The organism is Curtobacterium sp. MCLR17_034 (genome assembly GCF_003234485.1).
GTDB classification, from domain to species: Bacteria; Actinomycetota; Actinomycetes; order Actinomycetales; family Microbacteriaceae; genus Curtobacterium; species Curtobacterium flaccumfaciens.
Window position 1 is genome coordinate 1 of the sequence record NZ_QKTH01000017.1, and the last position, 55,822, is coordinate 55,822.

58 protein-coding genes and 6 tRNA genes (1 of these 64 cut by a window edge) are annotated in these 55,822 nt (G+C 71.7%); 28 read left to right on the forward strand and 36 right to left on the reverse strand.

The genetic code is table 11. From position 1 onward, the window contains the following. On the forward strand, positions 1-884 hold an 884-nt coding region (locus DEI98_RS14810), incomplete at its 5' end, for an alpha/beta hydrolase (protein ID WP_309147105.1). A 15-nt stretch (positions 885-899) separates the two neighbouring features. On the opposite strand, the gene DEI98_RS14815 is transcribed toward DEI98_RS14810, so the two are convergent. Together DEI98_RS14815 and DEI98_RS14820 are read right to left on the reverse strand one after the other, a co-directional pair. Then, positions 900-1,190: a hypothetical protein gene (locus tag DEI98_RS14815; RefSeq protein WP_111022873.1), complete on the reverse strand. Its 291-nt coding sequence runs from the start codon at positions 1,188-1,190 to the stop codon at positions 900-902. Continuing rightward, positions 1,190-1,783, reverse strand: coding sequence for an HdeD family acid-resistance protein (locus DEI98_RS14820; protein WP_111101155.1), 594 nt, complete (start codon positions 1,781-1,783; stop codon positions 1,190-1,192). The genes DEI98_RS14815 and DEI98_RS14820 overlap by 1 nt, the downstream gene beginning before the upstream one ends. Positions 1,784-2,038: 255 nt before the next feature. Here DEI98_RS14820 and DEI98_RS14825 point away from each other — a divergent pair, with 255 nt between their 5' ends. From DEI98_RS14825 to DEI98_RS14855, 7 genes are all read left to right on the forward strand, one after another. Beyond that, complete coding sequence (locus tag DEI98_RS14825) at positions 2,039-2,791, forward strand: HpcH/HpaI aldolase/citrate lyase family protein (protein ID WP_181438054.1); 753 nt, start codon at positions 2,039-2,041, stop codon at positions 2,789-2,791. 159 nt (positions 2,792-2,950) lie between these two features. Next, positions 2,951-4,606 carry a catalase gene (locus tag DEI98_RS14830; protein WP_111046078.1) on the forward strand — a complete coding sequence of 552 codons (1,656 nt, stop codon included), beginning with the start codon at positions 2,951-2,953 and terminating at the stop codon, positions 4,604-4,606. 303 nt (positions 4,607-4,909) lie between these two features. After that, positions 4,910-5,362 carry a hypothetical protein gene (locus DEI98_RS14835; RefSeq protein ID WP_146243537.1) on the forward strand — a complete coding sequence of 151 codons (453 nt, stop codon included), beginning with the start codon at positions 4,910-4,912 and terminating at the stop codon, positions 5,360-5,362. Next, the gene (locus tag DEI98_RS14840) at positions 5,359-6,534 is read left to right on the forward strand and encodes a zinc-dependent alcohol dehydrogenase (protein WP_111101158.1); all 1,176 of its coding nucleotides are present in this window, start codon (positions 5,359-5,361) and stop codon (positions 6,532-6,534) included. Before DEI98_RS14835 ends, DEI98_RS14840 begins: the two co-directional genes overlap by 4 nt. A 51-nt stretch (positions 6,535-6,585) precedes the next feature. Then, positions 6,586-7,224: a DUF1345 domain-containing protein gene (locus DEI98_RS14845; protein ID WP_111039569.1), complete on the forward strand. Its 639-nt coding sequence runs from the start codon at positions 6,586-6,588 to the stop codon at positions 7,222-7,224. 35 nt (positions 7,225-7,259) lie between these two features. Next, entirely contained in the window at positions 7,260-7,562 is a 303-nt protein-coding gene (locus DEI98_RS14850) for a DUF4190 domain-containing protein (protein WP_111054186.1), read from the forward strand. A gap of 30 nt (positions 7,563-7,592) precedes the next feature. Next, complete coding sequence (locus DEI98_RS14855; protein WP_258367019.1) at positions 7,593-8,093, forward strand: GNAT family N-acetyltransferase; 501 nt, start codon at positions 7,593-7,595, stop codon at positions 8,091-8,093. A gap of 3 nt (positions 8,094-8,096) precedes the next feature. Here DEI98_RS14855 and DEI98_RS14860 read toward each other — a convergent pair whose 3' ends face one another. The 4 genes from DEI98_RS14860 to DEI98_RS18765 form a co-directional block, all read right to left on the reverse strand. Further along, complete coding sequence (locus tag DEI98_RS14860; protein ID WP_111101159.1) at positions 8,097-9,149, reverse strand: BLUF domain-containing protein; 1,053 nt, start codon at positions 9,147-9,149, stop codon at positions 8,097-8,099. Positions 9,150-9,395: 246 nt separating this feature from the next. Next, entirely contained in the window at positions 9,396-9,890 is a 495-nt protein-coding gene (locus tag DEI98_RS14865) for a hypothetical protein (protein ID WP_111101160.1), read from the reverse strand. Positions 9,891-9,932: 42 nt separating this feature from the next. Further along, positions 9,933-10,196: a hypothetical protein gene (locus tag DEI98_RS14870; RefSeq protein WP_111101161.1), complete on the reverse strand. Its 264-nt coding sequence runs from the start codon at positions 10,194-10,196 to the stop codon at positions 9,933-9,935. A gap of 34 nt (positions 10,197-10,230) precedes the next feature. Further along, positions 10,231-10,377: a hypothetical protein gene (locus DEI98_RS18765; RefSeq protein ID WP_181436845.1), complete on the reverse strand. Its 147-nt coding sequence runs from the start codon at positions 10,375-10,377 to the stop codon at positions 10,231-10,233. Positions 10,378-10,540: 163 nt separating this feature from the next. Between DEI98_RS18765 and DEI98_RS14875 the strand changes: the two genes are divergently transcribed. Continuing rightward, positions 10,541-11,008, forward strand: coding sequence for a hypothetical protein (locus tag DEI98_RS14875; protein WP_146243538.1), 468 nt, complete (start codon positions 10,541-10,543; stop codon positions 11,006-11,008). A 24-nt stretch (positions 11,009-11,032) separates the two neighbouring features. On the opposite strand, the gene DEI98_RS14880 is transcribed toward DEI98_RS14875, so the two are convergent. After that, positions 11,033-12,217 (reverse strand): MFS transporter, encoded by a 1,185-nt coding sequence (locus DEI98_RS14880; RefSeq protein ID WP_258370884.1) that lies wholly within the window; start codon positions 12,215-12,217, stop codon positions 11,033-11,035. A gap of 103 nt (positions 12,218-12,320) precedes the next feature. Between DEI98_RS14880 and DEI98_RS14885 the strand changes: the two genes are divergently transcribed. Both DEI98_RS14885 and DEI98_RS14895 read left to right on the forward strand, forming a co-directional pair. Next, positions 12,321-12,881, forward strand: a complete 561-nt coding sequence (locus DEI98_RS14885; protein WP_110863798.1) for an AAA family ATPase — start codon at positions 12,321-12,323, stop codon at positions 12,879-12,881. Between the two features lie 525 nt (positions 12,882-13,406). Then, positions 13,407-13,868, forward strand: coding sequence for a hypothetical protein (locus tag DEI98_RS14895; protein ID WP_111101165.1), 462 nt, complete (start codon positions 13,407-13,409; stop codon positions 13,866-13,868). 124 nt (positions 13,869-13,992) lie between these two features. On the opposite strand, the gene DEI98_RS14900 is transcribed toward DEI98_RS14895, so the two are convergent. The 6 genes from DEI98_RS14900 to DEI98_RS14925 all read right to left on the reverse strand — a co-directional run bounded on the left by DEI98_RS14900 (position 13,993) and on the right by DEI98_RS14925 (position 15,692). Then, positions 13,993-14,067 (reverse strand) — tRNA-Val (locus DEI98_RS14900). A 47-nt stretch (positions 14,068-14,114) separates the two neighbouring features. Then, a tRNA-Arg gene (locus tag DEI98_RS14905) sits at positions 14,115-14,188 on the reverse strand. A 113-nt stretch (positions 14,189-14,301) separates the two neighbouring features. Beyond that, positions 14,302-15,216: a helix-turn-helix transcriptional regulator gene (locus DEI98_RS14910; protein WP_111101166.1), complete on the reverse strand. Its 915-nt coding sequence runs from the start codon at positions 15,214-15,216 to the stop codon at positions 14,302-14,304. Positions 15,217-15,342: 126 nt separating this feature from the next. Beyond that, positions 15,343-15,417 (reverse strand) — tRNA-Val (locus DEI98_RS14915). A gap of 47 nt (positions 15,418-15,464) precedes the next feature. Then, positions 15,465-15,538: transfer RNA gene (locus DEI98_RS14920), tRNA-Cys, on the reverse strand. 82 nt (positions 15,539-15,620) lie between these two features. After that, positions 15,621-15,692: transfer RNA gene (locus DEI98_RS14925), tRNA-Gly, on the reverse strand. Between the two features lie 215 nt (positions 15,693-15,907). Between DEI98_RS14925 and DEI98_RS14930 the strand changes: the two genes are divergently transcribed. The 5 genes from DEI98_RS14930 (at position 15,908) to DEI98_RS14950 (ending at position 22,902) form a co-directional block, all read left to right on the forward strand. Next, positions 15,908-15,980: transfer RNA gene (locus DEI98_RS14930), tRNA-Val, on the forward strand. A 115-nt stretch (positions 15,981-16,095) separates the two neighbouring features. After that, a complete protein-coding gene (locus tag DEI98_RS14935) occupies positions 16,096-17,661 on the forward strand; it encodes a DUF3375 family protein (protein ID WP_111101167.1) in 1,566 nt (521 codons plus the stop codon). After that, positions 17,658-18,446 carry a DUF4194 domain-containing protein gene (locus DEI98_RS14940; RefSeq protein ID WP_111054180.1) on the forward strand — a complete coding sequence of 263 codons (789 nt, stop codon included), beginning with the start codon at positions 17,658-17,660 and terminating at the stop codon, positions 18,444-18,446. Before DEI98_RS14935 ends, DEI98_RS14940 begins: the two co-directional genes overlap by 4 nt. After that, positions 18,443-21,811: an ATP-binding protein gene (locus tag DEI98_RS14945; RefSeq protein ID WP_111101168.1), complete on the forward strand. Its 3,369-nt coding sequence runs from the start codon at positions 18,443-18,445 to the stop codon at positions 21,809-21,811. The genes DEI98_RS14940 and DEI98_RS14945 overlap by 4 nt, the downstream gene beginning before the upstream one ends. A gap of 776 nt (positions 21,812-22,587) precedes the next feature. Next, positions 22,588-22,902 carry a hypothetical protein gene (locus DEI98_RS14950; RefSeq protein WP_111101169.1) on the forward strand — a complete coding sequence of 105 codons (315 nt, stop codon included), beginning with the start codon at positions 22,588-22,590 and terminating at the stop codon, positions 22,900-22,902. A gap of 165 nt (positions 22,903-23,067) precedes the next feature. Here the strand turns inward: DEI98_RS14950 and DEI98_RS14955 are convergent, their stop codons facing one another. Next, positions 23,068-24,534 (reverse strand): peptide MFS transporter, encoded by a 1,467-nt coding sequence (locus DEI98_RS14955; protein WP_111110866.1) that lies wholly within the window; start codon positions 24,532-24,534, stop codon positions 23,068-23,070. A gap of 198 nt (positions 24,535-24,732) precedes the next feature. On the opposite strand from DEI98_RS14955, the gene DEI98_RS14960 reads away from it, so the two are divergent. Continuing rightward, a complete protein-coding gene (locus DEI98_RS14960; RefSeq protein ID WP_111101170.1) occupies positions 24,733-26,883 on the forward strand; it encodes an acyl-CoA dehydrogenase in 2,151 nt (716 codons plus the stop codon). A 67-nt stretch (positions 26,884-26,950) separates the two neighbouring features. Here the strand turns inward: DEI98_RS14960 and csrA are convergent, their stop codons facing one another. The 13 genes from csrA to DEI98_RS15025 form a co-directional block, all read right to left on the reverse strand. Next, complete coding sequence (csrA, locus tag DEI98_RS14965; protein WP_111101171.1) at positions 26,951-27,229, reverse strand: carbon storage regulator CsrA; 279 nt, start codon at positions 27,227-27,229, stop codon at positions 26,951-26,953. Between the two features lie 4 nt (positions 27,230-27,233). Next, positions 27,234-28,199: a hypothetical protein gene (locus DEI98_RS14970; protein ID WP_111101172.1), complete on the reverse strand. Its 966-nt coding sequence runs from the start codon at positions 28,197-28,199 to the stop codon at positions 27,234-27,236. Beyond that, a complete protein-coding gene (locus tag DEI98_RS14975) occupies positions 28,174-30,228 on the reverse strand; it encodes a flagellar biosynthesis protein FlhA (RefSeq protein WP_111101173.1) in 2,055 nt (684 codons plus the stop codon). Before DEI98_RS14975 ends, DEI98_RS14970 begins: the two co-directional genes overlap by 26 nt. Further along, positions 30,225-31,418 carry a flagellar biosynthesis protein FlhB gene (locus tag DEI98_RS14980; protein ID WP_111101174.1) on the reverse strand — a complete coding sequence of 398 codons (1,194 nt, stop codon included), beginning with the start codon at positions 31,416-31,418 and terminating at the stop codon, positions 30,225-30,227. Before DEI98_RS14980 ends, DEI98_RS14975 begins: the two co-directional genes overlap by 4 nt. A gap of 4 nt (positions 31,419-31,422) precedes the next feature. Further along, positions 31,423-32,181 (reverse strand): flagellar biosynthetic protein FliR, encoded by a 759-nt coding sequence (locus tag DEI98_RS14985; protein ID WP_071403902.1) that lies wholly within the window; start codon positions 32,179-32,181, stop codon positions 31,423-31,425. Then, positions 32,181-32,456 (reverse strand): flagellar biosynthetic protein FliQ, encoded by a 276-nt coding sequence (locus DEI98_RS14990; protein ID WP_017887433.1) that lies wholly within the window; start codon positions 32,454-32,456, stop codon positions 32,181-32,183. The genes DEI98_RS14985 and DEI98_RS14990 overlap by 1 nt, the downstream gene beginning before the upstream one ends. A 9-nt stretch (positions 32,457-32,465) precedes the next feature. Further along, the gene (fliP, locus tag DEI98_RS14995; RefSeq protein ID WP_027465540.1) at positions 32,466-33,302 is read right to left on the reverse strand and encodes a flagellar type III secretion system pore protein FliP; all 837 of its coding nucleotides are present in this window, start codon (positions 33,300-33,302) and stop codon (positions 32,466-32,468) included. Then, the gene (locus DEI98_RS15000; protein WP_111101175.1) at positions 33,299-33,859 is read right to left on the reverse strand and encodes a flagellar biosynthetic protein FliO; all 561 of its coding nucleotides are present in this window, start codon (positions 33,857-33,859) and stop codon (positions 33,299-33,301) included. Before DEI98_RS15000 ends, fliP begins: the two co-directional genes overlap by 4 nt. A gap of 7 nt (positions 33,860-33,866) precedes the next feature. Beyond that, positions 33,867-34,571, reverse strand: a complete 705-nt coding sequence (gene fliN, locus DEI98_RS15005; RefSeq protein ID WP_111101176.1) for a flagellar motor switch protein FliN — start codon at positions 34,569-34,571, stop codon at positions 33,867-33,869. Beyond that, positions 34,571-35,449 (reverse strand): flagellar motor switch protein FliM, encoded by an 879-nt coding sequence (locus DEI98_RS15010; RefSeq protein ID WP_111101177.1) that lies wholly within the window; start codon positions 35,447-35,449, stop codon positions 34,571-34,573. The genes fliN and DEI98_RS15010 overlap by 1 nt, the downstream gene beginning before the upstream one ends. A 64-nt stretch (positions 35,450-35,513) precedes the next feature. Beyond that, positions 35,514-36,443: a flagellar motor protein MotB gene (locus DEI98_RS15015; protein ID WP_111101178.1), complete on the reverse strand. Its 930-nt coding sequence runs from the start codon at positions 36,441-36,443 to the stop codon at positions 35,514-35,516. Positions 36,444-36,445: 2 nt separating this feature from the next. Then, positions 36,446-37,270, reverse strand: a complete 825-nt coding sequence (locus DEI98_RS15020) for a motility protein A (protein ID WP_111039553.1) — start codon at positions 37,268-37,270, stop codon at positions 36,446-36,448. A 1-nt stretch (position 37,271) separates the two neighbouring features. Then, positions 37,272-37,568 carry a flagellar FlbD family protein gene (locus DEI98_RS15025; RefSeq protein WP_027465534.1) on the reverse strand — a complete coding sequence of 99 codons (297 nt, stop codon included), beginning with the start codon at positions 37,566-37,568 and terminating at the stop codon, positions 37,272-37,274. 241 nt (positions 37,569-37,809) lie between these two features. Between DEI98_RS15025 and DEI98_RS15030 the strand changes: the two genes are divergently transcribed. From DEI98_RS15030 to DEI98_RS15065, 8 genes are all read left to right on the forward strand, one after another. Further along, positions 37,810-38,649 (forward strand): DUF4397 domain-containing protein, encoded by an 840-nt coding sequence (locus DEI98_RS15030; RefSeq protein WP_071403907.1) that lies wholly within the window; start codon positions 37,810-37,812, stop codon positions 38,647-38,649. 14 nt (positions 38,650-38,663) lie between these two features. Beyond that, on the forward strand, positions 38,664-39,296 hold the full coding sequence (locus DEI98_RS15035) for a class F sortase (RefSeq protein ID WP_111101179.1): 633 nt from the start codon (positions 38,664-38,666) through the stop codon (positions 39,294-39,296). Positions 39,297-39,364: 68 nt separating this feature from the next. After that, the gene (locus tag DEI98_RS15040; RefSeq protein WP_111101180.1) at positions 39,365-39,910 is read left to right on the forward strand and encodes an RNA polymerase sigma factor; all 546 of its coding nucleotides are present in this window, start codon (positions 39,365-39,367) and stop codon (positions 39,908-39,910) included. Continuing rightward, entirely contained in the window at positions 39,907-40,698 is a 792-nt protein-coding gene (locus DEI98_RS15045) for an anti-sigma factor domain-containing protein (RefSeq protein ID WP_111101181.1), read from the forward strand. Before DEI98_RS15040 ends, DEI98_RS15045 begins: the two co-directional genes overlap by 4 nt. Before the next feature lie 110 nt (positions 40,699-40,808). Then, positions 40,809-42,377: a UDP-N-acetylglucosamine 1-carboxyvinyltransferase gene (locus DEI98_RS15050; RefSeq protein ID WP_181431587.1), complete on the forward strand. Its 1,569-nt coding sequence runs from the start codon at positions 40,809-40,811 to the stop codon at positions 42,375-42,377. Between the two features lie 146 nt (positions 42,378-42,523). After that, complete coding sequence (locus DEI98_RS15055; protein ID WP_111101182.1) at positions 42,524-43,657, forward strand: DUF475 domain-containing protein; 1,134 nt, start codon at positions 42,524-42,526, stop codon at positions 43,655-43,657. A 136-nt stretch (positions 43,658-43,793) separates the two neighbouring features. Continuing rightward, complete coding sequence (locus DEI98_RS15060) at positions 43,794-45,395, forward strand: Na+/H+ antiporter (protein WP_111101203.1); 1,602 nt, start codon at positions 43,794-43,796, stop codon at positions 45,393-45,395. 265 nt (positions 45,396-45,660) lie between these two features. Continuing rightward, positions 45,661-46,527 (forward strand): pentapeptide repeat-containing protein, encoded by an 867-nt coding sequence (locus DEI98_RS15065; RefSeq protein WP_111101183.1) that lies wholly within the window; start codon positions 45,661-45,663, stop codon positions 46,525-46,527. Positions 46,528-46,544: 17 nt separating this feature from the next. Here DEI98_RS15065 and DEI98_RS15070 read toward each other — a convergent pair whose 3' ends face one another. Then, a complete protein-coding gene (locus DEI98_RS15070; protein WP_111101184.1) occupies positions 46,545-47,492 on the reverse strand; it encodes a GlxA family transcriptional regulator in 948 nt (315 codons plus the stop codon). A 115-nt stretch (positions 47,493-47,607) separates the two neighbouring features. Between DEI98_RS15070 and DEI98_RS15075 the strand changes: the two genes are divergently transcribed. The 3 genes from DEI98_RS15075 to DEI98_RS15085 all read left to right on the forward strand — a co-directional run bounded on the left by DEI98_RS15075 (position 47,608) and on the right by DEI98_RS15085 (position 48,899). Further along, positions 47,608-48,243, forward strand: coding sequence for an isochorismatase family protein (locus DEI98_RS15075; RefSeq protein WP_111101185.1), 636 nt, complete (start codon positions 47,608-47,610; stop codon positions 48,241-48,243). An 89-nt stretch (positions 48,244-48,332) separates the two neighbouring features. Further along, the gene (locus DEI98_RS15080) at positions 48,333-48,488 is read left to right on the forward strand and encodes a hypothetical protein (protein ID WP_017887460.1); all 156 of its coding nucleotides are present in this window, start codon (positions 48,333-48,335) and stop codon (positions 48,486-48,488) included. 120 nt (positions 48,489-48,608) lie between these two features. Next, the gene (locus tag DEI98_RS15085) at positions 48,609-48,899 is read left to right on the forward strand and encodes a helix-turn-helix transcriptional regulator (protein WP_110863823.1); all 291 of its coding nucleotides are present in this window, start codon (positions 48,609-48,611) and stop codon (positions 48,897-48,899) included. Positions 48,900-48,924: 25 nt separating this feature from the next. Here the strand turns inward: DEI98_RS15085 and DEI98_RS15090 are convergent, their stop codons facing one another. The 8 genes from DEI98_RS15090 to DEI98_RS15125 all read right to left on the reverse strand — a co-directional run. Further along, a complete protein-coding gene (locus DEI98_RS15090) occupies positions 48,925-49,614 on the reverse strand; it encodes a cation diffusion facilitator family transporter (protein ID WP_111101186.1) in 690 nt (229 codons plus the stop codon). Then, positions 49,596-49,922, reverse strand: a complete 327-nt coding sequence (locus DEI98_RS15095; RefSeq protein WP_111101187.1) for a helix-turn-helix transcriptional regulator — start codon at positions 49,920-49,922, stop codon at positions 49,596-49,598. The genes DEI98_RS15090 and DEI98_RS15095 overlap by 19 nt, the downstream gene beginning before the upstream one ends. Before the next feature lie 435 nt (positions 49,923-50,357). Next, positions 50,358-51,533, reverse strand: coding sequence for a flagellar hook protein FlgE (locus DEI98_RS15100; protein WP_111101188.1), 1,176 nt, complete (start codon positions 51,531-51,533; stop codon positions 50,358-50,360). Between the two features lie 90 nt (positions 51,534-51,623). Next, on the reverse strand, positions 51,624-52,067 hold the full coding sequence (locus DEI98_RS15105; RefSeq protein ID WP_071403921.1) for a flagellar hook assembly protein FlgD: 444 nt from the start codon (positions 52,065-52,067) through the stop codon (positions 51,624-51,626). A gap of 25 nt (positions 52,068-52,092) precedes the next feature. Beyond that, positions 52,093-53,493 carry a flagellar hook-length control protein FliK gene (locus DEI98_RS15110; protein WP_111101189.1) on the reverse strand — a complete coding sequence of 467 codons (1,401 nt, stop codon included), beginning with the start codon at positions 53,491-53,493 and terminating at the stop codon, positions 52,093-52,095. Further along, positions 53,490-54,227 carry a C40 family peptidase gene (locus tag DEI98_RS15115; protein ID WP_111046136.1) on the reverse strand — a complete coding sequence of 246 codons (738 nt, stop codon included), beginning with the start codon at positions 54,225-54,227 and terminating at the stop codon, positions 53,490-53,492. The genes DEI98_RS15110 and DEI98_RS15115 overlap by 4 nt, the downstream gene beginning before the upstream one ends. Beyond that, complete coding sequence (locus tag DEI98_RS15120; protein ID WP_071403924.1) at positions 54,224-54,655, reverse strand: flagellar FliJ family protein; 432 nt, start codon at positions 54,653-54,655, stop codon at positions 54,224-54,226. The genes DEI98_RS15115 and DEI98_RS15120 overlap by 4 nt, the downstream gene beginning before the upstream one ends. Continuing rightward, positions 54,655-55,822 carry the 3' portion of a FliI/YscN family ATPase gene (locus DEI98_RS15125; RefSeq protein ID WP_111101190.1) on the reverse strand. 176 nt of this gene lie beyond the right edge of the window, so only the last 1,168 of its 1,344 coding nucleotides appear in the window; the start codon falls outside the window, past its right edge; the stop codon is at positions 54,655-54,657. The genes DEI98_RS15120 and DEI98_RS15125 overlap by 1 nt, the downstream gene beginning before the upstream one ends.

Consider the following 55,822-nt stretch of genomic DNA (forward strand, 5'->3'; position numbering starts at 1 on the left):
GGGTGATGCTCGAGACACCCGAGGGCCTCCGTGCGGCCGAGCAGATCCTGGCGGTCCCGGTCGTCGTGGACGGCACGACCATCGCCACGAGGGTCCTCGAGCCGGCAGGACCGGCACGCGGAGACGTCGTCCTGTGCCACGGCACCCCCTGGTCGTCGGCGGTCTGGGCCGAGGTCGGCCGGGCGCTCGCGCAGGACCACCGGGTGTTCCTCTGGGACATGCCCGGGTACGGCGACTCGGACCGCGGGCCGACCGTGGACACCACGCTCCGAGCGCAGGCGATCCGTCTCGGCGCGCTCCTCGACCGGTGGGGCCTCGATCGACCCCACCTGGTCGCACACGACGTGGGCGGCGCCGTGGCGCTCCGGGCGCACCTGCTGCACGGTGCCGAGTACGCGAGCCTGTTCCTCTGGGACGCCGTCGTGCTCGACCCCTGGGGGTCTCCGTTCTTCCGGCTGGTGGCGGAGCACCGTGACGTCTTCGACCGACTCCCCGGCGACCTGCACGCCGCCCTGGTGCGGCAGTACATCGACGGTGCCTCGGCGCGGGGCTTCTCGCCGGCGGACCTCGAGGCCCTGGCGCGGCCCTGGGCCGGCCCCGAGGGGCAGGTCGCGTTCTCACTCCAGATCGCGGCGCTGACCCCCGACGACACCCGGGTTGTGGCCGAGCTGTTGGGCTCCGTGCGGTGCCGGACCCGGATCGGGTGGGGGCGGCAGGACCCCTGGATCCCCCTGCACCAGGCGTACGACCTGCAGACGGCGCTGCCGGGGCACCCCGAGGTCGTCGTGCTCGACGACGTCGGGCACCTCGCGCCGTGGGAGGACCCCGTCGCGGTCACGGCCGCACTCCGGCAGTGGGTACACCGTCCGGTGGGCTCGGAGTGACCCGCACGGCGCCGTTCAGATCAGGGCGCGGGCGGCGAGCACGACGGCCGCTCCCCCGACGGTCAGCGCCGCGAGCACCGACAGCACCACCGCGACGGTGTCCCGCCGGGCCGGGGCACTCGCGCGGACGGCACCGGCGACGAGCTGCTGGGCCGCCGCCAGGGACGCCGCGCTCCCGAGCGGGCGGTCGTCCTGGTCGAACGCCAGGAACCGCTCACGCACGTGCAGCACGAGCCCCAGGCTGGTCCCGTGGTCGCGCGCCACCCAGGACTTCGGTCCCTGTTGCTCCCAGCGGACGGCGAGCATCAGGGGCCGGGGACCGGCAGGCCGGCCCGCTCCCCGTCCGGATGCGGCCAGCTGAACGCGACGACGAGCTGGACGACACCGAACACGATGAGCACGCTCCCCACCGCGGCCACCGTCACCAGCGCGCCGAGGCCCGGCAGGTTCATCACCAGGATGCCGCTCAGCACACTGAGCACGGCGAGCACCACGGTCAGCGCACGGCGGCCCACCCACGGTGCGTAGATGAGTGCGATGCCCTCGAGGATCCAGGCGAACCCGAGCAGCAGCGCCACCCACCGCGCCCCGATCGGCGGGAACACGATCGCGACGACACCGCCTGCGACGACCAGCGCCCCGAGGACCACCAGCCCGAGCTGACGCCACCAGACCCGAGGGTGCACCTGGAGTCCCCGGACGACCAGCGCCGCCCCCGACACGACCAGGTAGATCCCGAAGACCCACGACACCGCGAACAGCGTCGCGTGGGGCAGGACGATCGCAGCCAGTCCGGCGAGCACGCCCACCGCGCCGACGATCCCGAACGCCACCCGGATCCCGTCGCCGCCCGGCGGAAGCGAGCCAGTCCGCTGGCCGACGTCACGTTCGTCACGCATGTCCGTCCGACCTCCCTGCAGGTCCCGACTGGTGCTGTGGTGCTGGTGGGTGCTGGCGACCTGTGATCGCCCGTGCGGTGCGTCCTGCGCACAGGACTACACCCGAAGGTGAGCACTTGTCCATGTCCCATGCGTGCGCATGAGGCCATCCCCCGGCCCGGGCGGACGGGCGACGAGCGCTCCGCGGGCGGTAGCCTGACGCGCCGGACGACGAACCACCGGCGATCGCGACGGCAGACCAGACGGAGGACCACGGTGCCAGCACTCGGAGACGGCCGCGCCGACGGTGTGTGGTGCACGCTCGGCGAACCCCGGACCACCGCGCAGATCGCCCAGAACGGGTTCGCCTGGCTCGGCCTCGACGCCCAGCACGGCGCCTTCGACGACGCCACACTCCTGGCGACGATGACGGCGCTCGCCGCGGTCGCTCCGCAGGTCCCCGTCGCGATTCGCGTCGCCGAGGGCTCGGACGCCGCGATCGGCCGTGCGCTCGACCTCGGCGCCGACATCGTGATCGTCCCGATGATCGAGACCGTCGAGCAGGCCGAGCACGCCGTCCGTGCCGCCCACTACCCACCGCGGGGCCGACGGAGCTGGGGGCCGATGGCGGGACTGTGGGGCGGTGCGGCACCGTCCGCCGCCGCTGCCGACCCCGAGGTGTGGGTGATGCTCGAGACACCCGAGGGCCTCCGTGCGGCCGAGCAGATCCTGGCGGTCCCGGGCGTCTCGGCGGTGTTCGTCGGCCCCTTCGACCTGTCGATCGGGCTCGGCGTGGATCTGCGCGAGCTGCTCGACGCCGACAGCGCCACGGACCCCCTCCCCGCGATCGTCGGTGCAGCCCGCCGCGCCGGCAAGCACACCGGCGCCTTCGCCGGTGACCTGGCCCGCGCCGAACGGCTCCGCGCGCTCGGGTTCGACCGCGTCGCCGTCGTCACCGACGGGACCCTGCTCGCGCACGGTGCGGCCGCGGTGCTCGGCGCAGCAGCCACCGGTCGCACCTCGTACTGACGGGCCGTCAGCGGCGAAGTACTGACGGGTCGTCAGCGGCGGCCGCACCGGCGACCGGTCCTCGTCCGCGTCCTCGACGCCGCTGAGAGGGCGTGCCCGCGCCCCGGTCCACACTCGGTCGGGAACCCGAGCCGACCGCGACCGCAGAGAGGACGAGACATGACCGACGTCTCCAGCCAACCGCCCGCCGAGGGCGACGACCGCCGCATCCTGACGAACCGCCAGGGCCACCCCGTCTCCGACAACCAGAACCAGCGCACCGTCGGGGCCCGTGGCCCGGCGACGCTCGAGAACTACCAGTTCCTCGAGAAGATCAGCCACTTCGACCGCGAACGGATCCCGGAGCGGGTCGTGCACGCCCGCGGTGCCGTCGCGTTCGGGTACTTCGAGGCCACCGGCACGTGGGGTGACGAACCCATCGCGCAGTACACCCGCGCGAAGCTGTTCCAGGAGCCCGGCAAGCGCACCGACCTGGCGATCCGGTTCTCCACCGTGATCGGCGGCCGTGACTCCTCGGAAGCTGCCCGCGACCCGCGCGGCTTCGCCGTGAAGTTCTACACCGAAGACGGCAACTGGGACCTCGTCGGCAACAACCTCGGCGTCTTCTTCATCCGCGACGCCATCAAGTTCCCCGACGTCATCCACTCCCTCAAGCCCGACCCCGTGACCTTCCGCCAGGAGCCGGCGCGCATCTTCGACTTCATGTCGCAGACCCCCGAGTCGATGCACATGCTCGTCAACCTGTTCAGCCCGCGCGGCATCCCCGCGAACTACCGCACCCAGCAGGGTTTCGGCGTGAACACCTACAAGTGGGTGAACGCGGACGGTGACACCAAGCTCGTCAAGTACCACTGGATCCCGTCGGTGGGCGTGTCCTCGATGACCGAGGCCGACGCCGCCGCGGTGCAGGCCGGCGACCTCGGGCACGCGTCGAAGGACCTGTACGAGGCGATCGAGCGTGGTGAGTACCCCGAGTGGGAGCTCCGTGTGCAGCTCATGGACGACCACGAGCACCCGGAGCTCGACTTCGACCCGCTCGACGACACGAAGGTGTGGCCGGAGAACGAGTTCCCGCCGAAGCCCGTCGGCAAGATGGTCCTGGACCGCAACGTCACGAACCACTTCGCCGAGAACGAGCAGCTGTCCTTCGGCACCGGCGTGCTCGTCGACGGCCTCGACTTCTCCGACGACAAGATGCTCGTCGGCCGCACGTTCTCGTACTCGGACACGCAGCGCTACCGCGTCGGCCCGAACTACCTGCAGCTGCCGGTGAACGCCCCGAAGAACGGCGCCGTCGCGACCAACCAGCGCGACGGACAGATGGCGTACCACCAGGACCACGGCGGCGAGAACCCGCACGTCAACTACGAGCCGTCGATCACCGGCGGCCTGCGCGAGGCGGAGTACCCGACCCACGACGACCAGGGGCCGGAGATCGTCGGGCGCCTCACCCGCAAGCGGATCCCCCGGACGAACGACTACACCCAGGCCGGCCAGCGGTACCTGCTCCTGCAGGACTGGGAGCGCGACGACCTGGTCGCGAACTTCGTCGACCTCATCTCGCAGGCGGCCCGTCCGGTGCAGGAGCGCATGCTCTGGCACTTCTACATGGTCGAGGACGACCTGGGTCGTCGCGTGGGCGAGGGGCTCGGCATCACCCTCGACGAGGTCAAGGACCTGCCCCCGCTGCAGTCACAGACGCTCAGCGACGACGAGCTCGCCCGCCTGGCGAACCTCGGCCACAACGGCTCCCGCGACGTCGAGGGCCTGATGATGACGCACTGCGTCCCCGACGAACGCGCCGTGCGCGTCTGAGACGCGACCCCGGAACGGACGGGAGGCCCGGTGCCAGCTGGCACCGGGCCTCCCGTCCGTCTCACTGCCGTCACCTGCCGCAGCGCATCACGGACAACCCGGGACGACGCCAGGGAGGCCACGCTCACCGTGGATCGACAGGAGCGACTCCGCGACCCCGACCGGCACGATCGCGCGGTCGTCGCTCCCGTCCCGTTGATCCGCACCGATGCGACTCAAGGAGGCCGCGATGGAACACACGAATCCCCGGCGGTGTGGCGCGAACGCGTCCGCTGCCCACCGACTCCTCGCCAGGACACCACGATGAGGGCCCGGAACCTCGCCGCCGCTGCGATGGTCACGGCTGCCGTCGGCGTCGTCGTCTCGCGCCGCCGACGCGGCGCACCCGGGCCCGTACGGAAGGTGCTGGCCGAACCGCGTTCCGGCTGGCACGCGGTCACGGTGAACCGCGGGCAGGACGCGGTGCTGCCAGGCGGGCGGATCCCCGCGCCGCTCACGGCGTTCGGGCAGGACGTCGAGGTGGAGGCCCGTCCCGCGCCCGGCGATCGTGGCACCGAGCTCCGTGCCCGGTTCCGAGGCGGCGGCCCGGATTCACGGGGTCGGCTGCGGGCCGCTCTGCGTGAGGCGAAGCAACTCATCGAGGTCGGCGAGGTGCTCCGGGTGGATCCGGTCCCCCACGGCCGACGGAAGGCCACACCCACCGGCGCGTTGGTGGACGCGGCGACGAAACGGAGCAACGAGGAGGGTGTGCTGTGAAGGCGCTCTGTTGGACCGGGGTCAACGAGACCGCGGTGGAGACGGTGGAGGACCCGAAGATCCTCAACGAGCACGACGTGATCCTGAAGGTTCGTCTGAGCACCACCTGCGGCTCGGACCTGCACCTGCTCGGCGGGTACATCCCGACCATGCGATCCGGTGACGTCCTGGGGCACGAGTTCATGGGCGAGGTCGTCGAGACGGGATCGGCCGTCACGAAGCACAAGGTGGGCGACCGGGTCGTCGTCTGCTCGTTCATCGCCTGCGGGCAGTGCTGGTACTGCACCCACGGGCAGTTCTCACTCTGCGACAACGGCAACCCGAACCCGGGCTTGACCGAGGCGATGTGGGGGTCGTCGATCGGCGGCTGCTTCGCCTACAGCCACGCGCTCGGCGGGTTCGCGGGCAGCCACGCCGAGTACGTCCGCGTGCCCTACGCCGATCAGGGGGCGTTCACGGTCCCCGATGGTGTGTCCGACACGGCCGCCCTGTTCGCCTCCGATGCCGCACCCACCGGGTGGACCGGAGCCGACCTGGCCGGGATCACACCGGGTGACACCGTCGCAGTGTGGGGCGCCGGTGGTGTGGGCCAGATGGCCGCTCGTGCAGCGATGCTCCTCGGCGCCGAGCAGGTGATCGTGATCGACCGTCTGCCCGAACGGCTGCGACAGGTGCGCGAGCACATCGGTGCCGAGACGCTCGACTACACGAGCGACGCCGTGCTCCCGGAACTCAAGGAACGCACCGGCGGTCGGGGTCCCGACGTGTGCATCGAGGCCGTCGGCATGGAAGCGCACGGCACCGGACCGCTGTACCTGTACGACCAGGCCAAGCAGCAGCTGCGCTTGCAGACCGACCGGCCGACCGCCCTGCGCGAGGCCATCTACGCCAGCCGGAAGGGCGGCAGCCTGTTCTCGCTCGGGGTCTTCGGTGGGCTCGTCGACAAGTTCCCGTTCGGCGCGATCATGAACAAGGGCATGACGGTCCGCGGCGCCCAGCAGCACGGGCACCGCTACATCCCGATGATCCTCGACCGCATCGCCGCGGGAGAGATCAGCACCGAGCACCTCGCCACGCACGTGATGCCACTGTCGCAAGGGCCGCGCGGGTACGAGATGTTCAAGAACAAGGACGACGGCTGCGTCCGCGCCGTCTTCACCCCCGGCGTGTGACGACCGACCACGCAGCGGACAGGGGGAAGGAACGATCGTGAAGGCACGACGATGAACGATCGGATACTCTCCACGCGCCGGGCGCTCGTCATCGTGGGGATCGGGGTCCTGGTCGGGGTCGCGTTGACCTTCACCGGGGCTCCGTCCCTCGGGCCGCTCGCGGCCTGGTGCACGGCCGGCCTGATCGCGCTGGTCCAGGTCTGGCACAAGTGCTGGCGCCAGGACGCCGACGGCACCGAGCGTCTCGCCCGCGAGGAGTCCGAGACACGGGTCAGTGACAACGCGCTCATCGTGGCTTGTTTCGCGAGTCTCGCCGCCGTCGTCCTGGCGCTGAGCGAAGCCAGCCAGGCGCGAGATCCGGCCTCGGTCGCGGCGGTCATGCTGGGTGTGCTCGGCACGATGGTGGCGTGGGCGTTGGTCAACACGGTCTACGCCTTGAAGTACGCCCGGATGTTCTTCCTCGACCACCGGGGCGGTGGGTTCGACGTCAAGCAGGACGGGCGGCCGACCTACAGCGACTTCGCCTACTTCGCCTTCACCATCGGCATGTCGTACGCGGCACCAGAGATCGAGCCGGATGACAGTGAGACCCGGCGGAAGGCGTTGCCGCACGCGCTGCTGTCGTACTTCTTCGGGACGGTGCTGATCGCGGTCGCCATCAACCTGGTGACGAACCTCGGTCAGGGGTGAGCAGAGGGATCCTCGTCGACCCTAGGCTGGCCGACGTGACCGACCTCGCTCCTGACCAGACCGCGCCGAGCGCCGCCGGGTCCCCCGCATCGGCAGCCGTGCCGGTACCGCCCCTCAGCATGCTCGCGGTGGTGGCGATCGCCCTCGCATTCGTGGCACCGATCGGCGGTCTCGTCGTCGGGTTCATCGCGCGCCGCGACGTGCGACTGACCGGTGAGCGGGGTGACGGCATCGCGTTCGCGGCGATCCTGATCGGGGCGACGCTGACGATGTTCGGGGTCATCGTGCCGCTGTTCCTCGGCGGTGCGGGGTTCTTCGACCTGGATCTCCAGCTCTGAGCACCGGACGCCGGTCGCTACCCTGATCGAGTGGGGAACGATGACGACGTCTCGACGCTGATCCGGCCGGCGACGCTCGCCGATGCGGATGCGATCGCCCACGTGCACACGGTGTCGTGGCGAGAGACGTACGGCCGGTTCGTCGACGACCCGGACACGAGCCCCTGGTTCGACGCGGGTCGTCGGGTCGACATGTGGCGGTCGACGCTCGCGAGTCCTGACGCCCGAGAAGGCATCCAGGTCGCTCTCGACAGCACCGGCGTCGTGGGCTTCGCCGCGGCGCAGACGACCCCCGAGCCGGATGCCGTCCGCCCCGAGGAGCTGACGACGCTCTACGTCCTGGCACGTGCGCACGGGACCGGAGCCGGCCAGGCACTCCTCGACACCGTGCTCGCCGATCGTCCGGCGTCACTGTGGGTGGCCGCGGACAACCCGCGGGCGCACGCCTTCTACCGGCGGAACGGCTTCACGCCCGACGGTGCCGAGTCGGCGTTCGGACCCATCCCCCGGACCGTGCGTCTGGTGCGCTGAACGTCAGTCCCCCGCCGGCGCGGAGATGTCCCACACGGTGGTCTCCTCGTACTGCTCGGACCAGCCGCGGCGCATCCGTGCAGCGGCACGGTCGAACGCGTCGACGACGTCGGTGTCCGGCGTCAGCAGCGCCTGCAGGCGGATGCCGTCGTAGAGCGCGAGCAGCTGCTGTGCCCCGCGGATCGGGTCCATCGTCGCCGGTTCGCGGCCGGCGCGGACGTCTTCCTGCAGCGCGGTGCGGACGGTCTCGCGGAACTGCAGGTACGCGGACCGGTAGTAGTCGGCGCCGTCCGTCGACGGGTCGGTCGAGATGGCCAGCGTCGCGGCGATCAGGCGCATGAGGGACGGGTCCTCGGCGTGGGCGGAGAGCAGCGCGTGCAGGAACGCCACCGTGCCCTTCTCACCGGCGAGCGGCAGCAGCGGTGCCGACACCGCGCGGGTCCACCGCATCACCGCGGCGGCCAGCAGTGCGTGCTCGGAGGGGAAGAGCTCGAGGATCTCGGCCTGCCGCATCCCCGACCGGGACGCGACGCCCTCGAGCGAGAAGCGTGACAGTCCCCCGTCGTGGATGACCGCGATCGCACCGTTGATCGCCCGGGTGCGCGGGACTTCCTCGTCGGCGGCGTTCTGGTTCGTCAGTGGTGCCAGCGGGTGCTTCCGGAACCAGTCCAGGAGTGCGCGAGCCCGGGAGGCCCCGAACGCAGGATCAGTCGGGCGACCCGGGCTGAACAGGTCGCTGAACCCCGGCACGTCGTGCATCAGCGGGTCGAGGGACTGGAACGCCATCGACCAGTCCGGGAACGAGCGTTGGGCGATCGGCTCGTCGAGCAGCACCCGAACGTTCGTGTGTCGCGGGTCGGCCTGGACCTGGTCGAAGCGCTCGCGGACGACGTCGTCCTCGCCCTCGATGATCCCGATGCAGTTGTCGTCGCGGTGCGCGAGCATGCCGGTGACGCCGAGCCGGGTGTTCTTCTCGCGACCGACCGCCAGGATCTGCGCGAGTTCGGAATCCGTGATCGGACGGGTCTGGGTGCTGGTGTAGACGAGCGATCGCATGGTGCTGCTTCCTGGTCGGACGGTCCCCCGGTGTGTGGGAGGCGCCGCCGTGTCGAACCCGAATCGACTCGACGGCACCTCGTGGTCACCGTAACCAGCGGCGACCACCTTCACTGCGACGCAAGACGGTCCGTGGCTGTTCGGCACCCGGAGGATGCCGACCTCTGAATGGAACCATCTGGCCGAGTCCGGCGGTACCCCCACAATGGGGAACGGGCGTTCTCCGGCTGTTCCTGGGGGTTCGCTTCAGTTCGCGCGGTCGCCCGAAGGGGGCGTCTCGAAGATGCGCTCGCCCGTCGTCGGGTCCCACCCGATGGTGCGGGGTTCCGCTGCTCGCGGGCGTCGTTCGTCCCGCGGGAAGAACGGACGGGCACTGGGAAGGTAGCTGAGCACGGCGGCGGCGACGACGCAGACGGCGTCGATGAGGCTCCAGTCCACGCCGTCGGTGGCGATGGTGAGCACTTCGCTGCAGGCAGTCAGCCCGGCGATGATGGCGAGCCAGAGTCGCGCGTTCCCGGAGCCTCGTCCCATCCGCGTCGCCAGCCACACGAACAGTGCCGACCAGGCGAGGACGAGGACGAGCCCGAGCGACGCCCCGATGATCGCGCCGCCGGCTTCGCGCATCGACACGACCATGCCGGGCGCGGCGGCCACGAGGCTGATGATGACGGACGCCCACCAGAGCGCCACGGCGACCGTGACGACCCGCGGTCGCGTGCGCTGTTCGGTGTGCTGTTCCATCAGGTGCTCCCCCGTCGTTCCGCTGGATGCGGCTCGACGATCCTACGGTGACGGCTGACGCGCTCCGGACTTCCGCGATCGGCGGAGGATGACCAGTCCCACGGTCAGCCCGGCTGCTGTCAGTGCTGGGGTCACGAACCACCCGAGCGCGATCGGCAACGCCCTGTCGGCGGGTGCGTCGACGCCGAGGAGCAAGTGCAGCACCAGGAGCGGGAGTACGACAGTCGCCGTCCAGGACGCGATCACCAGCACGGTGAGCAGGACCACTGCGCCCCGGTGCGGAGCCGTCCCGGGACCGATCGTCATGCAGCCATCCAACCAGCGGGCCGGCGCGAACGATCTACGGGCGGTAGTCCTCACGACGCGGCAAGAGCTCCGCCGCGTGGGAATCGATGTACGGCTTCGCGCCCAGCATCCCGCCCATCGTCTTGGCGACCGTCGTGAGCAATGCTCCGAGTCCCCGTGCCACGATGCTCAAGATCTTCATGGTGCCCCCTCGTCGGACCGACCTGCGGTGTCGGCCTCGTCCAGACACACCGTATGCGGAACAGCCGGACTCCCGCCAGGGACGGCAGCCTCTCGGTCCCGTCGTCGATCGGCGTCGATCGACGTCGCGCATAGGCTGGACGCCCGACCGGGGAGGAGTCGCGATGCCGGTGGTCCGCGAGCAAGTGCCGTCGTGGCGCACGCCCTGGTGGCACCCTCGACGCTGGGAGGCGCGCATGTGGGTGCTGCTCGTCGCGGCTGCTGCTGGCGGCGTGCTCCGCGAAGTGGCGCATCCGTTCTACGACGCCGGGGTCGAGGCGATCGTGAAGTGGCTCGGCCTCTGCATCCCAGGATGTGTGATCGCGTACGTCGTGGTCGGTCGGTGGAAGAAGGGCCCGACCACGCTGTGGAAGCCGTCGTGGCGCGAGCTCCGACGGATCCTGATGGCAGCACCGCTCGGAGTGCTGGCCCTGCGGCTGCTCATCGAGGACGACGACGGGTGGTTGTGGCTGCTCGCCGGGGTGTCCGCCGCGCTGCTCGCGCTCGCGGTGGCTCGCTGGGTCGCTGCCCACCGCGATCGTCGGCGTCGGACCGATGTGTACGGGACGGTGTCCGCTGACCCGTACGCGTAGCGCCCGATGGGCTTCGTCTGTCCCCTACGCGTCCCGTGCCGAGTCTGTCTTCGACGGCAACCGCGATGCCACGAGCGTCCCGACCAGAGCCACGACCGCGAACGCTGCGAACCCGAAGGGAAGCCCGATCGCGCTGCCGACACCACCGACGACGAGCGGCCCCACGGCGTCCCCGGTCTCGCGCCCGAGCTCTGCTGAGCCCATGGTGCGACCGAGCCGGTCCGGCGGAGTCGACCCGGCGAGGTGCGCGAACGCAACGGGCGTCAGCGTGGCGACACCGGCCCCGGCGAGCAGCGCCGCGATGAAGACCGCCACCGCGGACGGCGCGACGGCGACGACCAGGAAAGCAGCAGCGACCGCGGCTGTCCCGGCCACACCCGCCACCCCGGTGCCGAGACGCCCGGCGTCGTGCAGACGTCCGGCGACGGGCTGCACGAGCGACGACGTCACCGCGAGGACGGCGACCGCGAGCGTCGACACCAGGAGCGGGATGCCGACCTCGGTGCCGAGCGCCGGGAGCATCCCGGTCAGCGCCCCGATCGCAGCGCTGCCGACGGCCAGGACGACGACCGGGATCAGGAACTGGCGGTCCGTGGCCGCTCGGACCATCACCGCGAGCGTGGCCCGCTGCCGGGGCAGTGGCACGATGGGCTCGACGGCGATCAGCACCGCCACCGCCGTCACGAGGGCCATCACGACCAGGATCCCGAAGAGCCACTGCGTGCTGCCGAACTGCACCACGAGTGCACCGATCACCGGTCCCCCGGCGTAGCCGAGACCCTTCCACGAGCCGTACCGACCGAAGTGCGTCCCGCGACGATGCGCCGGCACGAGTCGCGCGACCGCGGCGGACGACGCGGGCGAGAACGCGGAGGCGCCGGCACCCTGCAGCAGGCGGGCGAGCCCGAGCCAGAACGGTCCGGTCCCGAACAAGCCGATGAGCGAGGCCGCCGCGAACACGATGAGTCCGCCGACGATCACCGGTCGCGGCCCGATGCGGTCGGACAGTGCGCCGAAGACCGGCTTGAGGACGAGTTCGGCGACGTCGTACAGCGCGAGGAAGAGTCCGAGCCATGCGAGCGTCAGACCGAGTTCGAGGTGCTCGCCACCGACCGCCGCGGCGATGCCGTTCGCCCCGAAGGCGGTCACGAAGCCCGCGGCGTACAGCGGAGCGAGCCGAGGGGGCGTGGTCGTCGACGGGGCGGTCACGTGCCAACCTTGGACGACCACGGGCCGGATCGCCAACGTCGGGCGTGTCCGACCTCCGATGACCCCGTGAGTGGGCTCGCGGCAGCGACTAGTCTCCGTGGTCATGGACGCTGCTGCGGTCGTCGTCATCACCGGTCCGCCCGGCGCAGGGAAGTCGACGACGGCTCGGGCGGTGGCTGCTTCGTTCCCGCGTTCGGTGCACCTGCACACGGACGACTTCTGGCACGCGATCGTTTCCGGCTCGGTCCCGCCCTACCTGCCCGAGGCGGACGAGCAGAACCAGACGGTCATGCGGGTGATCAGCACTGCTGCTTCCGCGTACGTCGCCGGTGGGTTCGTGGTCGTCGTCGACGGCATCGTCGGACCGTGGATGCTGCACCACTTCCTGGCCCCGAGCCCGATCCGCGGCACGTCGCCGCTCCACTACGTCGTCCTCCGCCCCTCCCGCGACGAGACCCTGCGACGTGCGCGGGGCCGGACCGAGCCGGACGCACTCGTCGACGAGGCGCCGATCCTCGCGATGTGGGAGGAGTTCTCCGCCCTCCGTGCGCTCGAACACCACGTGATCGACACGACGGGACAGGCACCCTCGGAAACACTCGCCGCGGTCCGCGCCGCCGTCGAGGCAGGGACGTTCCTGCTGCAGACCGCCTCGGACGACTGAGCGGTGCAGTCACCCACGTGGCGGAGGTCGCCGCGCTCGTGGGCGACCGCATCGCCGACTCGGTCGATGTCGTCCCGCCGTTCGTCCGCGAGTTCAATGTCCTCTACGCCTGTGCGGACGACTGGCACGGTGGCAACCCAGCACCCGGGATTCGACGGGTGGTCGGGGAGCTCGACCGGGCCGGTGCCATCCGCCGCTGCGCGCTCCGGCGGTCGCCGCGTCGGAGGACTTCCACGTCCGTTGGGCACTCCGGCACGGCGTGAAGCCGTCGCAGTCGGACCGCGAGACGGCGACGTGGGAGGTGGCGGACGCCGACCGGTTCGACCAGACGGTCCTCGTCTTCGCACGGCATGGCGACCGTCAGCTCTCCGACGATGTCCGTGCTGCGGTTGCCCGGTTCGCCGTCCCGTCGTCGTCAGCCTGCGACCAGGGCTAGCCGAGGGCGGCGGTGCAGCTCACCCGCGCATGGTCGCTGGTGACCGGCCTTCACGGCGCACCAGAACCGTGCCGCATACGCTTGCACCCGTGCTCTCCACCACGAGGAACCTGACGGTTCGCGACCTGCTGCAGTTCCACGAACCGGCGGTCGCCGACTGGGTGGAGACCTGCACCGAGGAGGAGTTCGTCCGCGTCTGCGACGTCGCCGACTTCCTCAGCCTGTTGGGTCCGACGACGGGGTCGGGTGCTTCGATGATGCTCTCGAAGTGCGTCGCCCTCGCCGCTGTCTACGTGCACGACGGCGCTCCACGGGACCTCGTTCGAGCGAGGCGCGATCTGAAGGCCGTCATCCCCCAGCTCGACGAGGACAGCCCTGGCACGGACAGGGCGATCCAGCAACTGCGCCCGCACTACTTCGCCGTCGGCGACGACGCCATCGACCACTGGGCCGAGGACCCCGACCGGGCCCGAGCCCGGCGGGACTCCTCCGCCGCAGGGTACGCGCGGCGGGGTGGCGTGAGCGGTGACGAGCTCACGGGTGGTGGCTGACCCGAAAGCAGACGAACCACCCGTGTGCAGGACGTCCCGAACACGGCGCGAGCGCTGCCGGCGAGCAGACCGGAACGAAGAAAGCCCCCGACCGGACCTGGTGGTCCTGCCGGGGGCCCCGTGGTGGTGGGCGGTACTGGGATCGAACCAGTGACCTCTTCCGTGTCAGGGGAGCGCGCTCCCGCTGCGCCGATCGCCCAGGTCCCTGCGTGGACCGGAGTCCATCAAGGTCTTGGAGGGTGGATCTGGAGGTGGGGACGGGATTCGAACCCGCGTGGACGGCTCCGCAGGCCGCTGCCTGGCCTCTCGGCCACCCCACCATCGAGGTTCACGTCTCCGTGAGTACCCGAAGCGGTGGGATACCGTCTGGCGAGTCGCGGGCCTTCGAACGGTCGGTGCGTGTCGGAGCGTGCGCCGCCGACGACCGACCTGGTCAGTGCGTCCGGTGACCGTCCGTGCCGTACATCTCACGTCGCAGGCGGGTGAACCGTCCCTGGTTGCTGAACCCCCACTTCGCCGCGACGTCCTTGATCAGCTTCGACTCATCGTCGAGGAGCTCCCGGTGCGCCTCGGCGAGCCGGGCGCGGCGCAGGTAGGTCATCGGCGTCATGTCGAGTTGCCGACGGAAGGTCGAATGGAGTCCGCGGGAAGACACCCGTGCCGCCGCCGCCACGTCCTCGAGGGTGATCGGGTCGCTCAGGTGCGAGTCCATGTACGCGGCGGCCCGCCGGACCGTTGCCGCCCCCGCCCCGGTGCCGGCCAAGACCCGCGTGACGGTCTCGAACGGCAGTGCCCAGGTCGCGACGCTGAGCAGGTAGTCGAACGCGGCGGTGCGGACCAGCTCGTTCCGGAACGCAGAGTCCACCCGGACGACGTTCTGGTGGACGTGGGAGACCGCCTGTGCCCAGACGTCGGCACGTTCCGGGATCGGCCGGTGGCCGTGGAGCCGGAGGACGCCGGTGTCGGCTCCCTCGGCACGGACGGCGTGCTGGAGGAGCGAGGACTCCGGCATGTTGACGACGAGCAGCTCCGAACCGTCGTACTCGGCGACGGTCTCCTCCTGACCGAAGAGCACGCCGCCGACCTCTCCGCCGTCACCGTGCTCGGTCCGGAGTCCGCCGCCGAGTCGGGTGGCCGAGGTGAAGACCCCCGCCGGCTCGACGGTCACCTGCGCGTGGAAGCCCATCGAGAGGCGCGCGATGCTCAGTCGGTCGTCGCCACGGATGTCCGCGCGGAACCGCACCCGACCACGCGGCGGCTCGAGGCGCACCTTCGGGTACATCTCCCCGAGTACTTCACTGACCGCGTCGAAGTCGACGGTGTCCTGCCGCAGCATCATCACGGTCATGCGGTGGTCGTTCTCCCAACAGCCTGCTCGGCTCCGAACGTCCCACGCTAGCCCACAGCCGCTGGCACGATCCACGAACGACGAAGCCCCCGACCGGACCTGGTGGTCCTGCCGGGGGCTTCGTGGTGGTGGGCGATACTGGGATCGAACCAGTGACCTCTTCCGTGTCAGGGAAGCGCGCTACCGCTGCGCCAATCGCCCAAGTCCCTGCGTGGACCGGAGTCCATCAAGGTCTTGGAGGGTGGATCTGGAGGTGGGGACGGGATTCGAACCCGCGTGGACGGCTTTGCAGGCCGCTGCCTAGCCTCTCGGCCACCCCACCATCGAGGTTCACGTCTCCGTGAGTACCCGAACGGTGGGATACCCTCTGGTGAGTCGCGGGCCTTCGAGAAGACCCACACTCGAGCGGATGACGAGATTCGAACTCGCGACCCTCACCTTGGCAAGGTGATGCGCTACCACTGCGCCACATCCGCACTTGTCGTTCCGCTGTCGCGGCGACGACGTAAACTCTATACGCACCGGGGCACTTCCACCAAAATCCTCCCCGTTCACCGGGCGTGTCCCCCGAATTCATGCGGATCGGGGCGGTTCGACACCCCCTCTGGGCAGCGCGCCACACCCGGGCCGCGCGATGTGTTCGATGCACCGCCGGACTTCCGCTAGTATCGATCCGCACGAACAGTGCAGGGGGCGATTGGCGCAGTTGGTAGCGCGCTTCGTTCACACCGAAGAGGTCATCAGTTCGAGTCTGGTATCGCCCACACAGCAACACGAACACCACCGACAAGAGCCCGACGCAGCAGCGTCGGGCTCTTGTCATCTCATCAGGCCGCAGCACGCGGGCCAGACCACCAGCACGATCGGACGAAGGGGCGCATGACCGACGTCGACCTCGAGTTCGCCCGGGTCCGAGCGGTCCTCGACCGTCCGACCCTGCGGCTCATGTCCCGGCCGACCAGTGCCACGGTCCTCGCCGTGTTCCGCACGGTCTTCGACCGCGACGTGCAGTACGTCCCCGCCGACCGGATGCACCTGCAGGTCGAGGAGCACGTCGCGCGTCTGCAGGCTGCGGGTGCCCGTGTGCCCGCGAGCGACCAGCCGATGCCTGCGGCCAGCACGCAGGCCGGCAGCGAGCAGACCGAGGGTGAGCAGGAGGCCCGCCCGAACGGCCGCGCGCTGTGCCGCGAGTGGGTCGGCGCCCAGTGGCTCGTCCGCTCGAACTCCCCCGACGGCGACGAGCAGTACTCCCTGACCAGCCACGCCCTCGAGGCGCTGAGCCTCGTCGACGCCCTGTCGGCCGACCGCGCCCTCATCAGCGAGAGCCGCCTGGCGATGATCGTCGACGCGGTGCACCGGTGGGCCGCCCGCGCCGAGCCCGACCCCGACGTGCAGATCCGCCGGATCGACGCCCAGATCGCCGAGCTGCAGGCCGAGCGGGAACGCCTGGAGCACGGCGACGACGTCGTGGCCGTCGACGACGACCGGATGCGCGACGGGTACACGAACATCTCCGACCTCATCCGGCAGTTGCCGAGCGACTTCAAGCGCGTGGAAGAGGCGGTCGCGACGATGCACCGCTCGATCGTCGAGGACTTCCGGCAAGAGGTCCGCCCCATCGGCGAGATCCTCGACGACTACCTGGCGCGCACGGACAACCTGATGGAAGCGACGCCCGAGGGCCGCGCCTTCGAGGGCGCCTTCGAGCTCCTCCGCGACGACGCCCTGCTCCTGCGGCTCCGTGACGACATCGCGACGATCCTGGCGCACCCGTTCGCGCAGGGCCTCGGAGCCGGCGAGCGTCGGGCCTTCCGCAACACCGTGACGATCCTGCGCCAGGGCATCGAGGACGTCCTCGCCCAGCGCCGTCAGCTCACCGCCACGCTCCGCGACCAGATCGTCGCCCACGACGTGGTGCGCGACCGCGAGCTCGACGCGGTGCTCCGCTCGATCAACCGCGGCCTCGCCACCCTGATGGACCAGGGCGGCGCACGCGACCGGATCCCGCTGCCGCTCCTACCGGCGGCCGCCGAGGTCGGCACGCTGCGCGAGCGCTTCTACGACCCGGACGCCGAGTCCGTGCCGCCGCCCATCGAGGAACCCGACGACGACGTCTTCGAGGACCTCGACGTCGAGATGCTCCGCATGCACGGCGGGCCGCTCCTGACCGAGCTGCGCGCGGCACTCCGCTTCGCCGAGGCCGACTCCAGCGTCGACGCGTTCCACGGGCTGCCGCCCGAGCAGCGCCGACCGGTCGAGCTCTTCGGCCTCGCGCACCTGCTGACGGGGCGCGACGACTTCGAGTCCGCCGCGCACGTCGCCCAGCACCGCACGATCCGCCCCGACGGCACCGCGATCACCTTCCACATGCCCACCGCTGCGCTCGACGACGAGCGCACTCCGGTCGGCGACGCACACGACGAGAACGCACAGGAGGCACGGTGAGCGACACGACGCCGGCACCGGTCGACGACACGGTCCCCTACGACGACCCCGCATCCGTGATGCAGGACGACGAGCGTGACGAGTCCAGCTTCGCCCTCTTCGAGGGCGACGAGGGTCGGCTCGACGAGCACCAGCGACGCGCCCTGGTGGCACTGCTGCGGCACTCGTACGTCAGCTCCCGCACGCACCCCGACGAGTGGCGCGCGGTGCTCGATGCCGAGTACCAGCTGCGGTCCCGCCTGAACGACCTGTTCCTCGAGCTGCACGTCGACCGTGACCGCGAGGTCGCCTGGAAGCGCCAGGCCCGGTCGGAGAGCCAGCGCCGCACGTTCCCGACCCTGCTCCGCGACCTGCCGTACACCCGCGAGGAGACGATCGTCCTCGTCTACCTGCGGATGCGCCTGCGCGCCGACGCCCGACCGGGCCCGGACCAGGTCGTCGTCGACCGCTCCGAGATCCTCGGGCACGTCGCGGGCTTCCGTCCGGCGACCGCGACGGACCGCACCCGCGACGAGGGCCGGGTCGCGAAGGCCATCGAGCGCCTCGTGACCGCGCGCATCCTGATCCGCACCTCCGACCCGGACCGCTTCCGGGTGGCGAGCGTCGTCGAGGTGCTGCTCCCCCTGGAGCGCCTGCTCGAACTGGACGCCTGGCTGCGGACCACCACCTCGCAGGGTGAGGCGACCGCCCCGGGTGGCGAGCCGACCGACGGGGACGACCCGTCCCTCCAGGCAGACGGCGAAGCCGAGACCGACACCGACGACGAAGGCGAGACGGAAGCGTGACCGACACGTTCGAGATCCCGGCGCTCTTCGACACGGTCGCGCAGTGGCGCGCCGAGTCGATGCAGGTCGTCAACTGGGGTGGCTTCCACGGCCACCGGCAGGTCGAGCTGTCCGGCACGGCGACGCTCATCTCCGGCGCCTCGGGCACCGGCAAGTCGACGCTGATGGACGCCTACCTGGCCGTGATGATGCCGTCCGACGTGCCGTTCAACGGCGCCTCGAACGACGCCACCACCGGCCGCGCCCGCAGCGCCGACCAGCGCAACCTGCTCACGTACCTGCGCGGCAAGGTCGACACCCGGCGCGACCCGGAGACCGGCAGCCTGCGTGACGTGAACCTGCGCGGCGACGACCAGACCACCTGGGGTGCGGCGGCGGTCACGTTCCGGAACGACGACGAGCGGCGCTTCACGGTGCTGCGTGCGTACATCGTGCCGAAGCGCGCACGCGGGGTCGGCGACATCCAGATGACCATGGCGACGGTCGACGACACCTTCGACCTGCGCCGGCTCGAGGAGTTCGTGCCATCGCGGTTCCACCACCTCGAGCTGACCGGCCGCGTGCCGGGGCTCGTCATCCGCGACACCTACCAGGAGCTCGCGTACACGCTGCAGACCCGGCTGGGCATCGGTGACTCCGGCGGCGGCAACCGGGCGATGCGTCTGCTCGCCCGGATCCAGGCCGGCCAGCACCTGCCGACCGTCGACGCGCTGTACAAGTCGCTCGTGCTCGAGACCCCCGGCACGTACGAGGCGGCGGACCGGGCCCTCGCGCACTTCTCCGCCCTCGACGAGGCGTACGAGGCGATGGACACCGAGGAGCGCAAGGTCCGCATCCTCTCCCCCATCACCGACCTGCACGACGAGATCTCGCGCGCGACCGAGGCCGCAGCGGCCCTGGACGGCATCGCGACCGGTGCCGAGGTGTCGCCGTTCGCGCACTGGACGGCCTCGCGGAAGCGCGATCTGCTCGATGCTGAGGTCGCGCGCAACGCCCGCGAGCGAACGGCATCGCGCGCCGAGGTCGCCGCGGCCGAGGCCCGGCACGCCGCGGTCGAGATCGAGCTGCGCGACGCCGAGGCCCGGCTCCGCGACCAGGGCGGCAACGCGCTCGCCCAGCTCGAGGACCGCATCGAACGGCTCACCCGTGAGCGCGACGCCGTGGTGCGCACCCGTGGCACCTTCGACGAGCGCACGGCGGTGCTCGGCACGTCCGTCGCGACCGAGGCCGACTTCACCGCCGCACAGCGCGCCTCGCACGAGTTCCTCGGGTCGTACGCCGACGCGCGCACCGCCCTCGACGAGCGCCGCGACGCCCTGACCCGCGAGGAGTACCCGCTCCTCGACCGCGAGCGGTCCCTGCGGCAGGAGCGCCAGTCGCTCGAGCACCGGCAGGGCGCGATGCCGCTGCCGATGCACGAGGCCCGGCTCGCGATGGCCCGCGCCGCCGGCATCGACCCGGCCGAACTCCCCTTCGTGGCGGAACTGCTCGACGTGCTGCCCGGCGAGGAGCGCTGGCGCACGGCCATCGAGTCCGTCCTGGCCCCCGTCGCCCGCACGCTGCTCGTCGACCAGGACCGCCTCGGCGACTTCAGCGAGGCGATCGACGCACTGCGCCTGCCCGTCCGCGTGCAGTTCGAGGGTGTGCCGACCGGCCCGCACCTGGACCTCGACGGCGACCCGGCGATGGTCTCCGGCAAGCTCGCCATCAAGCCGTCGCCGTTCAGCACCTGGGTGCGCGAGCGGATCGAGTCCGACCGCACCGACGCCCGCTGTGTCGCCTCGGCGTCGGACCTCGGCGGTGGTGGCCGCCGGGTCACCGAGTCCGGGCAGCTGCGTGACGGCCGTCGTGGCGCGCACGGTGACCGCCGCCAGTCGAACGTCATCGGCTTCACGAACGAGGCCCGCGTCGCCGCGGTCGAGCAGGAGCTCGCCTCGATCGCGCAGGACCTCGCCACGCTCGAGGCCCGCCGCACCGACGTCGCGCAGGACCTCACCGCGCTCGACGTGCTCCGCGCCGCGCACCAGCACGTGGTCGACGTCACGTGGGCCGCGATCGACGTGGACGGGCTCGGGACGTCCCTCGCCCGGCTCGACGAGGAACGGCAGGCGCTGCTCGCCGCCGACGACGGCCTCCGGACGTTGCGGGCCTCGGTCGCCCGGCTCCGGAAGTCCCTCGACGAGGCCGCCGACCGTCGCTCCGCCGCACGGCTGTCCGTCCAGCGGCTCGAGGAGCGCCACGCGGTGCTCGTCGACGGCCAGGACGCCGCCGCCGAGATCCTGGAGCGCTTCGACTCCTCGCCCGGTTCGCTGCCGGACGACCAGCAGGCCCGTCTGCTCGAGGAGACCTTCGAGGAGATCGGCGCCCCGGACGGCGTCGACGGGTTCGACGACGCGACCCGACGCCTGAAGCGCCGGCTCGAGGAGCGGCTCACGCAGGCGCTCGACGGTGCCGCGGCGGCCTCGACCTCGTTGACGCTGACGTTCCAGCGGTACCAGGACGCCTGGCCCGACCCGAACCTCGGCACCGGCGTCGCGTCGTACCCGGACTACCACGCGATCCTCGACCAGATCGTGGCGACCGGCCTGCACGCGCGTCGGAGCGAGTGGCGTCGACGCCTGTCGCAGTGGAGCGGCGAGGACCTCGTCCCGCTCGCCGGCGCCTTCGACCGCGCCGTCGTCGAGATCGAGGAGCGCCTCGAGCCGGTCAACGAGATCCTGCGGGAGCTGCCGTTCGGCGCGAACCGGGACCGCCTGAAGATCCAGATCCGCCGGGTCACCCGCGAGGACGTCACCGCCTTCCGCCGTGAGCTCCGCGCCCTGTCCGCCTCGGTCGACACCGAGCTGACCGACGACGTGCTCGAGACCCGGTTCCGACGGCTCCGGCGCTTCATGGCGGTCATCCGGCCCGACCCCGACGCCGCCCGGGGCCGCACCACCCAGCGCGACGCGGTGCTCGACGTCCGCCGGCACATGGAGATCACGGCCGTCCGGTACGACACCGACGGCAACGACCTCGGCGTGTACTCGTCGCTCGGCGACAAGTCCGGTGGTGAGACGCAGGAACTCGTGGCGTTCATCGTCGGCGCCGCGCTGCGCTACCAGCTCGGTGACGAGACCCGTCCCCGTCCCCGGTTCGCGCCGGTGTTCCTCGACGAGGCGTTCATCAAGGCGGACTCGGAGTTCGCCGGCCGTGCGGTCACCGCGTGGCTCCGGCTCGGGTTCCAGCTCGTCGTGAGTGCGCCGCTCGACAAGGTCACGGCGCTCGAGCCGTCGATGGAGCGGCTGCTGTCGATGCGCAAGCACCCCGAGACGGGCCACTCGTCCATCACCGAGATCGCCCGGGTGGAGCCGGCCGCGGTCTGACGCGGGTTGGGTCTGGTCGCGCGTGTCGGCTGGTCAAGACACCCCGCTCGGGTTCGCCGAGGGGTCACGAACTGTCGCCTGGCGGCGGCGCAGCCGACAGTTCGTGACCACTCGACGCGCGGCAGGCGGGGTGTCCTGCCCACCCGGCCCGCGCTCTGGACGCGACCGACAGCGGCCTGGAGGCGCGGTGCGGGCCCGCCACGGGCCTCCCGGCCGCCCTTCCGCCGGTCGCAACACCCCGCTCACCTTCGCGCGCTGGTCACGACGCGTCGCCTGGCGGCGGCGCAGCCGACAGTTCGTGACCACTCGACGCGCTGCAGGCGGGGTGTCCTGACCACCCGGCCCGCGCTCTGGTCGCGACCGACAGCAGCCTGGAGGCGCGGTGCGGGCCCGCCACGGGCCTCCCGGCCGTCGTCCCGCCGGTCGCAACACCCCGCTCACCTTCGCCGAGGGGTCACGAACTGTCGGGTGGCGGCACCGCAGCCGACAGTTCGTGACCACTCGACGCGCGGCAGGCGGGATGTCCTGACCACCCGGCCCGCGCTCTGGACGCGACCGACAGCGGCCTGGAGGCGCGGTGCGGGGCCGCCACGGGCCTCCCGGCCGTCGTCCCGCCGGTCGCAACACCCCGCTCACCTCCGCGCGCTGGTCACGACGCGTCGCCTGGCGGCACCGCAGCCGACAGTTCGTGACCACTCGACGCGCTGCAGGCGGGGTGTCCCGACCACGCGGCGGCCGGGCCGTCAGCGTGTCGCCAGGTGCCGCACAGACGTTCCATGACCACGCGCCGCTACGGTGATGGCGTGTTCGGACGCCGCCGCTCCCCCAGTCCCCGCCCCGACGACGCTCCCGGTCTCGGCATCGGGGCCCTCGTGCAGGTCATCGACACCGATCGGGGTGGCGAGCAGTGGGCCGACGAGCCGATCGGGGTGATCGTGGCTCCCGGCGGGAGTCAGATCGACGGGACACAGCGCACGTGGACCGTCGCCTTCGATGAGCCCGCGTACACGAAGGACGGCCGCGGCCCCTTCGAGCGCGCGACCGTCCTGAGTCGTCAGCTGGTGCCGGTCACGACCGACAGCGGCGAGTAGTCCGGGTCCGGACTCAGTACTCCTCGGAGCCGCTCTTCATCATGGCCGCGACGGCCATGCAGCACCCCACGCCACCGAGGACGCCGACGCCGATGATGATCCCTGCGATGAGTTCGAGCATGGGTGGTGACTCCTTGGTTGCGTCGGCGTGTGGCTCCGCTCAGGTTACCGGATGCCGCGCATGAGCCGCAGCACCGGCTTGGCCAGGAGCAGCAGGACCACGCCCACCACGACGGCGACCAGGCCGAGGATCGTGAAGTACGGAGCCTCGTCCGCCGGGTCGTAGTAGCGGGACAGCACCCCGGTGACGGCGGTGCCGAGCGACACCGACAGGAAGAACAGCGCGACCATCTGCGTCTGGAACTTCGGCGGCGCGAGCTTCGTGGCGACGGACTGGCCGACCGGGGAGAGCAGCAGCTCGGCGAGCGTGAAGACCAACAGGATGCCGACGAGCGCGAGCAGCGGCGTGCCGTTCTCGCCCGAGCCGGTGAACGGCAGGAAGAGCAGGAACGCGAGCCCCATGATCCCGGTGCCGAGGGCGAACTTCGTCGGGGTGGACGGCTGGCGGTCGCCGAGCTTGGTCCACAGTGCCGCGAAGACACCGGACAGCACGATGATGAAGACCGGGTTGATCGACTGCACCCACGACACCGGCATCTCCCAGCCGAACAGCGATCGGTCGAGGCGTTCGTCGGAGTAGACCGTCACGACGGTGAACTGCTGCTGGTAGAGCGACCAGAACACGGCACTGCCGATGAACAGCGGGATGAACGCGAAGACCCGCGACCGCTCGTCACGGGTGATGCCGCTCGACAGGATGACGACGAAGTAGCCGATGGTGGCCAGCACGACGACCGCCACCACGACGGTGGGCAGGTTGCCGACGTTGAGCAGGCCGGTCAGCACGGCGACGACGATGACGACGAGCGCGACGACGACGCCGGCTCCGATGAGCGGCAGACGCCGGCGGTCGACGGGGTTCGCCACGTGGCGGACGACCTCGGGCAGCTTCTTCCGCCGGATCGCGTACTGCACCAGGCCCGCGGCCATGCCGACGGCGGCCAGGCCGAAGCCCCAGTGGAAGCCGAGCGAGCTCTGCAGCAGCCCGGTGAGCAGCGGTCCGAAGAACGCCCCGAGGTTCACGCCGAGGTAGTAGAGCGAGAAGCCGGCGTCGCGGCGCGGGTCCTCGCGGCTGTAGAGGCCGCCGACGATCGTGGTGGCGGTGGCCTTGAGCCCGCCGGAGCCGAGCGCGATGAGCACGAGGCCGACCCCGACCCCGGCCACCCCGGGGATGAGCGCGAGGGCGATGTGCCCGAGCATCACGACGATCGCGCTGCCGAACAGGGTCCGGTCCGCACCGATCAGCCGGTCGGCGATCCACGCCCCGATGATCGTGAACAGGTAGACCGCGCCGCCGTAGGCACCCATGATGCCGGTGGCGATGCCCTTGTCGATCCCCAGGCCGCCCTGCGTGACCGTGTAGTACATGTAGATGAGGACGATGCCCTGCATCCCGTAGAACGAGAACCGCTCCCAGAGCTCCACGGCGAACGGTGTGGAGAGCTCGAACGGTTGCCCGAAGAAGGTGCGTCCGGGACGGCCTTCGCGGTCCGCGGGGGTGGTACGTGACATGGCGGCCAGTCTGCCCCTGGCGGGGTGGGCACGCCCAATCGTCGAACCCCGCTCATGTCTTTGGAGGGTTCCCACGACCTCGTGACGGCACGGGCGACACGGGGTTGTGCGGCCCGCACGGCGTTCCCGCGACTGTCGGCACCGGTGTCTAGCGTGGACGGTGCAACACGGACACCGCAGTTCAGGAGGACTCCGCCCATGGTCGACACCGCACCCGCCCAGCGCACCACCCCCGCCAGTGGCAGCGACACCGCGCCGGACGTCGACGCGAAGAACGCCGCGCAGCACGCCGCGCCGAACGCCGACGCCGCCGGCGACCCGGCAGCGGGCACCCCGACCGCCGGGACGGACACCGACGTCCGCATCGACGTCGAGTTGGTGCAGGAGCTCCTGCTCGGACGCTGGGCCGAGGACCGCCGGATCTCCCGGCGTCTCGCGCTCGACCCCGCGATGCAGAAGATCGAGGGTCAGCCGATCCCCGAGCACCGGGCACGCGTGCTCGAGCAGCTCCGGACCCTGGTCGACGCCGGGGCGATCCAGCGCCCCTACCCCGCCGAGTTCGGCGGCCAGAGCAACCACGGCGGCAACCTGGCCGCGTTCGAGGAGCTCGTCACCGCCGACCCGTCGATGCAGATCAAGGCCGGCGTGCAGTGGGGACTGTTCGGGTCCGCCGTGCACCACCTGGGCACCGAGGCCAACCACCGCGAGTTCCTGCCGGGCATCGTCTCGTTCGCGGTCCCCGGCTGCTTCGCGATGACCGAGACCGGCCACGGCTCGGACGTGCAGAGCATCGCCACGACGGCGACGTACGACCCCGCGACCGAGGAGTTCGAGATCCACACGCCGTTCCGCGGTGCGTGGAAGGACTACATCGGCAACGCTGCCCTGCACGGGCACGCCGCCGTCGTGTTCGCGAAGCTCGTGACCGCCGGTGTCGACCACGGCGTGCACGCGTTCTACGTCCCGCTCCGCGACGCCGAGGGGGCGTTCCTGCCCGGCGTGAGCGGTGAGGACGACGGCCCCAAGGGCGGCCTGAACGGCATCGACAACGGCCGGCTCGCGTTCGACCACGTCCGGGTCCCCCGTACGAACCTGCTGAACCGCTACGGCGACGTCGCCGCGGACGGCACCTACTCGTCACCGATCGCCTCGCCCGGCCGCCGGTTCTTCACGATGCTCGGCACCCTGGTGCAGGGCCGGGTGTCGCTCGACGGCGCCGCGGTCGTCGCCCAGAAGATCGCGCTGCAGATCGCCCTGACCTACGCGATGCAGCGCCGGCAGTTCCCCACCGGTGACGGCACCGAGGGCGTGCTGCTCGACTACGGCCGGCACCAGCGCCGTCTCATCCCGCGCCTGGCGACGGTGTTCGCACAGTCGTTCGCGCACGAGAAGCTCCTGCGCACTTTTGACGACGTCTTCAGCGGGCGCGAGGACACCCCGGAACGCCGGGAGGACCTGGAGACCCAGGCCGCGGCGTTCAAGTCGATGTCGACGTGGTCGGCGCTCGACACCCTGCAGGAGGCCCGCGAGGCCTGCGGCGGTGCCGGGTTCCTCGCTGAGAACCGTCTGACCGGGCTCCGCGCCGACCTGGACGTCTACGTGACGTTCGAGGGCGACAACACCGTGCTGCTGCAGCTCGTCGGCAAGCGCCTGCTCACCGAGTTCCGTGCGAAGGCACCGAAGGACCCGGCGTCCACCGCGAAGTTCGTGGCGGCCGTCGCGGCGTCGAAGCTGGCCGACGCGTCCGGCATCCGCCGCCTCGGCCAGACCGTGGCCGACCGCGGGTCCCTGGCCGCCAGCGTCGCCGACCTGCAGGACCCCCGCACGCAGCGCGAGCTGCTCGCCGGTCGGGTCGACACGATGGTCGCCGAGATCGGCATGCGCCTGGCGTCGGCCGGCAAGGACCGCGCCCGCGCCGCCCGACTGCTGAACCGCTCGCAGCACGAGCTCATCGAGGCGTCGAAGGCGCACGCCGAGCTCATGCAGTGGGACGCCTTCACCGAGGCGCTCGACGAGGTCACCGAGGGCGACACCCGACGCGTGCTCGTCTGGCTGCGCGACCTGTTCGCGCTCGGCCTGCTCGAGCAGCACCTGGACTGGTACCTGCTGCACGGCCGGCTGTCGGCGCAGCGTGCCCGTGCGGTGTCGGCGTACATCGACCGGCTCGTCGCCCGGGTCCGCCCCATCGTGCCGCAGCTGATCGAGACTTTCGGGTACGAGCCCGGTCACGTCCGGGCGCCGATCGCGCTCGGTGCCGAGCAGGCCCGACAGGACGAGGCACGCGCCTGGTTCGCCGCCGAGGCCGCCGCCGGCCGCCTGCCCGAACAGGAGAAGAAGCCCCGTCCGTGACGGACGTGCAGCCCCGACCGTGATCGACACGCGGCCGCGCCCGTGACGGGCGTGGCCGTGTCGGCCGCTAGGAGTCGGACTGTTCCGGCGGAGTCGGGCCGTCCGCGGCAGCCCCGCCGCGAGCCCCGAGCGCCGCGCGCAGCTGCGCCTCGGCATCGTCACCGGCAGCGGCGGCCTCGGCGTTCGCCTCGGCGACCGCACGCACGACCTCTTCGCGCTGGATCTTCACGCCGCGCGGTGCGTCGATGCCGATCCGGACGCCGTCGCCCCGGGAGTCGAGCACCGTGATGACGATGTCGTCGCCGACGAGGATCCGCTCGCCGACCTTCCGCGTGAGTACCAGCACCCGTTCAGCCTAGCGACACGACGGGGAGCCCCAGCAGGTCCACCGACCCGGGCGTGGCGGTCTCCCCCGCGCCGATCGCCACGACGCCGACCACGGGCAGCCGCGAGGCCACCGCGGACACCATCGCGGCCGAGTCCGCCGGCTTCCGCCCGACGTCGACCACGACCCACACCTGGTCGGCCTGCAGCGCGTCGCCGGTCGCCCGGTCGTCCCACGCGGCGACGGCGAGCACGGCGTGCCCGTCGCGGACCCCGTCGGCCCGCGCCAGGATCGCCGCACGGCGGTCGGCGGCGTCCGTCGGCCGGAGTGCGTGCCGCACCGCGAAGAGCCCGGCGGCCGCGTCGACGTCGTTCGGCCGCCCGACCAGGAGCACCAGGTCACCGTCCGCGGACCGCACGGCCGGGGCGGTGGACCGGACCACCGCTGCCGGCGAGGGCGCGTCGAGGACGCGGGACGGGCCTCCCGACCGGGTCTCGACGACCGGCTGCGCGACGGCCTCCGCCTGCGCGTCGACCACCGGCTGCGCGTCGACGGCGGCCTGGAGGCGCGGGTCGACCCCGGTGGGCACGTCCGGCTCGGACGGCGCGCGCGTCGGGCGCGGGGCGCTCGGTGTGATCCCGTCCGCCTGGAACCCGTCGAGCACCGACGCGAAGGCGTCGGCCCGCGTCGTCGCCGTGCCGTCGGTGCCGGCAATGCGTGCCTCGGCCGCCTCGGCGTCGGCGAGCAGCGCGGCGATGCCGACGCGCTGCACGGGCGAGTCGGCGATGACGACCCGGGCGGTGGGCTGGTCCCCCGGTTCCGGCACCTCGACGGTGGCCTCGACGTGCGCCTTGCGGAACAGCCCGCCGAAACCCGGCGTGGTCACGCGTTCGGCCGCGACGATCCGCGCACCCGCGCCGAACTCGGTCCGGACCGCGTCGCGGACCGACTCGAGCGTGGCGCCGCTACGCTGCAATCGGGTCGGCGGCACGGACCACTCCCACGGTCTCGATGATGGAGCCCGCGGCGGTGGCCTCCTGGTACGACAGCACCGGGAGCCCGTTCGACTGGGCGGCGACCATGCGGTGCACGGCCGGGCGGAGCTGCGGGGCGCAGACCAGGACGGCCGAGAGCCCCTGGTCCTCCACGGAGCGCACGGCGTCGCGGACGGAGCCCAGGACCTGCTCGATGCGGTGCGCGTCGAGCACGATCTGGCTGCCCTGCTCGGACGGCCGGAGCCCCTCGAGCATCGACTGCTCGAGCATCGGGTCGATCATGATGACGCGCAGGGTGCCGGCGTCGGTGTGCCGGGCGGCGAGGGCCGGGCCGAGGGCCGCACGGGCGGACTCGACGAGCCCCTCGGGGTCGGTCGACACCTTGGCGCGGAGCGTGAGGGCCTCGCAGATCCGGCCGAGGTCGTTGATCGGCACGCGCTCGGCGAGCAGGCCCTGCAGCACCCGCTGCAGCTCGGCCATCGAGAGCATGCCGGGGACGAGCTCCTCGACCGCGGCGGGGTTGACCTGCTTGACGCCCTCGGTCAGGACCTTGACGTCCTCGCGGGTGAGCAGGCGCGCGGCGTTGTCGCCGATGACCGCCTGCAGGTGGGTGACGAGCACGGAGACCCGGTCGATCACGGTCGCGCCGGTCATCTCGGCGGCGTGGCGCAGTTCGGCGGGCACCCACTTGCCGGTCAGGCCGAAGACCGGCTCGACGGTCGAGGTGCCGGGCAGGCCGTCCAGGTGGTCGCCGAGTGCCAGGACGCTGCGGGCGGGCGCGGTGCCCCGACCGGCTTCGACGCCGGCGATGCGGATGGCGTACGTCGACGGCGGCAGGTCGATCGAGTCGCGGGTGCGGACCGGCGGGACGACGATCCCCATGTCGATCGCGATCTTGCGGCGGAGGGCACGCACCCGGCCGAGCAGGTCGTCGGAGGCGCCGGACACCATGTCGACCAGGTCGGGGGCGAGCAGGATCTCGAGGGCGTGCACGCGCATCTGCTCGAGCAGGTCCTCCGGGGTGTCGCCGGTCGGCGCCGCGGCCGCGAGTGCCTGCTGCTGGGCGGCGTCGGCCTCGGCCCGGGCGGCGTTCCGGCCGATGCGCCAGCCCGTGAAGAGCAGGGTCGCGCCGACGAGCAGGAACGGCAGGATCGGCATGCCGGGGATGAAGCCCATCGCGATCGCGGCGACACCGGCGATCATCAGGGCGTTCCGCGACTGCGACAGCTGGGTCGCGGCCGAGGAACCCATCTCGGACTCCGCGCCGGACCGGGTGACGATCATGCCCGTCGAGACCGCCATGAGCAGCGCCGGGATCTGCGTGACCAGGCCGTCACCGATCGTCAGGATGCCGTACTTCGACAGGGCGTCGGTGACGGACAGTCCGTTCTGCAGCATGCCGATCGCGATGCCGCCGATCAGGTTGATGATGATGATCAGGATGCCGGCGATCGCGTCACCCTTGACGAACTTCGACGCACCGTCCATCGCGCCGTAGAAGTCGGCCTCGGCGGACACCGCGGCGCGGCGCTCCTTGGCTTCCTGGTCGGTGATCAGCCCGGCGTTCAGGTCGGCGTCGATCGCCATCTGCTTGCCCGGCATCGCGTCGAGGGTGAAGCGTGCCCCGACCTCGGCGACGCGCTCGGCACCCTTCGTCACCACGACGAACTGGATGACGATGAGGATGAGGAAGATGACCGCGCCGATGATGATCGACCCGGAGACGGCGACGTGGCCGAACGCCTGGATGACGTCACCGGCGAAGCCCTCGCCGAGCACCAGCCGGGTGGACGCCACGTTGAGGCCGAGTCGGAACAGCGTCGCGACGAGCAGCAGGGACGGGAACACCGAGAAGTCGAGCGGCTTCTTCACGAACAGCGTCGTGAGCAGGATCACCAGCGCCAGCAGGATGTTGATGATGATCAGGAAGTCGAGCAGGAACGACGGCACCGGCAGGATCAGCAGCAGGATGATGCCGACGATGAACACCGGGACGACGAGCTTCGGCAGGTCCTTGCGGTTCATGCGGGGAGTCCTTCGGTCTGGTTCTCTGCGGTGCGCGGTACGCGGAGCTTGCGGGGGCGGAGGTCACCGATCAGGGTGGCGGGGTCGATGACGCTCGCGACCTCGTCCGGGGTGGTCGGCCGCGGCGGCGCGTGCGTGCCGGCCGCGGTGCCACGGGCCTTGAGCGCCATCACGAAGGACAGGACGCGGGCCACCGGTGTGTACAGGTCGACGGGGATCTCGTGCCCGAGCTCGCACGCGGCGTGCAGCGCCCGGGTGAGCGGGACGTCGCGGACGATCGGCACGCGCTCTTCCTCGGCACGGGCGCGGATGACGTCGGCGACCGGACCGGCCCCCTTCGCCACCACCCGGGGTGCCGACTTGCCCGGCTCGTACTTGATCGCGACGGCGTAGTGGGTCGGGTTCGTCATCACGACGTCCGCGGTGCCGATGGCCTGGATCATCCGGTTGCGGCTCATCGCGAGCTGGCGGGAGCGGCGCTGCGACTTCACCAGCGGGTCGCCGTCGCTCCGCTTGTTCTCGTCCTTGACCTCGCGCTTGGTCATCATCGTGCGCTTCCGGTTGCGGCGGATCACCACGAACACGTCGAGGGCTGCGAGGACGAGTCCGGCGACGATCGCGGCGCGCAGCAGGGTGCCCGACCCGGCGGCGGCGGCCTCGAGCACGGCCGACAGCGGCAGCGACCCGCTCGTCATCAGGACCGGCATGAGCCCCTGCACCGCGAACCACAGGACGAGCCCGACGACGGCGGTCTTGAGCAGCGCCTTCGCGCCGTTCCAGAGCGCCTGGGTGCCGAACACGCGCTTCAGTCCGGCGACGGGATCGAAGTGGTCGGGCTGCGGCGTCATCTTGCGGAAGTGCACCCCGCCCTGGGTGACGGCGGCGGCGAGCACCGCGACCGCGACGACCGCGAGCATCGGGCCGAGGGTCGCACCCATCGAACCGAGGGCGTCGGCGAGCAGGGCCTGCACGGCACCGAGCTCGGGGTCCTCGATGACGCGCTGCACGGCGAGGAGCTGGTCCTGCCCCGCAGCTGCGGCGTTGCCGATCGCGGCCGGGATCATGAGCGCCGCGACGGCGATCCCGATCCACGCGCCGAGGTCCTGCGAGCGGCCGATCTGGCCCTTCTCGTGGACCTCGCGCATCCGCTGCTGGGTTGCCTGTTCGGAACGTTCTCCGCTGTCGGACACGTCGTCACCCCCGTCCCGTGATCGCCTCGACGGCATCGCCGGTCAGCGACGACACCACCGAGGGCAGGGCCATGAAGAGCGCGCCGGCGAACAGGACGGTCAGGCCGATCTTGATCGGGAAGCCCATCTGGAACGCGTTGAGCGCCGGTGCCACGCGGGTCAGCAGCCCGAGGCCGACGTCGGCCAGGAACAGCACGACGACGAGCGGGCCGGCGATCTGCAGGGTGGCGAGGAACATCTGCGACATCGCGGTCACGAGCATCGACGCGAGCCCGTCCACCGCGAAGGTGCCGGTGAGCGGCACGGCGTCGAACGACCGCACCAGACCGCCGACGATGAGCTGGTAGCCGCCCGAGGTGAAGAGCAGCGCGAGCGCGGTCATCTGGAACAGGCGGGTGAACTGGGCGCCGTTGACCTGGGACTGCGGGTCGAACGCCTGCGCGAGCGTGAACCCGCCGAACAGGTCGATGAGCGCACCCGCCGACTGCACGGCGGCGAACACCAGGAACACCAGGAACCCGAGGGACAGCCCGACGACGAGCTGGGTGAGCAGGGCGAGCAGGAACGGCCCCGTGTCGAGCGACTCGTAACCGACGGCGACGCGCGGGGCGACGCCGATGGCGAGCCCCAGCCCGAGGATCACCTTGACGGTGCCGGGGAACGCCCGGTATGAGAACGGCGGCGCGATGACGAAGAACGCGACGAGCCGGACGCCGGCGAGCATGGTCGCCTCCAGACGGTCGGCGTCGATGCTGAGCTCCATCAACCGGCCCCGAGCAGCTTCGGGATCATGTCGAAGGCGACGTGCGTGAACGCGATCATCTCCGAGATCATCCAGTTGCCGCAGACCACCAGGGCGATCGCGACGGCGACGGCCTTCGGCACGAACGAGAGCGTGACCTCCTGGATCTGCGTCACCGACTGGAACAGCGAGATCGCGAAGCCGACGACGAGCGAGGTGACGAGCACCGGGGCGGCGAGCTTGCCGGACACCAGGAGCGCCTGGAGCACGAGGTCGATGACGGCCTGCTGGTTCATGCGTGCCCCCTAGACAACGTGGTAGCTCTCGATGAGCGACGTGATGATGAGGCCCCAGCCGTCGACCAGCACGAAGAGCAGGATCTTGAACGGCAGCGAGATCATGACCGGCGGGAGCATCATCATGCCCATCGACATCAGGGCCGCGGAGACGACGAGGTCGATCACCAGGAACGGGATGAAGATGACGAACCCGATGATGAACGCGCTGCGGAGCTCCGAGATGATGAACGCCGGGATCACCGTCGTCATCGGCACGTCCGCCATCGACTTCGGGTTGTCGAGCCCGGCGGCGCGGGTGATCAGGGCGACGTCCTCGTCGCGGGTCTGGTGGAGCATGAAGGTCCGCAGGGGCTTCGTGCCGATCTCGACGGCCTGGTTGAAGTCGAGGTGCCCGGCCAGGTAGGGCTGCAGGGCGTCGTCGTTGATGTGCCCGAGCACCGGTGCCATCACGAACAGCGACAGGAACAGCGCCAGTCCGGCGATCACCTGGTTCGGCGGGATGGACTGCAGCCCGAGCGCGTTCCGGGTCATCGCGAGCACGACGAAGATCTTCGTGAACGACGTCATCATGAGCATCAGCGCGGGCGCGACGCTCAGCAGCGTGATGCCGATGAGCGTCACCACGGCCGACGACGGGGTGCCGTCCGGACCGTTCACGCTGACGCTGAAGTCACCGGTCGCGGGGGCGGTCGGGGTCGCCGGGGCGGTGGGTTCGACGACACCGGCGGCGTGCGCACCGGTCGTCGTGAGCATCAGGAACCCGGCCACGACCGCCAGGCCGAGCAGGACGAGGGCGACGAGTCGACCCGACCGTGCCAGCCGGTGCGGCCCTGCCGCGGTCACCCGGCCCGCCGGTTCCGCAGCGCGGCGGCGGCCTGGCGCCAGGTGTCGACCGACAGGATCGAGCCCTGCAGCTGCTGCGCGCTCGGCACGGCGCGCTGCGGGCGACGGTTGCGCGGGCGCATCGGCAGCGGCGCGACGGCGCTGGTCGCGTCGGTCGCGCGGGTCACGTCCTCCGTGCCTGCCGGGAGGCCCGTGGTGGCGTCCGACTGCTGCGCGAGTTCCCGACCGAACGCGTCGGCCGACGGGGCGGGACGCACGGGCAGCGCCACCGGTCCGGTCACGATGGTGAGTTCCGGCGCGGGCGCCTGCCCGCTGGTGAGCAGGTTGACCCCGTGCTCGGACACGCCGAGCACGAGCCGCTCCCCCTCGACGTCGACCACGACGACGCTCGCCTTGCCACCGATGCCCTGTCGACCGACGACCTCGACGGTCGCCGCACGACGGCCCGACGGCTTGCCCGAGAAGCGCTTGCGGCTCGCGCGGTGCAGCACCCACATGAGGGCGAGCACGACGCCGAGCGAGAGCGCGACGCGGAGGGTGACGACGAGGGTGTCCACGTGCGGGTCAGACCGTCTCGGCGACGTCGAGGATGCGGGTGATCCGGACCGCGTAGTCCTGGTCGACGACGACGACCTCGCCGTGCGCGATGAGGCGGCCGTTCAGCAGGACGTCGGCGGGGGCACCGGCGCTGCGGTCGAGCTCGACGACGGCGCCGGGCTCCATGCCGAGCACGTCGCGGACCGACATCCGGGTGCGGCCGATCTCGACCGTCAGGGTCATCTCGACGTTGTTGATCCGGCCGAGGTTGCCGGCGGGCAGGTTCGCCACGACGGGCGCCGACACCGTGCCGTTCTCGCGGATCCGGATGCCGAACCACCCGGCGGGCAGGCCACCGGCGGCCAGTTCGAACACGACGGTGTCGGGGTCGGTCAGCAGCGACGCGGCCGACTCGCGGTTCGCCTCGCCGAGCACCCCGACGCCGAGGACCCCGGCCCCGGCCTCGAGCGACGGACGCAGGACGTCCGTGACGGCCACGATGCCGTGGTCGGTGCCTCCGGCGGCCGTGATCGACTCGAGGTCGGTGAGCACGAGCGCCAGGTCGGCCGACAGGCCGCCGACGAACGAGGCGACCACGGCGTCCGTCGCCGCGTCGAGCACGACCGGTGTCGCGCCTCCAGGCAGGAGCACCGCGGTCAAGGGGGCGGCCGTCGGGAGCTGCGCCGCGAGCGACTCGGCCGCTGCGGTGTGGAGGGTGGTCGTTTCGGTCATCAGTGCTGCTCCGTGCTCGTGGTGGTGACGACGATGCCGGCGAGGCGCGAGCCGTTCGCGCCGACCGCGGCGGTGCCGACGGGTTCGCCGTCGACCGCGATGGTGAGGGGCCGGTGCTGCGGGTGCGGCAGCGGCAGGACGTCGCCGACGGCGAGCCGCAGGACCTGCGTCGGCAGGACCGCGGCCGGGGCGAAGCGCAGGCTGACGCCCACGGGCACGCTCTCGAGCTGCGCGTCCAGCAGGGCTCGGGCGTCGGCGGGCGACACGTGTGCGGCGGCCTCGCCGAGCTGCGGCAGGACGGCCTCGGCCGGCAGGGCCAGCGTGCCGGGGGCGATGCGGTCGCCGACCCGGATCGAGAACGAGGCGACGATCATCAGGTCGCCCTTCTGCGCGGCCTGGGCGAACTGGCTGTTGAACTGGAACCCGCCGACCGTGACGTCCTGCGCGAGCAGCCCGCCGAACGAGTAGCGGAGGTCGTCGAGGGCGTCCTCGACGATCTTGCGGACCAGGGCCTGCTCGATGGGCGTGAAGGTGCGGTCCGGGGTCGGCAGCGGCTTCGAGGCGCCCAGCGCGTGCGACACCCACGTCAGCGCGGCGTCGAGCGGGACCTGCAGCACGGCCTTCGGGGTCAGGCCGGTGATCGGCAGCAGCACCATGCCGGTGAGCGCGGGCAGCGACGCGGCGTACTCGTCGTACGTCGTCATCTCCACCTGCTCGCAGGTGACCTGGCTGACCGCGCGGACCTTCGCCGTCAGCTGCGTGCCCCACTGGCGGGCGAACGTCTCGAAGGCGAGCTCGAGGACCCGGGCGTGCTCACGGGCCAGCGTCGACGGGCGCGCGAAGTCGTACACCTCGGGCGCTGGCAGGGTCTCGGTCACGGGTGCGTCTATCGGTCACCTGTGGGGCCCCCGTCAGTGCTGTACCCCGTAGTGGGGCGGTGTCTCAGCCCTGCTGCGCTCCGTCCTGTGCCTTCGCCAGCGCCGGCATGAGGGCGCTGACGTCCTGGTCGGCGTTCGACAGGACCACGATGTCGACCCGGCGGTTCAGCGCGAGGTCCTGCTCGGTGCCGCCCTTCGCCAGCGGTCGGCTCGACCCGAACCCGACGCTCTGCACGTGGTCGCCGGGCATCCCGCCCCGCTCGACCAGGTCGCGCAGGACCCCGGTCGCCCGCGCCGCGCTGAGCTCCCAGTTGGTGGCGTACGGCGCGGTCGAGTTCCGCTGGTCGGCGTGGCCCTCGACGCTGACGTCGTGTTCGGAGGTCTTCAGCACCGGCGCGATGGCGTCCATGATCGACCGCGCCTGGTCCGACAGGTCCGCGCTGTTCGTGCCGAAGTACGTCTCGCTGCCGATCAACCGGACGATCAGGCCGCGGGCGTCCACGGTGAACTGGACGTTCTCGGTCTGGCCCGCCTTCGCCAGGTTGCGCTGGATCGCACGCTCGAGCTTCGTCAGGTCGTCGAGCTCGCGCTTCGCCTCGGCGAGGTCCTGCTTGCTCGCCGTGGTCGGCACCACCGTCGACGCGGGGTCGACGTTGGTGTCCTTCGTGCCCGACGACGCGGTCGAGTGGTCCGCCTGGGACTTGTCCGTCGAGTAGCCGGAGCCGTCCTCGACCTGGTCCTTCGTCACGACGGTGCCGCTCGCGGTGTCGATCTTCTGCGAGTCGACCTCGCCGAAGCCGGTGGCGAGCGACTGCTTCAGCTGGATGTACTTCTCCTGGTCGACGGTGGACATCGCGAAGAGCACGAGGAACATGCACATCAGCACCGTGATCATGTCCATGTACGACGCCATCCAGCGCTCGTCGGGGTGCTCGGCCTCGTCGTGGGACTTCTTCGCGCGACCGCGGCCGCGGCCCCGGGGGTTGGCGCTCACGGTCAGGCCGCCAGCTGCTGGTCGTCGGCCGCGTCGGCCTTCTTGCCGGCCTTGCCGCCCTTGCCGCCCGTGTCGGCGCGGGCGGCGGGCGGGACCATGGCCTTCAGCCGCTCACCGAGCAGACGGGGCTGGCTGCCGGCCTGCACCGCGAGCAGCCCCTCCATCAGGAGCGTCTGGCGGTCCGACTCGAGCTGGGCGAGCTTGCGGAGCTTGCCGCCGATCGGCAGCCACATGAAGTTCGCGGTCAGCAGGCCCCACAGGGTGGCGACGAACGCACTGGCGATCAGCGGTCCGAGCTCGTCGGGCTTGCCGAGGTTCGCGAGCACGTGGGTCAGCGAGACCACGGTGCCGATGATGCCGACGGTCGGGGCGAAGCCGCCGAGGCCCATGAAGAACGCGCTCGCGCTCCGGGTCGGGGCCGCGTTCGACTCGATCTCGTCCTCGAGCAGGATCCGCAGCTCGTCACCGTCGGTGCCGTCCGCGATGTTCTGCAGCGCCTTCTTCATGAACGGGTCGTCGTGCTTGTCGGCCTCCTGCTCGAGGGCGAGCAGGCCGTTGGCGCGGGCGGTCTCGGCGAGCCCGACGACATCGTCGATGACCGACGCCGGCGGGGTGACCTTGCCGGTGAACGCCTTCGGCACGGCCTTGAAGCTGGCGATCGCGTCCTTCAGCGTGGTGCTGGCGATGCCGCAGCCGATGGTGGCACCGAACACGAGCAGCATCGGGGCGGGCAGGAAGAGTCCACCGAGCTCGACGTGCTCCATCTGGACCATGCCGAACAGGGCGCCGAAGGCGAGCAGGATGCCGACGATCGTTGCGATGTCCACGTCAGCGACCCCCGTCCAGCGCGCGACCGTGCTGCGTGGAGCGGAGCGCGGCGACCGGGGCGAGCGTCGGCTGCGGGCCGGTGTTCGTGCGGGGGGCCTGGTCGGTTCCGTAGGCCATGCCGACGATGCGTGCGCGGTACGCGGCGATCAGGTCGATGACGTCGGCCATCGACTCCCGCACGATGTACTTCGCGCCGTCGACCATGATGAGCGTCGTGTCCGGCGTCTCCTGGATGCGCTCCACGAGATCGGGGTTCACAGCGAATCCGCTGCCGTTCAGTCGTGTGACGACGATCATGGCCCGTCCTGGTTCTCGATCGTCCCGCCGCCGTCCGTGGGGCGGGATGCGGGCCCGTCCGTGGGCCTGCACGGAGGACTATCGGCGGGCGCGCCGGGTGCGTTAGCGACGCGTTCGCGCCGTCTCAGCTGATCCCCAGGAAATCGCTGCATCCGATCGGGGTGCTCCGGCGGTAGTGGGGGTACGACGTCGAGGACGACGTCGTCCGCACCGGCCCGGACAGGCCCGAAGGAGACACGTCATGCGCAAGACACTCGCCACCGGCCTCAGCGCCGGTGTCCTGTTCGCCGCCGCTGCGGCCGTACTGCCCGCGACCGCTGCGACCGCCGCCACCGGCGAGGCGACGCTCTCGGTCCTCCATGCCGTCCCCGACGTCACCGTCGACGTGTACCTCGACGGCGAACGGGCCATCGACGACTTCACCCCGGGCACCCTCGCCGGCCCGATGATGGTGCCGGCCGGTGCACACCAGCTCGCGATCACCGCCTCGGACGCCACCGACGCGTCGAAGCCGATCATCGGCCCGGCGGACGTCTCGTTCGACGCCGGCGGCAACTACACCGCCGTCGCCCACGACGCCACGGACGGGTCGCCGACCGCCACGGTGTTCACCAACGACACCTCGGCCGTCGCGGCCGGCCAGGGACGCCTGGTCGTCCGGCATGTCGCCGCCGCACCGGCTGTCGACGTCCTCGCTGGCGGCAAGGCCGTCGTGTCGAACCTGTCGAACCCCGACGAGCAGGCACTCGAACTGCCGGCCGGCACCGTGTCTGCAACCGTCGCCGCCACCGGGACCACCGACCCCGTGATCGGCCCGGCGGACGTCGCGGTCACCGCGGGCTCGTCGACCATCGTCTACGCCTGGGGCAGCCTGGACGACGACAACCTCGCCCTCGCCACGCAGACGATCGCGGACCTCGGTGGCACGCCGAACGGCGTCCCCGCCGGGAACGCCGGTCTCGTGGCCACGAACGACCAGGACCCCCTGCCCCTGGTCGGCGCAGCGGCGGCCGCACTGGCCGCCGCTGCCGCGATCGGGGCCGTGGTGCTCCGCCGCCGGCACGCAGCGACCCGCCGCTGAACGTGCCACGCCCCGTGCGGTCCGCCACGGTGACGCTCGTCGTCGCCGTGGCGGCCGCCGCCCTGACCGGGTGCTCGTCGGCCGGGACCACCCCCGGCGGGCAGCCGTCCGTCCTGCCGACCACCACCCCCACACCGGTCCCGTCGGCGTTCTCGACCGAGGTCCCGCAGCAGGCCGCCACGATCCCCCCGGTCCGGGACGCCCCCGCCCCCACCACCATCACGGTCGACCACGCCGGCATCAGTGCGCCGGTCCGCCCCGAGGGGGTCGACGAGGACGGCGCGATGGCGCTGCCGCCCGACCCGGCGACCGCAGGCTGGTACCGGTTCGGTGCCGCACCGTCGTCCACCGAGGGCACCGTCGTCATCGCGGCCCACGTCGACGCGGTCGGCTACGGCATCGGCCCGTTCTCACGCCTCGGCGACGCCCCGACCGGCACCCGGGTCACCCTGACCGACGCGGACGGTGCCGAGACCGCGTGGCGCATCGACTCCGTCAGCATGCTCGAGAAGCAGGGACTCCCCTGGGGCGAGGTGTTCCGTGACGACGGACCACGACGGCTCGTCCTGGTGACCTGCGGTGGGACGTTCGACGCAGCCACCGGACACTACGAGAGCAACCTCGTCGTCACCGCGGTCCCGGCCTGACCGTGGCGACGATCCGCCCCCTACGATCGGATCGTGGTCGACGACGACCGCGCCAGCGACAGGAAGACGTGACGACCATCCTCCCGGACGACAGCGAGCTCTCGGACGCGTTCCGCGCCGGGGGCGAGCACGCCCTGCGAGCCGTCTACGAACGGTGGTCGTCGCTCGTGTACTCGCTGGCCCTGCGCGCCCTGGCCGACCAGGCCGCCGCGGAGGACGTCACGCAGCAGGTCTTCGTGAAGGCCTGGCAGCGCAGCACGAGCTACGACCCGACGCGTGCCCCGCTCGGCGCGTGGCTGGTCGGCATCACCCGGAACTGCATCGCCGACGCGCAGAACGAGCGTCGACGGCACGCCAGCGCCGCCGACCCGGACGTGGTCGAGGAGACCACCCCGGCGCCGGAACCGGCCTTCGACCTGGCCGAGCGCGCACTCGTCGCCGGCGAGCTCGAGCGGCTCGACGAGGTCCCACGACGCGTGATGCGGCTGGCGTTCTACGAGGACCTCAGCCATCGTGAGATCGCCGAACGGCTCGAACTGCCGCTGGGCACCGTCAAGAGCCACATCCACCGAAGTCTGGCTCGGCTCCGAACACGTCTGGAGGTGATCGAATGAAGCACGTCGACGACGAGACGCTGGCGATGCTCGCGGTCTCCGACCAGGTCGCCGCGGACGACGTCGCCGAGCACCTGGCGTCCTGCGACCGGTGCCGCGACGAGGTGGCCGCACTGCAGCGCGTCGCCGCGGTGACCCGTGCGTCCGAGGACATCACGCTGGCCGCGCCCCCGGAGCACGTGTGGGACCGGATCGCGGCCGAGATCGCCCGGACGCCACAACAGGCTGCGGCGCCGCCGACCCGAGCCGGACGAGCGGACGAACGCGCGTCCGTCGCCAGGCCGTCCGACGCGCAGCACCACGCCGTGGCCCGCCGACCCCGACCCCGTCGTCGCCGAGCCCTCGCCAACGCGATCGCCGGCGTCGGTGTCCTCGCCGTCGTCCTCGGCATCGGTGTGGCGTCGGGGGTCGTCCCCGGACTCCCCCGCGGCGACACCGAGACCGTCCTGGCGAACACCGAGCTCGCAGCGCTGCCCGGTTGGTCGGGGACGACCGGCCGTGCCGAACTCGAACGTGACCGGGACGGCCGGGTGACCCTGCTCGTCGACCTGCACGGAGAGCGCGGTCGCTCCGACACCGGTCCGCTGCGCGAGGTCTGGATGATGCGGTCGGACCTCGGCGGACTGGTGAGCGTCGGCTACCTCGACGGCGACCAGGGCCGCTTCACGGTGCCCGACGGCATCGACACCGCGGAGTTCCCGGTCGTGGACGTCTCGGCCGAGGCCGACGACGGTGATCCGGCGCACTCCGGCGACTCGATCGTCCGGGGCACCCTGACCGATCCCTGAGCAGTTTCGTCCCCCGAAATTCCCAACTGTGACGTATTCGAGACCTCAGGACGCGCGACGGGTGTCGATCTTCCACCGCTTTATCTCATGACCGTGTTAGCGTGGCGCGCATGACCGACACCACCACCGTCGTCTCGCCGGCATCTCCGGCGACCGCAGCACCCCTCCGTGAGGTCGGCGCATTGATCCGGGGCGCCCGCAAGGGCCGCAGCATGACGCAGGCCCAGCTCGCCGAACGCGTCGGCACCAGCCAGAGCGCGATCAACCGCATCGAGCAGGGCGGGCAGAACCTGTCCCTCGAGATGCTCACCCGCATCAGCGACGCCCTCGACCAGCAGATCGTCTCGATCGGCGGCGCCCCGCAGCGTGCCCACCTGCGCGTGCAGGGCGGCCGGAAGCTCAGCGGCTCCATCGCGGTGAACTCGAGCAAGAACGCCGCCGTGGCACTGCTCTGCGCCTCGCTGCTCAACCGCGGCGTGACCCGGCTGCACAAGGTCGCCCGGATCGTCGAGGTCGACCGCATCATCGACGTGCTCCGCAGCCTCGGTGCGAGCGTCACCTGGTCGGAGGACGGCGAGACCCTCGAGATCGTCGCCCCCGACGACCTGCACCTCGACGCGATCGACGCCGACGCCGCCCGCCGCACCCGCAGCGTGCTCATGTTCCTCGGCCCGCTCAGCGGCCGGTACGAGTCCTTCCGCCTGCCCTACGCCGGCGGCTGCGACCTGGGCACCCGCACGGTCGAGCCGCACCTCATCGCGCTCCGTCCGTTCGGCGTGGACGTCGAGGCGACCTCCGGTTGGTACGAGGTCGACGTCGCGAACCAGGCCGTCCCCACCAAGTCGGTCGTGCTCACCGAGCGCGGTGACACCGTGACCGAGAACGCGATCCTGGCCGCCGCGGCCCGCGACGGCGAGACCGTCATCCGGAACGCCAGCCCCAACTACATGGTGCAGGACCTCTGCTTCTTCCTCGAGCTGCTCGGGGTGCAGATCGAGGGCATCGGCACCACCACGCTCCGCATCACCGGCAAGAGCCGCATCGACGAGGTCGTGGACTACTGGCCGAGCGAGGACCCGGTCGAGGCGATGAGCCTGCTGACCGCCGGCATCGTCACCGCGTCGACCCTCACCGTGACGCGTGCGCCGATCGAGTTCCTCGAGATCGAGCTCGCGACCCTGGCCGAGATGGGCCTGCGCTTCGACGTCACCGAGGAGTACGCCGCCGCCAACGGCCGCACCCGCCTCGTCGACATCACGGTGTACCCGTCCGAACTGCACGCGCCGATCGACAAGATCCACGCGATGCCGTTCCCCGGCCTGAACATCGACAACCTGCCGTTCTTCGTCGTCATCGCGGCCATGGCCGAGGGCACCACGCTCGTGCACGACTGGGTCTACGAGGGCCGGGCGATCCACCTGCTCGACCTCACCCGCCTCGGCGCGAGCGTCACCCTGCGCGACCCGCACCGCCTTGACGTCACCGGCCCGACGCACTTCTCCGGTGCCGAGATCAGCTGCCCGCCGGCGCTGCGGCCCGCCGTGGTGATCCTGTTGGCGATGCTCGCGGCGAAGGGCGAGAGCGTCCTGCGCAACGTCGGCATCATCGCCCGTGGCTACGAGCAGCTGCAGGAGCGCCTGAACTCGCTCGGCGCGTCCATCGAGACGTTCCACGACTGACTCGACGCCCCACCCGCGCGACCTGACGGCCCGTCCCCGCAAGTGGGGACGGGCCGTCACCCGTCTGACGGGCTCCCCACGGGCCTCCAGGCCGATGCCCAGCAGTGCTCCATGCGCCGCCCAGGCCGACCGTGCTGGATGGGCAGATGGCCACGAGATCGCTCCTGACCGTCCCCCTGCTCATCACCGTCGCGGCCGCCGCGGCGGCCTGGCTGGTACTCGGCCCCGCCGCAGCGCTCGCCTTCGTCGCCCTCGCGTTCCTCGAGATCGCGATGGCCGCAGACTCGTCCGTGCCGATGGCCGGCATCGCCGGCCGACTGCACTCCCCCGCCCGGCGGCTGTTCCTGTCGCTCGGGATCGTCGCGGGCGTGCTCGCGATGCGCCTGCTCCTGCCGCCGGCCGCCGTCGCGGTCGGTGACGCGACCGACCCGGCCAGCTCGGTGGAGGAAGCCGTCTTCGCGCCCGGCTCGTTCTCCGCGCACCTGGCCGAGGTGCGTCCCGCCCTCGCCGCCTTCGGCGCCGCGTTCATCTGGCAGGTCTTCGCCGAGTACCTGTTCAACACCGACCGCGCGTCCCGCAGGTCGTGGCTGGGCAGCCTGGAGGCACGGCTCGCCTCCGTTGCGCGACCCCGCGTCTGGTCGCTGGTCACCGCTGCGACGGGGGTCGTCGTGACCTCCGTGCTCGTCGGGTCGCGTTCCGGCTGGGCCGCCGGTGCGCTGCTGCCGGTCGCGCTCGGTGGGGTGGCCGGCATCGCGGCGTACCTCGTGTCGAAGCGGACCGCGACGTGGGCGCTGCGCAGCGGCCCCGGCAGCGGCGGGTCGGACACGGCGTCGATCGGGGTGGGCCGCGGAGCCTGGCGCATCCACCTCTACGCGTCGACGGTCGTGTTCGAGCGGGGGCTCGTCGTGTTCATGCTCTTCGAGATCCTCGACGGCGTGTACAGCCTGTCCGGGTCCGGGCCGCTCGGGTCGGACGGGCTCGGGGCGCTCGAGCAGGCCGCGGTCGCCATCGGGGCGATCGGGGTGGGCGCGGTGTTCCTGGCCCGCCTGACCTCGCGGGTCGACCAGGCTGCGGGGCTCAAGCGGCTGCGGTACCTGAAGGCCGGGGCGGCGTACGTCCTCGGGGTGCTGTCGGTGCTGCTGTGGGCGAGTCTGCTCGTGCCGATCCCGGGCGTCGTCGTGGGGTGGTTCGGGACCGTCGTGATCGGGTCGGCGCTGGTGAGCTCCCTGCCGTGGCGCGCGTGGTGGCGGCGGGTGGTGCGGCGGCCGCGGGCGGTGTGACGCGGCGGCTCGTGACGCATCGTGCGGCCTGGTGCGGCGCGTCGTTCGGCTGTGTGCGGCGCGTCGTCCGGCTGTTCTGGAAGGATCCACCGTGGATCGGCGTTGACTGGCGGGTCGGACGACGATCGGAGTGCACGTGCTGGGACCGGAACTGGTGGTCGTGCTCGGCCTCGCCATCGCACTGACGGCGGCCGTGGCCGACCGGGTCCGGATCGCACCACCCGTGCTGCTCCTGGTCTTCGGCGCGCTGCTCGGGCTCGTGCCGGAGTTCGCGGACGTCGAGCTCCCCGCCGAGGCCGTGCTGCTGCTGTTCCTGCCGGCGCTGCTCTACTGGGAGAGCCTGACGACGTCGCTCCGCGAGATCCGGAAGAACCTGCGCGGCATCGTCCTGATGGGCACCCTGCTCGTCGTGGTGACCGCCGGTGCCGTCGCCGTCCTGCTGCACCTGCTCGGGATGCCGTGGGGACCGGCCTGGGTGCTCGGCGCCGCGGTCGCCCCGACCGACGCGACCGCGGTCGGCGTGCTCACGAAGATGCTGCCGCGGCGGAACGTCACGGTGCTCCGGGCCGAGAGCCTGGTGAACGACGGCACCACCCTCGTCGTCTACGGCATCGCGGTGGCCGTCACCGTCGGCACGCAGGAGCTCACGTTCTGGGGCGTGTCCGGCATGCTCGTCCTGTCCTACATCGGCGGGGTCGCCGCCGGGCTCGCGGCCGCGTGGATCGGGACGATGGTGCTGCGGCGCGTCGACACCGTCGTGCTCGAGAACCTCGTCACCCTGCTCGTGCCCTTCGCAGCCTTCCTGGCCGCCGAGGCCATCGGCGCTTCCGGCGTGCTCGCCGTCGTGGCGGCCGGCATCGTCGTCAGCCAGGTCGGTCCCAAGCTCGACCGAGCCGAGACCCGCCAGCAGGTGCGCGCGTTCTGGTCGTTCCTGACCTTCCTGCTCAACGGCGCGCTGTTCGTCCTGGTCGGCATCGAGGCGATGGTCGCCGCACGTGCACTCGACCCCGCCGACCTGCTGCGCGGGACCGGCATCGTCTTCGCGGTCGCGGTGCTGCTCGTCATCGTGCGGTTCGCGTTCCTGAACGCCGCGGGCGGGACCATCTGGCTCGTCACCCGACGCACCGGCGGAGAACCCCGCGAGGGCCACCGCGACCGGCTCGTCAGCGGGTTCGCCGGGTTCCGGGGCGCGGTGTCGCTCGCCATGGCCGTCGCCGTGCCGCGCACCCTCGAGTCCGGCGGCGACTTCCCCGAGCGGGACCTCATCGTCTTCGTCACCGCCGGGGTGGTCATCGTCACGATCGTCGGCCAGGCGCTCGTGCTGCCGGCCGTCCTGCGTCGCGCCGCGCTGCCCGAGGACGAGTCCGTCAGCGAGGAACGCCGCTACGCCGAACGCACCGCCATCGAGGAGGCGCTCGATGCACTCCCCCGTCTCGCTCGGTCGACCGGAGCCGATCGTGCGACCGTCGATCGCCTGCGGAAGGACTACGAGGCACACCTCGACGTGATCGAGGCCCGTGAAGGGGACGACGACGACCATCCCGCGCTGCTGCAGCACGACAACGCGGTCGCCCTCGAGCTCGCACTCGTCCAGCACAAGGCGAGGACCCTGTTGCGCCTGCGCGACGCCGACGAGATCGACGACCTGGTGCTGCGCCAGGTGCGCGCCGGGTACGACGCGGAGGAGGCGCGGCTGGACGGCATCGAACCGGTGGCGTCACCGCCCACATCGTCGTAGGGCGACTCCGGGCGCACCTGGTCGAATCGGGCGTACCCGGTCGGTCGTTCCGATCAGGTATGCCCGTTCCGCGTTCCCATCGCACCGGGAACGCTAGCCTGGCCGCAGTGATCCTCCGTCTCTCTCGGTGACCCACCGGTCGCCCAGCACCACCGGTTCGCCCCGCCGACGCGCGGGGGTGGTCTCGTGCGCCCGGACGGGGAACTCCACCAGGAGTTCCCCCGCACCTGGCACACCATCCAGACCACCAGAGGAAGACCACTCCATGACGACCACCGACCGGTCCGCCCTGCGCGCGGACTGCGGCAACTGCTTCGCGCTCTGCTGCACCGCCTTCGGGTTCCAGCGCTCCGCCGACTTCCCGATCGACAAACCCGCCGGCACCCCCTGCGGCAACCTCGCTGACGACTTCTCCTGCACCATCCACCAGGCGCTGCGGCCGCGCGGGTTCCGGGGCTGCACCGTCTTCGACTGCTCCGGTGCTGGCCAGTACGTGTCCCAGACCCTCTACGACGGGGTCAGTTGGCGTGACCACCCGGACTCCCGCGCGGAGATGTTCCGGGTGTTCCCGATCGTCCGCAGGTTGCACGAGATGCTCTGGCACCTCGCCGAGGCACAGGACCGTGCGGTGACCCCGGACTCAGCAGACGACGCTGCCCTGCTCGCGCAGGAGATCCGGCGAAGCCTCGACGCCGGTCGGCCGATGCTCCTCGCGCTGGACGTGGAGCCACTGCACGCGAGAGTGCGCGATGTCCTGATCGAGGTGAGCGCCGAGGTCCGAGGCCGGTACAACGCCGGTGCGGACGACGCTCCGGACGGCCTGTTGCGTCCGGGGGCGGACCTCGCCGGGCGCGACCTCGGCGCACGGTCGCTGCGCGCGGCCGACCTGCGGGGAGCCACGCTGATCGCGGCAGACCTGCGCGGTGTCGACCTGTCCGGTGTCGACCTGCTCGGCGCGGACCTCCGGGATGCACGGGTCGACGGAGCCGACCTGTCCACGGCGGTGTTCCTCACACAGGCGCAGGTGAACGCGGCGCGCGGAGACGGCACCACGGCGCTGCCCCGTGGTGTCGATCGACCGACACACTGGCCGTCGACGGCCGCCCCGGTTTCGCCCACGGCGCCGCGCTGAGACCGCGGATCGGCCGGTCAGGGCCTCGCGTCGAACCTTCGGCGGTAGCTCGAGGGTGTGCTGCCGAAGGCCACGGCGAAGTTCTGCCGCAGCGTGACCGGGTTGCCGAACCCGCACGCTGCGGCGATCCGGTCGACGGGCAGGTCGGTGGTCTCGAGCAGCCGACGGGCCTCGTCCAGACGGCGACTCCGTACCCAGGCCGCCGGGGTGGTGCCGGTCGACGCCTTGAAGGCCCGGACGAAGCTGCGGCGGCTCATGTGGGCCGCCGCAGCGAGTCGGTCGACGCCGAGCTCCTCGTCCAGGTGCTCCACCGCCCAGGCTGATGCCGTCGCCACCGGGTCGTCGCCCCGATGCTGCACGACCGGCCGCTCGATGTACTGGGCCTGTCCGCCTTCGCGGTGCGGCGCGACGACCAGGCTCCGTGCGACCCGGTTCGCTGCCTCGGCGCCCAGCCGCGTCCGCACGACGTGCAGGCACGCGTCCAGCCCGGACGCCGTGCCCGCCGAGGTCAGCACGTCACCGTGGTCGACGTAGAGCACGTCGGCGTCCACGGTGACGTCGGGGTGTGCGGCGGCGAGCCGGTCGACCTCGCGCCAGTGCGTGACGGCGCTGCGTCCCGCGAGGAGCCCGGCACCGGCGACCGCGATCGACCCGAGGCACAGACCGACCACGACCGTTCCCCGCGCGTGCGCGTCGACGACCGCCCCTTCCGTCGGTGCCGGCAGTCGGGTGCCGTCGTCGGTCCAGGACGGCACCACGACCAGGTCGGCGTCCGCCGTGGCGTCGAGCCCCTGCACGGGACCGAGCGTCAGCCCCTCGGCGGTCCGGACCGAACCGTGCCGGTCGGAGAAAACGACGGTCCCCCAGTCGGCGAGCCCGAGCCGGGTGACCTCGTCGAACACCATCTGCGGGACCGACAGGTGGAACATCGTGATGCCGTCGAAGGCGTAGATGGCGATCCGCACGCGGGACTCCTCCGGTTTGGCCTAGATCCATCGTACCGACGCACGCGTGCCAATCGCACCGAGCGCATCGACGGACGAGGATCGTCGAGTACGCCCACCGACCCAAGGAGCTCCCGTGTCCGATCCCCAGCGCGCCCTCGTCCTCGTCGACATCCAGCTGGAGTACTTCAGCGGTCCACTCGAGGTCCGGTTCCCGCCCGTCCGCGACGCGCTCGCGCAGATCACGACCGCGATCGACGCCGCGACGGCTGCCGGCACGCCGATCGTCGTCGTCCAGCACACCGCCGGTGACGCTGCGCCGGTGTTCAACCCGACGACGGAGGCGTTCGCCCTGCACCCCGAGATCGAGCGACGACGGACGCCCCAGTGGCATCAGGTCACGAAGCAGTTCAGCTCCGTCTTCGCCCACACGGACTTGCTCGCCTGGTTGCAGGAGCGGTCGATCGACACGGTCACCCTGGTCGGCTTCATGACGAACAACTGCATCATCGCCTCGGCAGCCGAGGCGGAGGCACTCGGCGTCTCGGTCGAGGTGCTGTCCGACGCGACCGGCGCGATCAACATCGTCAACGCCGGCGGGGCCGTGTCCGCCGAGACGGTGCACCGCACGCTGATGGCGTTGTTGCAGTCGAACCTCGCCGCGGTCGCACCGACCGCGGAGTGGACGTCGGCACTCACCGCCGGAGTCGCGATCCCCGGGGACGCGCTGCCGACGTCGGCCGTCGCGGGAACCCAGCGGTTCCCGGGCTGACATCCGTTCTCATCTATAAATGTATTGCTACTTCTGCATAGGTGATCTACGCTGAGGGCATCCCAATCGACGATCAGCAGGAGGTCACCATGGCCGAGCACGAGAACAGCGCAGAGCACACCGTCGCCGAGCACACCCACCAGGACGGCTGCGGCCACGAGACGGTCCAGCACGAGGACCACGTCGACTTCGTCCACGACGGACACAAGCACGCCCAGCACGGCGACCACTACGACGAGCACTGATCCCCTGATCAGCGCAGGCCCGTGATCAGCACCGATCGACGGACCTGCACGACGGCCCCGACGCACCGCGCCGGGGCCGTCGTGTTGCATGCACGTATGCGCGTGCGCTTACATGAGTCCATGTCAGACGGGATCGAAGCAGCAGCCGAACTCTTCAAGGCGCTGTCCTCGCCCGCCCGACTCCGGATCCTGTCGGCGTTGATCTCCCAGCCTTCCGACGTCGGCTCCCTCGCCGAAGCGACCGAGCTGTCGCAGCCCCTGGTGTCCCAGCACCTGCGCACGCTGCGGCTCGCGGGCATCGTGCAGGTCGAGCGCATCGGGCGGAACGCCGTCTACTCGCTGCACGACGAGCACATCGCGCACATCGTCGGTGACGCGGTCAGCCACGTCAGCGAGTCCGAAGCCGACTGAACCGCCGACCGCGGGCAGACTCCGTTCAGCAGCAGTCGCAGCCGTCGCCCTCGCGCTCCCCCGTCAGCGCCGACACCGACTGCTTGCACGCGTCACCGCGCCAGGCTTCAAGTCCCTCGCGCACGGCGAACACGACCACGACGAGTCCTGCGAGCGGATCGGCCCACCACCAGCCGAACAGGCTGTTCGCCAGCAGGCCGAGCAGCACCGCCGCCGACAGGTAGCTGCAGATCAGCGTCTGCTTCGAGTCGGCGATCGCCGACGCAGAACCGAGTTCGCGTCCGGTCCGCCGTTCGAGGAGGCTCAGGAACGGCATGACCGCCAGGCTCACCGCGGCCAGCACGATGCCGACCGGACTGTGCTCCGGCGACCGGACACCCGTGAAGGTCAGGACGGCATCGACACTGACCACGACGGCGAGCCCGAAGAACGAGACCGCGATCACCCGCAGTGCCGTTCGTTCCCGGGCCTCCGGGTCGCGCCCGGCGAACTGCCACGCGACGGCCGCTGCCGACAGGACCTCGACGATCGAGTCGAGCCCGAAGCCGATCAGCGCGGTGGACGACGCAACCGATCCAGCGGCGATCGCCACGACGGCCTCGATCACGTTGTAGGCGATGGTCGCCGCGACGATCCACCGGATCCGTCGCCGGAGCACGCCGACACGAGCCGGTGCGAGCGACATCGCAGCCGTGGTCACCGCTCCACCTCGCATCCGTCGTCGTCGGCGACGTCCACCGCCAGCACCACGTCGACCAGGGACTCGAGCGCGCGGGTGAGGTTGCGGTCCGCGATCTCGTAGCGGGTCCGACGCCCCTCGGGCACGGCGACGACGATCCCGCAGCCGCGCAGGCACGCCAGGTGGTTCGACACGTTCGTCCGCGTCAGCTCGAGTTCCTCGGCGAGCCGTGCCGGGTAGCCGGGTTCGTCGAGCAACCGGAGCAGGATGCGCGCGCGGGTCGGGTCGGAGAGCGCGCGCCCGAGACGGTTCAGCACGTCGTGCCGCGAGGCAATGGTCAGCATGCGCTGACCATACATCGGGCCACGCCCAGACCGCCACCGATCCGGACGACGCGTCGCGCTCCCGGGCAGCGTTCGATCTCAGACGTCCCCGAGCCGCCGCCCGGTCAGCGCGTCGTTCCAGTTCGTGCGGGTGCCCCCAGCGCCCGATGCGTGGGGTCCCGGATGGCCGTCCGGACGCTCACACCGCCAGCGATCGAAGACGCTGCAGCAGCGGTGGTCGGACTGGTGGTCGGTGTCGTGGTTCTCGCGCATCGCACCGATGAGACGTGGCGACGCACCGTTTCGTCACGAAGCGGCGCCGAACTCCCTGCACCACGAACGATGGTGAGCAGGAATGGTCGAGTCCCCCTTCAGCACCCGACCATTCCTGCTCACCAAACGCCCGCGACGCGACGCGAGACGCGAGCGCAGCGCCCGCGACGCGAGCGCCCGCGCCTAGCGCTTCAGGTTCGTGAGCTCCTGCAGCACCTCGTCCGACGTGGTGATGATGCGGGCGTTCGCCTGGAACCCGCGCTGCGCGACGATCAGGTTCGTGAACTCCTGCGACAGGTCGACGTTCGACATCTCGAGCGTCCCCGCCGCGAGCGAGCCGACGCCCGCCGAGCCGGGACCGCCGACCGTCGCACCGCCCGAGTTCGCCGTGGCGCGGTAGCCCGACGCCCCGGTCTTCTCGAGGCCGGCAGGGTTGGCGAACGTGGCCAGCGCGATGCGGCCGAGCGCGAGCGACGCACCGTTCGAGAACGTGCCGGTGACGGTGCCGTCCTTCGAGATCGAGTAGCCCTGCAGCGCGCCGGCCTCGCGGCCGTTCTGCGAGCCGATCGCCGCGGTGTTGAGCGAGGCGAACCCGGTCAGGTCGCCCATGTCGACCCGGATGCCGCCGACGGCGAGGGTGCCGCCGGCGGTCAGCTTGCCGTCGGTGCCGAAGGTCAGCGAGGTCGTCGCCGTGGTGCCCTGGCCGTTGCGCCCGGTGACGTCCCAGCCATCGGCAGTGCGCGTGTAGGCGAGCGACATCGTGTGCTTGGCGCCGGCGGCGTCGTACACGGTGGCCTCGCGGGTGATGGTCTGGCCGACGGCGGTCTCGGACGGCAGGTTGCCGGCGACGGTGGCGGCGGTGGTGCGGACCGCCGGGGCCGCTGCTTCGAGCGGCAGCGTGATGTCGGAGAGCTGTCCGTTCTCGTTGACGACGCCGTTCGTGGCCGGGTAGCCCTGCACGATCTTGCCGTCGGCGGTGACCAGGCGGCCGTTGGCGTCGAAGTCGAACGCACCGGCACGGGTGTAGACGGTGTCGTTGCCCAGGCGGGTGACGAAGAAGCCGTCGCCCGAGATCATCAGGTCGGTCGCCTTGCCGGTGGCCTGCGCCGAGCCCTGCGAGAAGTTCGTGGAGACGCCGGCGACCTGCACGCCGAGGCCGATCTGGGCCGGGTTCGTGCCGCCGATGCCGGTCTGCGGTCCGCCGGCACCCTGGGTCATCTGCGACAGGGTGTCCTGGAACACGGTGGTCGACGACTTGAAGCCGACGGTGTTCACGTTGGCGATGTTGTTGCCGGTGACGTCGAGCATCTGCTGGTGGGAGCGGAGGCCGGAGATCCCGGAGTAGAGCGAGCGGAGCATGGTGCGTCCTTTCGGAGAGGCAGGAAGAGCGAGGGAGTACGAGGGAGTACGAGGGAGTACGAGGAAGAACGAGGAAGGAACGAGCGGGCGTCAGGACGCCGGAGCGGTGGTGGTGATGCCGGAGATCACGTCGAGAGCGACCTCCTTCCCGTTCACGGTGACCGTGGGGACGCTGTTCGCGTACGACACGGCCGAGGCGGTCCCGGTGACGGACTTGCCCGAGTCGGCGTCGGTGTAGCTGACCTGCTTGCCGACGAGGTTCGCTGCGGCGATGCGCATCTGGAGCGAGAAGTTCTCGTTCCCCGTCGTGGTCTGGTTGGTGATCTGCTCCATCATCGCGAGCTGCGTCTGCTGGCCGATCATCTGGTTGGTGTCCATCGGCGACGACGGATCCTGGTTGCGCAGCTGCGTGACGAGCAGCTTCATGAAGACCTCGGAGTCCATCGTCTGGGACTTCTGGGCGGTGGAGTTCGCGGCGAGGGCCGCGGCCTGCGCGGTCGGGTCGACGCTGCCGGTGATGCCGTCGATGGGCATGGTGCGTTCCTGTTCGTGAGCCGGATCAGGCGAGGACGTCGAGTCCCGCGGTGCGGATGGAGGGCGTGTGGGCGGTGGGCTGCGTGCGCGGGGTGACCCGCGCCTCCAGAGCGGGGTCGCCAGGCAGCGCACGTGCGGCCGGGCGCTCGTCGCGACCCGGCGCATCCTGCGGCTGGTTCTGCGACGACAGGTCGAGCGTGGTGCTCACACCCGTGCCGGCCGCGTCGCGGCGGAGGTCCGGGAGGACCTGGCGGACGGCCTCACGGCCGGCGTCCGACGCGGCGAACAGCTCGACGTGCATGCCGTGGGCGGTGACGTGCGCGCGGACCGTGACCGGGCCGAGGCTGTCCGGCACGACCTGCACCGTGACGACGTGCTCGCCGGGGCCGGCCTGTGCGAGCGAGAACACCGGTCGCGCGAGCTGCTGGGCGAGCGGTGCCGGGGCCGGCGCGGTCGCCGCCGCGGGCGCGGCGGTCGGTGTCGTCGACATGACGAACGGCGTCTCGCCACCGCGGCTGGGGGCGACGGCCGGGAGGCCCGGATCACCCGGCGTCGACGCCTGCTGCTCCGTCCCGTGGCCGGCTCGGGAGCCGGTGGCGGCTGCCGGGGCGGCGGCCGCCACGACCGGCGCCTGAGCCGAGGTCACCGTGGCGGTGTCGCCGTCGGCGGTGCGGGTGGCAGCGGGGGCCGCGATCGCGGCAGCGGCCGTCGGGGCGGTGGTCGCCGGGTCGGTCGCGGCCGTGGTCGTCGACGCAGCGGTCGTCGCGGGGGTGGCGCCGGTGACGGTCGTCGCGGCAGCGGCCCGAGACGCGGTGCCGGCGGGCGTCACGGCGGGGGTCGTCTCGGCGGCGGTCGCCGGGCGGGTCGTCGCAGCGGCAGCCGTCTCCGGTGCGGTGCCGGACGCCGGTGCCTGCTGCGGGGTCGCCGTGGCGGGGGCGGTGGTCGGCGCCGCAGTCGACGGGACCGGCGTCGACGTGTCCCCCTCCACCGACGGCGGTGTCGTGGTCGTGGTGTTGGTCGTTCCGGCGGTCACCGCTGCGGCCACGACGGCGTGTGGGTCGCGGGCGGGCGTCTCGGCGGCGCGGCTGGCCGGAACGAGCGGTGCGACCACGGCCACGAGTCCGGCGGCGAGCAGCGCCTGCGCGTCGACGGGCGCTGCGTCGCTCGGCACCGCCTGGTCCGACGCGGACGTGGACGCAGACGCGGACGGCGTGGTGGCGGTGCCCGACGTCGCGTCCGAGCCGTCCGCCGTGCGGCCGTCGGTGTCGTCCCGCCCGGCACCACCGTCGCCGGCTCGCCGCTCGGTCGCGACGGCGGCGGTCAGTGCCGCACCGAAGGACCCGGCAGCCGCGGGGTCGGACGATGCACCCCGGGTGGAGCCCGGTGTGGTGGGCACGGACGGCTGGGTGGCGATGGTCAGGCTCATGCGGCGCTCCCGGACTGCATCATGGACAGCAGCGCGGCGGTCTGCAGGTCGGTCGCGGAGCGCGCAGCCGAGGCGGTCGGCGCGGTGACGGCCGCCGGGGCCGCCTGGGCGGGGACGATCCGGCGGATGGTCGCGATGTCGGCGTCGGAGTACCAGTTGTCGACGATCCGGACGTCCTTGCCGGGGCGCGGGGCGTGCAGCACCTTGCCGTCGCCGACGTAGATGACGACGTGGCCCTCGCCCTTCGGGATGATCAGGTCGCCCGGCTGCGCGTCCTTCAGGGAGCCGACCTCGACGCCCATCTTCGCCTGGTCCGGCACGACCCGGGGCATCGTGACCCCGAGGTCCTTGAAGACCGTCTGCACCAGGCCCGAGCAGTCCATCCCCGCGGTCGTCTCCCCGCCGAACACGTACGGCACACCGAGGTACTTCTTCGCGTCGGCCACGACGTCGGCGCCGGTCGCACCGCTGCCGGTGGCGAGGGTGCCGGCGCCGGCGTCGACCGAGGTCGCCGGGGCACGGGTGGCCGTCGGGGTCGCTGCGGCGGTCGCACCGGCAGCGCTCGCGGCGCCGGTCGTGCCGTCGGCGGTCGCGAGGGCATCGGCGAAGGCCGACGATCCCGCGGCACCGCTGGTGGCGGAGGCGCTCGGGGCAGCCGTGGCCGTCCCGCCGCGCAGCGTGTCGATCTGGGACCGGATCTCCGAGATCCGGGAGAGCACCGCTTCGACGCTCATCGGGCACCACCTTCCGTGCGGCGTCGTGCCGCGATCTCGTCGAGGGCGTTCTGTTCGGTCCGGAGTTCCTCGGCCGCCTGCTGCTCGGTGTGCTTGCCCTCGAGCTTCTCGAGGCCGACGGCGGCGCGACGCGCGGCGGTGTAGTCCTGCTGCGCCCGGTCGGCGTCGGCACGGCGGTTCTGCACCACGGCGTCGAGCTCCTCGAGCATCCCGCGGGTCGCGGCACGGGCTGCGGCGACGGCGCTCAGGGTGGCGGCGTCCTGGATGGGCTGGGCGTCCTCGCTGTCGGCGAGGCTGCGGCGTGCGGCGATCCGGGCGTCGGCGGCGTCGCGGACGCGCTCGTTCGCGGTGGCCAGTGTGGCGGCGGCACGGTCCTGTTCGGTGTGGCGCAGGCGCAGGAGTCCGGCGAGCGGGAAACGGCGGGCCATCACGACACCCCCAGCTGCTGCACGAGGCCGCCGAGGCGCTGCCAGGACGCATCAGCGGTCGCCCGCTCGTCCATGCCCTGGCGCAGGAACGCGTCGATCGATCCCTGGTGGTCGACGGCGGCGTCCACGAGCGGGTTCGACCCGCGCTGGTACGCACCGACGTCGAGGAGGTCCTGGGCGCCGGCTCGGGCGGCCATCACCTTCCGCAGCACGGTGGCGGCGGCACGCTGCTCGGGTCGGGTGACCTTCGAGGCGACGCGGGACACCGAGCCGAGGGCGTCGACCGACGGGAAGTGCCCGGCGATCGCGAGCTTCCGGTCGAGCACGACGTGGCCGTCGAGGATGCTGCGGGCCGCGTCGGCGATCGGCTCGTTGTGGTCGTCGCCGTCGACCAGCACGGTGTACATGCCCGTGATGCTGCCGACGCGGTCGGTCCCGGCGCGCTCGAGCAGTCCGGCGAGCACCGAGAACGTCGACGGCGGGTAGCCCCGGGTCGCCGGCGGCTCCCCCACCGACAGCCCGATCTCACGCTGCGCCATCGCGACGCGGGTGAGCGAGTCCATCATGAGCACGACGTCCTGGCCAGCGTCGCGGAACGACTCGGCGATGCGGGTCGCGACGAACGCGGCACGCAGGCGCATGAGCGCGGGCTCGTCAGAGGTGGACACGACGACGATCGAGCGGGCGAGCCCCTCGGGTCCCAGGTCGTCCTCCAGGAACTCGCGCACCTCACGGCCGCGCTCCCCCACCAGGGCGATGACGTTGACGGCTGCGTCGCTCCCGCGCGCGATCATCGACAGCAGCGACGACTTGCCCACGCCGGACCCGGCGAACAGGCCCATCCGCTGCCCGCGGCCGACGGTGGTCAGGGTGTCGAGCACGCGGACGCCGAGCTGCATCGGGGTGTCGATGCGGGTCCGGGCCATCGCGCTCGGGGTGTCGTGGTCGAGCGGGACCCAGGTGACCGCTTCGCCGCCGGGACCCTCGAGCGGGCCGCGGTCGTCGATCGGTCGGCCGAGCCCGTCGAGCACGCGGCCGAACAGACCGGATCCGGTCGGCACGAGCACCGGGCGGCCGGTCGGACGCGCCGGGGTGCCCGCGGTCACGCCGGTCAGGCGGCCGAGCGGCATGCAGCGGACGCCCGAGGCATCGGTGGCGACGACCTCG

Excerpts from the sequence above, each read along its gene's own strand:
- DEI98_RS14835 (WP_146243537.1), top strand. The coding sequence starts at position 4,910 with ATGAGGGCCCGGAACCTCGCCGCCGCTGCGATGGTCACGGCTGCCGTC.
- DEI98_RS14815 (WP_111022873.1), bottom strand. The coding sequence starts at position 1,190 with ATGCTCGCCGTCCGCTGGGAGCAACAGGGACCGAAGTCCTGGGTGGCG.
- DEI98_RS14845 (WP_111039569.1), top strand. The coding sequence starts at position 6,586 with ATGAACGATCGGATACTCTCCACGCGCCGGGCGCTCGTCATCGTGGGG.
- DEI98_RS15045 (WP_111101181.1), top strand. The coding sequence starts at position 39,907 with ATGAAGCACGTCGACGACGAGACGCTGGCGATGCTCGCGGTCTCCGAC.
- DEI98_RS14960 (WP_111101170.1), top strand. The coding sequence starts at position 24,733 with ATGGTCGACACCGCACCCGCCCAGCGCACCACCCCCGCCAGTGGCAGC.
- DEI98_RS15105 (WP_071403921.1), bottom strand. The coding sequence starts at position 52,067 with ATGCCCATCGACGGCATCACCGGCAGCGTCGACCCGACCGCGCAGGCC.
- DEI98_RS14860 (WP_111101159.1), bottom strand. The coding sequence starts at position 9,149 with ATGCGATCGCTCGTCTACACCAGCACCCAGACCCGTCCGATCACGGAT.
- DEI98_RS14870 (WP_111101161.1), bottom strand. The coding sequence starts at position 10,196 with ATGACGATCGGTCCCGGGACGGCTCCGCACCGGGGCGCAGTGGTCCTG.
- DEI98_RS14885 (WP_110863798.1), top strand. The coding sequence starts at position 12,321 with ATGGACGCTGCTGCGGTCGTCGTCATCACCGGTCCGCCCGGCGCAGGG.
- DEI98_RS15120 (WP_071403924.1), bottom strand. The coding sequence starts at position 54,655 with ATGGCCCGCCGTTTCCCGCTCGCCGGACTCCTGCGCCTGCGCCACACC.
- DEI98_RS15080 (WP_017887460.1), top strand. The coding sequence starts at position 48,333 with ATGGCCGAGCACGAGAACAGCGCAGAGCACACCGTCGCCGAGCACACC.
- DEI98_RS15055 (WP_111101182.1), top strand. The coding sequence starts at position 42,524 with ATGGCCACGAGATCGCTCCTGACCGTCCCCCTGCTCATCACCGTCGCG.
- DEI98_RS15090 (WP_111101186.1), bottom strand. The coding sequence starts at position 49,614 with ATGCGAGGTGGAGCGGTGACCACGGCTGCGATGTCGCTCGCACCGGCT.
- DEI98_RS18765 (WP_181436845.1), bottom strand. The coding sequence starts at position 10,377 with ATGAAGATCTTGAGCATCGTGGCACGGGGACTCGGAGCATTGCTCACG.
- DEI98_RS15030 (WP_071403907.1), top strand. The coding sequence starts at position 37,810 with ATGCGCAAGACACTCGCCACCGGCCTCAGCGCCGGTGTCCTGTTCGCC.
- DEI98_RS14955 (WP_111110866.1), bottom strand. The coding sequence starts at position 24,534 with ATGTCACGTACCACCCCCGCGGACCGCGAAGGCCGTCCCGGACGCACC.
- DEI98_RS15050 (WP_181431587.1), top strand. The coding sequence starts at position 40,809 with ATGACCGACACCACCACCGTCGTCTCGCCGGCATCTCCGGCGACCGCA.
- DEI98_RS14975 (WP_111101173.1), bottom strand. The coding sequence starts at position 30,228 with ATGAACCGCAAGGACCTGCCGAAGCTCGTCGTCCCGGTGTTCATCGTC.
- DEI98_RS15110 (WP_111101189.1), bottom strand. The coding sequence starts at position 53,493 with ATGAGCCTGACCATCGCCACCCAGCCGTCCGTGCCCACCACACCGGGC.
- DEI98_RS15025 (WP_027465534.1), bottom strand. The coding sequence starts at position 37,568 with ATGATCGTCGTCACACGACTGAACGGCAGCGGATTCGCTGTGAACCCC.
- DEI98_RS15095 (WP_111101187.1), bottom strand. The coding sequence starts at position 49,922 with ATGCTGACCATTGCCTCGCGGCACGACGTGCTGAACCGTCTCGGGCGC.
- DEI98_RS14990 (WP_017887433.1), bottom strand. The coding sequence starts at position 32,456 with ATGAACCAGCAGGCCGTCATCGACCTCGTGCTCCAGGCGCTCCTGGTG.
- DEI98_RS15115 (WP_111046136.1), bottom strand. The coding sequence starts at position 54,227 with ATGAGCGTCGAAGCGGTGCTCTCCCGGATCTCGGAGATCCGGTCCCAG.
- DEI98_RS15085 (WP_110863823.1), top strand. The coding sequence starts at position 48,609 with ATGTCAGACGGGATCGAAGCAGCAGCCGAACTCTTCAAGGCGCTGTCC.
- DEI98_RS14875 (WP_146243538.1), top strand. The coding sequence starts at position 10,541 with ATGCCGGTGGTCCGCGAGCAAGTGCCGTCGTGGCGCACGCCCTGGTGG.
- DEI98_RS14910 (WP_111101166.1), bottom strand. The coding sequence starts at position 15,216 with ATGACCGTGATGATGCTGCGGCAGGACACCGTCGACTTCGACGCGGTC.
- DEI98_RS14985 (WP_071403902.1), bottom strand. The coding sequence starts at position 32,181 with ATGGAGCTCAGCATCGACGCCGACCGTCTGGAGGCGACCATGCTCGCC.
- DEI98_RS14950 (WP_111101169.1), top strand. The coding sequence starts at position 22,588 with ATGACCACGCGCCGCTACGGTGATGGCGTGTTCGGACGCCGCCGCTCC.
- DEI98_RS15065 (WP_111101183.1), top strand. The coding sequence starts at position 45,661 with ATGACGACCACCGACCGGTCCGCCCTGCGCGCGGACTGCGGCAACTGC.
- DEI98_RS14820 (WP_111101155.1), bottom strand. The coding sequence starts at position 1,783 with ATGCGTGACGAACGTGACGTCGGCCAGCGGACTGGCTCGCTTCCGCCG.
- DEI98_RS14830 (WP_111046078.1), top strand. The coding sequence starts at position 2,951 with ATGACCGACGTCTCCAGCCAACCGCCCGCCGAGGGCGACGACCGCCGC.
- DEI98_RS14865 (WP_111101160.1), bottom strand. The coding sequence starts at position 9,890 with ATGGAACAGCACACCGAACAGCGCACGCGACCGCGGGTCGTCACGGTC.
- fliN (WP_111101176.1), bottom strand. The coding sequence starts at position 34,571 with ATGACCGAAACGACCACCCTCCACACCGCAGCGGCCGAGTCGCTCGCG.
- DEI98_RS14935 (WP_111101167.1), top strand. The coding sequence starts at position 16,096 with ATGACCGACGTCGACCTCGAGTTCGCCCGGGTCCGAGCGGTCCTCGAC.
- DEI98_RS15100 (WP_111101188.1), bottom strand. The coding sequence starts at position 51,533 with ATGCTCCGCTCGCTCTACTCCGGGATCTCCGGCCTCCGCTCCCACCAG.